The 56,370-nt window shown below is 66.4% G+C and carries 53 protein-coding genes (1 of these 53 only partly in view); 26 read left to right on the top strand and 27 right to left on the bottom strand.

Going from position 1 to position 56,370, the window contains the following annotated elements:
- Positions 1–140, bottom strand: partial view of a response regulator transcription factor gene (locus EPO55_RS01905; RefSeq protein WP_296334691.1) — the 5' portion only. The gene continues 559 nt to the left of window position 1, outside the view; only the first 140 of its 699 coding nucleotides appear in the window; the start codon lies at positions 138–140; its stop codon lies off the left edge, out of view.
- 115 nt (positions 141–255) lie between these two features.
- On the opposite strand from EPO55_RS01905, the gene ribA reads away from it, so the two are divergent.
- The 6 genes from ribA (at position 256) to EPO55_RS01875 (ending at position 6,108) form a co-directional block, all read left to right on the top strand.
- Complete coding sequence (gene ribA, locus EPO55_RS01900) at positions 256–1,437, top strand: GTP cyclohydrolase II (RefSeq protein ID WP_296334690.1); 1,182 nt, start codon at positions 256–258, stop codon at positions 1,435–1,437.
- 306 nt (positions 1,438–1,743) lie between these two features.
- The gene (locus EPO55_RS01895) at positions 1,744–2,586 is read left to right on the top strand and encodes a VOC family protein (RefSeq protein WP_296334689.1); all 843 of its coding nucleotides are present in this window, start codon (positions 1,744–1,746) and stop codon (positions 2,584–2,586) included.
- On the top strand, positions 2,587–4,086 hold the full coding sequence (locus EPO55_RS01890) for a class I adenylate-forming enzyme family protein (protein ID WP_296334688.1): 1,500 nt from the start codon (positions 2,587–2,589) through the stop codon (positions 4,084–4,086). It begins immediately after the preceding gene.
- 2 nt (positions 4,087–4,088) lie between these two features.
- Complete coding sequence (locus EPO55_RS01885) at positions 4,089–5,102, top strand: zinc-binding dehydrogenase (protein ID WP_296334687.1); 1,014 nt, start codon at positions 4,089–4,091, stop codon at positions 5,100–5,102.
- Positions 5,099–5,527 carry a PaaI family thioesterase gene (locus EPO55_RS01880; protein ID WP_296334686.1) on the top strand — a complete coding sequence of 143 codons (429 nt, stop codon included), beginning with the start codon at positions 5,099–5,101 and terminating at the stop codon, positions 5,525–5,527. The genes EPO55_RS01885 and EPO55_RS01880 overlap by 4 nt, the downstream gene beginning before the upstream one ends.
- 32 nt (positions 5,528–5,559) lie before the next feature.
- Positions 5,560–6,108, top strand: a complete 549-nt coding sequence (locus EPO55_RS01875) for a hypothetical protein (RefSeq protein WP_296334685.1) — start codon at positions 5,560–5,562, stop codon at positions 6,106–6,108.
- A gap of 489 nt (positions 6,109–6,597) precedes the next feature.
- On the opposite strand, the gene EPO55_RS01870 is transcribed toward EPO55_RS01875, so the two are convergent.
- The 5 genes from EPO55_RS01870 to EPO55_RS01850 all read right to left on the bottom strand — a co-directional run bounded on the left by EPO55_RS01870 (position 6,598) and on the right by EPO55_RS01850 (position 13,051).
- The gene (locus EPO55_RS01870; RefSeq protein ID WP_296334684.1) at positions 6,598–7,521 is read right to left on the bottom strand and encodes a serine/threonine dehydratase; all 924 of its coding nucleotides are present in this window, start codon (positions 7,519–7,521) and stop codon (positions 6,598–6,600) included.
- 341 nt (positions 7,522–7,862) lie between these two features.
- On the bottom strand, positions 7,863–8,426 hold the full coding sequence (locus EPO55_RS01865; RefSeq protein ID WP_296334683.1) for an HD domain-containing protein: 564 nt from the start codon (positions 8,424–8,426) through the stop codon (positions 7,863–7,865).
- Complete coding sequence (locus EPO55_RS01860; RefSeq protein WP_296334682.1) at positions 8,423–9,427, bottom strand: alpha/beta hydrolase; 1,005 nt, start codon at positions 9,425–9,427, stop codon at positions 8,423–8,425. Before EPO55_RS01860 ends, EPO55_RS01865 begins: the two co-directional genes overlap by 4 nt.
- Positions 9,424–12,090, bottom strand: a complete 2,667-nt coding sequence (locus EPO55_RS01855; RefSeq protein WP_296334681.1) for a hypothetical protein — start codon at positions 12,088–12,090, stop codon at positions 9,424–9,426. Before EPO55_RS01855 ends, EPO55_RS01860 begins: the two co-directional genes overlap by 4 nt.
- Positions 12,091–12,181: 91 nt before the next feature.
- Entirely contained in the window at positions 12,182–13,051 is an 870-nt protein-coding gene (locus EPO55_RS01850; RefSeq protein ID WP_296334680.1) for a protein-L-isoaspartate O-methyltransferase, read from the bottom strand.
- A gap of 168 nt (positions 13,052–13,219) precedes the next feature.
- Between EPO55_RS01850 and EPO55_RS01845 the strand changes: the two genes are divergently transcribed.
- Entirely contained in the window at positions 13,220–14,248 is a 1,029-nt protein-coding gene (locus EPO55_RS01845; protein WP_296334679.1) for a tripartite tricarboxylate transporter substrate binding protein, read from the top strand.
- A gap of 125 nt (positions 14,249–14,373) precedes the next feature.
- Here EPO55_RS01845 and EPO55_RS01840 read toward each other — a convergent pair whose 3' ends face one another.
- A complete protein-coding gene (locus tag EPO55_RS01840) occupies positions 14,374–15,168 on the bottom strand; it encodes an SDR family NAD(P)-dependent oxidoreductase (protein WP_296334678.1) in 795 nt (264 codons plus the stop codon).
- 7 nt (positions 15,169–15,175) lie between these two features.
- Positions 15,176–16,411, bottom strand: coding sequence for an AMP-binding protein (locus EPO55_RS01835; RefSeq protein ID WP_296334750.1), 1,236 nt, complete (start codon positions 16,409–16,411; stop codon positions 15,176–15,178).
- A gap of 111 nt (positions 16,412–16,522) precedes the next feature.
- On the opposite strand from EPO55_RS01835, the gene EPO55_RS01830 reads away from it, so the two are divergent.
- Positions 16,523–17,005: a carboxymuconolactone decarboxylase family protein gene (locus tag EPO55_RS01830; RefSeq protein WP_296334677.1), complete on the top strand. Its 483-nt coding sequence runs from the start codon at positions 16,523–16,525 to the stop codon at positions 17,003–17,005.
- Between the two features lie 56 nt (positions 17,006–17,061).
- Positions 17,062–17,427, top strand: coding sequence for a hypothetical protein (locus EPO55_RS01825; RefSeq protein WP_296334676.1), 366 nt, complete (start codon positions 17,062–17,064; stop codon positions 17,425–17,427).
- A 7-nt stretch (positions 17,428–17,434) separates the two neighbouring features.
- Here EPO55_RS01825 and EPO55_RS01820 read toward each other — a convergent pair whose 3' ends face one another.
- The 8 genes from EPO55_RS01820 to EPO55_RS01785 all read right to left on the bottom strand — a co-directional run bounded on the left by EPO55_RS01820 (position 17,435) and on the right by EPO55_RS01785 (position 26,793).
- Positions 17,435–18,280 (bottom strand): ABC transporter ATP-binding protein, encoded by an 846-nt coding sequence (locus tag EPO55_RS01820; RefSeq protein ID WP_296334675.1) that lies wholly within the window; start codon positions 18,278–18,280, stop codon positions 17,435–17,437.
- Positions 18,281–18,289: 9 nt separating this feature from the next.
- A complete protein-coding gene (locus EPO55_RS01815; protein ID WP_296334674.1) occupies positions 18,290–19,615 on the bottom strand; it encodes an ABC transporter substrate-binding protein in 1,326 nt (441 codons plus the stop codon).
- A gap of 62 nt (positions 19,616–19,677) precedes the next feature.
- Positions 19,678–20,745 carry a branched-chain amino acid ABC transporter permease gene (locus EPO55_RS01810; protein WP_296334673.1) on the bottom strand — a complete coding sequence of 356 codons (1,068 nt, stop codon included), beginning with the start codon at positions 20,743–20,745 and terminating at the stop codon, positions 19,678–19,680.
- A 3-nt stretch (positions 20,746–20,748) separates the two neighbouring features.
- Positions 20,749–21,873 carry a branched-chain amino acid ABC transporter permease gene (locus EPO55_RS01805; protein WP_296334672.1) on the bottom strand — a complete coding sequence of 375 codons (1,125 nt, stop codon included), beginning with the start codon at positions 21,871–21,873 and terminating at the stop codon, positions 20,749–20,751.
- A gap of 11 nt (positions 21,874–21,884) precedes the next feature.
- Positions 21,885–22,664, bottom strand: coding sequence for an ABC transporter ATP-binding protein (locus tag EPO55_RS01800; RefSeq protein WP_296334671.1), 780 nt, complete (start codon positions 22,662–22,664; stop codon positions 21,885–21,887).
- A 17-nt stretch (positions 22,665–22,681) separates the two neighbouring features.
- Positions 22,682–24,643: an AMP-binding protein gene (locus EPO55_RS01795; protein ID WP_296334670.1), complete on the bottom strand. Its 1,962-nt coding sequence runs from the start codon at positions 24,641–24,643 to the stop codon at positions 22,682–22,684.
- Between the two features lie 120 nt (positions 24,644–24,763).
- Positions 24,764–26,116: a HAMP domain-containing sensor histidine kinase gene (locus tag EPO55_RS01790; protein WP_296334669.1), complete on the bottom strand. Its 1,353-nt coding sequence runs from the start codon at positions 26,114–26,116 to the stop codon at positions 24,764–24,766.
- Entirely contained in the window at positions 26,113–26,793 is a 681-nt protein-coding gene (locus tag EPO55_RS01785) for a response regulator transcription factor (RefSeq protein ID WP_296334668.1), read from the bottom strand. Before EPO55_RS01785 ends, EPO55_RS01790 begins: the two co-directional genes overlap by 4 nt.
- Positions 26,794–26,913: 120 nt before the next feature.
- On the opposite strand from EPO55_RS01785, the gene EPO55_RS01780 reads away from it, so the two are divergent.
- On the top strand, positions 26,914–27,711 hold the full coding sequence (locus tag EPO55_RS01780) for an alpha/beta hydrolase (protein ID WP_296334667.1): 798 nt from the start codon (positions 26,914–26,916) through the stop codon (positions 27,709–27,711).
- On the opposite strand, the gene EPO55_RS01775 is transcribed toward EPO55_RS01780, so the two are convergent.
- A complete protein-coding gene (locus tag EPO55_RS01775; protein ID WP_296334666.1) occupies positions 27,708–28,682 on the bottom strand; it encodes a hypothetical protein in 975 nt (324 codons plus the stop codon). The two genes, EPO55_RS01780 and EPO55_RS01775, sit on opposite strands and share 4 nt — an antisense overlap.
- Before the next feature lie 158 nt (positions 28,683–28,840).
- On the opposite strand from EPO55_RS01775, the gene acnA reads away from it, so the two are divergent.
- The 7 genes from acnA to EPO55_RS01740 are packed head-to-tail and all read left to right on the top strand — an operon-like array spanning position 28,841 to position 38,440.
- Positions 28,841–31,528 carry an aconitate hydratase AcnA gene (gene acnA / locus EPO55_RS01770; protein WP_296334665.1) on the top strand — a complete coding sequence of 896 codons (2,688 nt, stop codon included), beginning with the start codon at positions 28,841–28,843 and terminating at the stop codon, positions 31,526–31,528.
- Between the two features lie 22 nt (positions 31,529–31,550).
- A complete protein-coding gene (locus EPO55_RS01765) occupies positions 31,551–32,108 on the top strand; it encodes a DinB family protein (RefSeq protein WP_296334664.1) in 558 nt (185 codons plus the stop codon).
- Entirely contained in the window at positions 32,108–33,229 is a 1,122-nt protein-coding gene (locus EPO55_RS01760) for an alpha/beta fold hydrolase (protein ID WP_296334663.1), read from the top strand. Before EPO55_RS01765 ends, EPO55_RS01760 begins: the two co-directional genes overlap by 1 nt.
- Before the next feature lie 6 nt (positions 33,230–33,235).
- Positions 33,236–33,907 (top strand): nitroreductase, encoded by a 672-nt coding sequence (locus tag EPO55_RS01755; protein WP_296334662.1) that lies wholly within the window; start codon positions 33,236–33,238, stop codon positions 33,905–33,907.
- Positions 33,908–33,917: 10 nt separating this feature from the next.
- A complete protein-coding gene (locus EPO55_RS01750) occupies positions 33,918–35,123 on the top strand; it encodes a glycosyltransferase family 87 protein (protein ID WP_296334661.1) in 1,206 nt (401 codons plus the stop codon).
- Between the two features lie 42 nt (positions 35,124–35,165).
- A complete protein-coding gene (gene acs / locus EPO55_RS01745) occupies positions 35,166–37,103 on the top strand; it encodes an acetate--CoA ligase (RefSeq protein ID WP_296334660.1) in 1,938 nt (645 codons plus the stop codon).
- Positions 37,100–38,440 (top strand): amidase, encoded by a 1,341-nt coding sequence (locus EPO55_RS01740; protein ID WP_296334659.1) that lies wholly within the window; start codon positions 37,100–37,102, stop codon positions 38,438–38,440. The genes acs and EPO55_RS01740 overlap by 4 nt, the downstream gene beginning before the upstream one ends.
- A 428-nt stretch (positions 38,441–38,868) precedes the next feature.
- Here the strand turns inward: EPO55_RS01740 and EPO55_RS01735 are convergent, their stop codons facing one another.
- Genes EPO55_RS01735 through EPO55_RS01720 form a run of 4 tightly spaced genes read right to left on the bottom strand, consistent with a single transcriptional unit; the run spans position 38,869 to position 41,943 of the window.
- Positions 38,869–39,501, bottom strand: a complete 633-nt coding sequence (locus tag EPO55_RS01735) for a flavin reductase family protein (RefSeq protein WP_363718266.1) — start codon at positions 39,499–39,501, stop codon at positions 38,869–38,871.
- Positions 39,502–39,513: 12 nt separating this feature from the next.
- Positions 39,514–40,149 (bottom strand): flavin reductase family protein, encoded by a 636-nt coding sequence (locus EPO55_RS01730; protein WP_296334658.1) that lies wholly within the window; start codon positions 40,147–40,149, stop codon positions 39,514–39,516.
- Between the two features lie 21 nt (positions 40,150–40,170).
- Entirely contained in the window at positions 40,171–41,385 is a 1,215-nt protein-coding gene (locus tag EPO55_RS01725; protein ID WP_296334657.1) for an FAD-dependent oxidoreductase, read from the bottom strand.
- A gap of 15 nt (positions 41,386–41,400) precedes the next feature.
- Positions 41,401–41,943 (bottom strand): HD domain-containing protein, encoded by a 543-nt coding sequence (locus tag EPO55_RS01720; RefSeq protein ID WP_296334656.1) that lies wholly within the window; start codon positions 41,941–41,943, stop codon positions 41,401–41,403.
- Positions 41,944–42,009: 66 nt separating this feature from the next.
- Here EPO55_RS01720 and EPO55_RS01715 point away from each other — a divergent pair, with 66 nt between their 5' ends.
- Together EPO55_RS01715 and phaZ are read left to right on the top strand one after the other, a co-directional pair.
- Positions 42,010–42,588: an SCO family protein gene (locus EPO55_RS01715; protein ID WP_296334655.1), complete on the top strand. Its 579-nt coding sequence runs from the start codon at positions 42,010–42,012 to the stop codon at positions 42,586–42,588.
- 77 nt (positions 42,589–42,665) lie between these two features.
- On the top strand, positions 42,666–43,886 hold the full coding sequence (gene phaZ, locus EPO55_RS01710; RefSeq protein WP_296334654.1) for a polyhydroxyalkanoate depolymerase: 1,221 nt from the start codon (positions 42,666–42,668) through the stop codon (positions 43,884–43,886).
- A gap of 159 nt (positions 43,887–44,045) precedes the next feature.
- Here the strand turns inward: phaZ and EPO55_RS01705 are convergent, their stop codons facing one another.
- Positions 44,046–45,035 carry a tripartite tricarboxylate transporter substrate binding protein gene (locus tag EPO55_RS01705; protein WP_296334653.1) on the bottom strand — a complete coding sequence of 330 codons (990 nt, stop codon included), beginning with the start codon at positions 45,033–45,035 and terminating at the stop codon, positions 44,046–44,048.
- Positions 45,036–45,117: 82 nt separating this feature from the next.
- Here EPO55_RS01705 and EPO55_RS01700 point away from each other — a divergent pair, with 82 nt between their 5' ends.
- On the top strand, positions 45,118–45,969 hold the full coding sequence (locus tag EPO55_RS01700) for a metallophosphoesterase (protein ID WP_296334652.1): 852 nt from the start codon (positions 45,118–45,120) through the stop codon (positions 45,967–45,969).
- 159 nt (positions 45,970–46,128) lie between these two features.
- On the opposite strand, the gene recQ is transcribed toward EPO55_RS01700, so the two are convergent.
- Positions 46,129–47,970 carry a DNA helicase RecQ gene (gene recQ / locus EPO55_RS01695; protein WP_296334651.1) on the bottom strand — a complete coding sequence of 614 codons (1,842 nt, stop codon included), beginning with the start codon at positions 47,968–47,970 and terminating at the stop codon, positions 46,129–46,131.
- Between the two features lie 162 nt (positions 47,971–48,132).
- Between recQ and EPO55_RS01690 the strand changes: the two genes are divergently transcribed.
- Together EPO55_RS01690 and EPO55_RS01685 are read left to right on the top strand one after the other, a co-directional pair.
- A complete protein-coding gene (locus tag EPO55_RS01690; protein ID WP_296334650.1) occupies positions 48,133–48,402 on the top strand; it encodes a DUF3309 family protein in 270 nt (89 codons plus the stop codon).
- Between the two features lie 71 nt (positions 48,403–48,473).
- Entirely contained in the window at positions 48,474–48,614 is a 141-nt protein-coding gene (locus EPO55_RS01685; RefSeq protein WP_296334649.1) for a hypothetical protein, read from the top strand.
- Between the two features lie 12 nt (positions 48,615–48,626).
- Here the strand turns inward: EPO55_RS01685 and EPO55_RS01680 are convergent, their stop codons facing one another.
- Genes EPO55_RS01680 through EPO55_RS01670 form a run of 3 tightly spaced genes read right to left on the bottom strand, consistent with a single transcriptional unit; the run spans position 48,627 to position 51,992 of the window.
- Positions 48,627–49,400 carry a short-chain dehydrogenase/reductase gene (locus tag EPO55_RS01680; RefSeq protein ID WP_296334648.1) on the bottom strand — a complete coding sequence of 258 codons (774 nt, stop codon included), beginning with the start codon at positions 49,398–49,400 and terminating at the stop codon, positions 48,627–48,629.
- Between the two features lie 11 nt (positions 49,401–49,411).
- Positions 49,412–50,305, bottom strand: a complete 894-nt coding sequence (locus EPO55_RS01675) for an MBL fold metallo-hydrolase (protein WP_296334647.1) — start codon at positions 50,303–50,305, stop codon at positions 49,412–49,414.
- Between the two features lie 10 nt (positions 50,306–50,315).
- Positions 50,316–51,992: a hypothetical protein gene (locus EPO55_RS01670; protein WP_296334646.1), complete on the bottom strand. Its 1,677-nt coding sequence runs from the start codon at positions 51,990–51,992 to the stop codon at positions 50,316–50,318.
- A 127-nt stretch (positions 51,993–52,119) separates the two neighbouring features.
- Between EPO55_RS01670 and EPO55_RS01665 the strand changes: the two genes are divergently transcribed.
- The 4 genes from EPO55_RS01665 (at position 52,120) to EPO55_RS01650 (ending at position 55,268) form a co-directional block, all read left to right on the top strand.
- Positions 52,120–53,268 carry a CaiB/BaiF CoA-transferase family protein gene (locus tag EPO55_RS01665; protein ID WP_296334645.1) on the top strand — a complete coding sequence of 383 codons (1,149 nt, stop codon included), beginning with the start codon at positions 52,120–52,122 and terminating at the stop codon, positions 53,266–53,268.
- 10 nt (positions 53,269–53,278) lie between these two features.
- Positions 53,279–53,974: an EI24 domain-containing protein gene (locus tag EPO55_RS01660; protein ID WP_296334644.1), complete on the top strand. Its 696-nt coding sequence runs from the start codon at positions 53,279–53,281 to the stop codon at positions 53,972–53,974.
- A 9-nt stretch (positions 53,975–53,983) separates the two neighbouring features.
- Positions 53,984–54,373: a hypothetical protein gene (locus EPO55_RS01655; RefSeq protein ID WP_296334643.1), complete on the top strand. Its 390-nt coding sequence runs from the start codon at positions 53,984–53,986 to the stop codon at positions 54,371–54,373.
- Between the two features lie 103 nt (positions 54,374–54,476).
- Positions 54,477–55,268, top strand: coding sequence for a DUF4394 domain-containing protein (locus EPO55_RS01650; RefSeq protein ID WP_296334642.1), 792 nt, complete (start codon positions 54,477–54,479; stop codon positions 55,266–55,268).
- On the opposite strand, the gene gtdA is transcribed toward EPO55_RS01650, so the two are convergent.
- Positions 55,269–56,246 carry a gentisate 1,2-dioxygenase gene (gtdA, locus tag EPO55_RS01645; protein ID WP_296334748.1) on the bottom strand — a complete coding sequence of 326 codons (978 nt, stop codon included), beginning with the start codon at positions 56,244–56,246 and terminating at the stop codon, positions 55,269–55,271.
- Positions 56,247–56,370: the final 124 nt, after the last annotated feature.

The raw sequence follows: 56,370 nt of genomic DNA, 5'->3' as shown, positions 1-56,370 counted from the left end.
TTTTCCAGCCCCTCGGCGGCGGTGCCGACCTGGATGGTGGTGAAGCCGTCATAGAGATCGAGCTGTTCGGCCAGGACGGTACGCAACGCCTGGTCGTCGTCGACCAGCAGGATTTTCTTGCCACGATTGTTTACAGACATGCTGATGCTACCTGCGCGCTGCGCGCCCCACATTATCCGGGCCACTCTATCTGGTACGGTGAAGGGGAAAAAGCGGTTCACTTCGGCTAATACCCGCCCCATGGTAAAGGAAAGCATGATCCCGGGTCAGGTTCATTCCCGTACGGCAACAGCGCTCGCCGCCGTCGAACGCGCCATGGCCGAATTGCGCCGGGGCGGCATCGTCCTGATCCGCGCCGACGATGGCGCCGGCGGCCTGGTGATTGCCGCCGAATCCTGCGGCCCGCGGGCTCTCCAGCGCCTCCAGGGCCTGGCCCAGGCAGCGCCCGTGCTGGTCACCACGCGCCGCCGCGCCGAGGCGATCGGCATGGAGATCCCGCCCCACATCGCCGGCGGCATGGGCGAGACCAACAAGCCGATCACCCTCGACCTGCCCGACGGCGTGCCGGTCGACGTCATCCTGCAGCCGCACGAAAGCACGCCGGCCGATCACAAAGGCGCCACTGCACGACATGTGGCATTGCGCCAGCTGTCGCGGCCGGTGGCGAGCCACGCGCCGCTGATCGCCCAGACCGCGATCGAACTCGCCAAGCTCGCGCGCCTGCTGCCCGCCGTGGTGCTGGGCCCGCTCAGCGGCGACCCCAACAACAAGCGGCGCGACTGGGCGCGCGATCAGGACCTGATCTATGTCGAGGCCGCCGACATCCTGGCCTACGAGGACACCGCCTCGCGCACCCTGCAACAGGTGGCGCAGGCGCATGTGCCGCTCGAAGGCGCCGAGAATGCCCGTATCCTCGCCTGGCGGCCGAGCGACGGCGGCAAGGAGCATCTCGCCATCGTGGTCGGCGAAATCGATCCGACCGAGCCGGTGCTGATCAGGCTCCATTCCGAATGCTTCACCGGCGACCTGCTGGGCTCGCTGCGCTGCGACTGCGGCGTGCAGCTGCGCGGCGCCATCGCCGAGATCGCCAAGCAGGGTTCGGGCGTACTGCTCTATCTCGCGCAGGAAGGCCGCGGCATCGGACTCGTGAACAAGCTGCGCGCCTACGAACTCCAGGACGACGGCTTCGATACCATCGACGCCAACGAGCAGCTCGGCTTCGACGCCGACGAGCGCATCTATGCGCCGGCCGCGACCATGCTGGCCCGCATGGGCATCCAGCGGGTGCGGCTCATGACCAACAATCCGGAGAAGATCCGCGGGCTGGAGCGCTACGGCATCGAGGTCGCCGAGCGCGTGGCCCATGCCTTCCCGGCCAACGGACACAACGAGAACTACCTGCGCACCAAGGCCGAGCGAGCGGGCCACCTGCTCTGACAACCGGCAGCGGCACACGAAGCGTGCCGCAAAAAGTCGCCAGGTGTGCCGGGGCGTGTGCCGCTCGCGGCGATTTCGCCAGCGTCGCCAACGGCCTGGGTGAATCGCGCGGCACAGGTCCGGGGGCGTTCGGCCACAGCGCCGAATCGCGGACCTGTTCGGAAATTCATCCGCCCACCCGATATCGACGACATGACGACGCCGTCGACATTGGGCGGTCATTCTCCCGTTGCGCGAAATCCTGGAAATGATTTCCTCGCCCGGCGTGCCAAGATGCGGGACGCTGGGAGACGAGGGGAATTCTGCATGACTTTGCCCGTGCCAACGCTCGATCACGTCGTCATCAACGCGCGCGACGACATGGACCGCGCTGCCGACGTCTACCGCCGGCTGGGCTTCACGCTCACCGAACGCGGCTACCATTCGCTGGGCTCGATGAACCACCTCGCCATGTTCGGCACCGACTACCTCGAGCTGATCGCCATTCCCAAGAGCGCCTCCTCGGGCCGCCTCGACCTCCTCACCTATTCCGCCGGCCTGAACGGCCTGGTGTTCGGCTCCGAGGATTCGGCCGTCACCTACGCCGCCCTCGCCAAGGCCAACCTGCCCTTCGACCCGCCGGTCGAGTTCACGCGGCCGGTGAAGATCGGTGGCAAGGAATATGACGCCCGCTTCCGCACGGTGCGCATGAAGGCTGGCGTCGTGCCCTATGGCCGCATCTATTACTGTCATCACTTCACGCGCGAGCTGGTGTGGCGCGACGAATGGCGCCATCACGCCAACGGCACCGTGGCCGTGGCCCGCGCCCTGATCGTCGAGCCCGATCCGGCGGCGGCGGCCAAGCTCTATGCCGACATGTTCGGCACCGACAGCGTGCGCGATATCCCGGGCGGAAAGACTGTGATCGTCGGCAACTCGCGCTTCGACATCGTCACCGAGCCGACGCTCAAGGCCGAGTTCGGCGCCTCTGTCCCCGAAGCCGAGGGACGCAAGGCTTACATGGCCGGCCTCAGCTTCCGTACGACCTCGCTCGCCAAGGCGGCCCGCGCCTTGCACGCCGGCAAGATCGAGGGCGTGGTGCAGGACAAGAACCGCGTCGTCGTCCCGGCCAAGCAGGCCTTCAACGCCGTTCTGGAGTTCGTCGAGTAGATGGTCGAGATCCCCTACGACAACCAGGGCGATGCCATCTCGCGCGACGTGCCGGGCGAGGCGCTGGCGCTGATCGACGCCGGCGGCAACGGGAGCGACCGGACGTACAGCTATGCCGACATCCGGCGGCTGAGCGGTGCGGTGGCCCGTGGCCTCCTGAAGCGCGGCCTGAAGCGCGGCGACCGCGTCGCCATCCTGTCCGCCAACCGCGCTGAATTTCTGCTCACCTTCCTCGGCACCATGCAGGCGGGCCTCGTCTCCGTGCCGGTGAACTACAAGCTGCCGGCCGAGACGGTGGCCTACATCGTGGGTGACTGCGACGCCAAGCTGGTGATCGGCGACGACGCGCGCCTGCCATTGGCCCCCGACAGCGTCCCCAAGATCTCCTTCGACAAGGACTTCCCCGCCCTCTTGGATGAGGGGCCGTTCGCGCCGATCAAGATGCAGCCCGGCGAACCGGCGCTGTTCCTCTACACCTCGGGCTCGACCGGGCGGCCCAAGGGCGTGGTGCTGTCGCACTATTCCCACCTCTGGGCGATCAGCCAGCGGACACGGCGCGCAGCGCCGCTCGGCCAGCGCGCCCTGATCGCCGCGCCGCTCTATCACATGAACGGTCTCGCCATGTGCCAGACCACCTTTTCGCACGGGGATACCGTCGTGCTGCTGCCGCAGTTCACGACCAGGGGCTATGTCGAGGCTGCTGCCCGGCATCGCGTGGCCTTCCTCACCTCGGTGCCGACCATGATCGCCATGCTGCTGCGCGAGCGCGAGCTGCTGGCCAGCCACGACCTGTCGGCAGTCGAGGCCGTGCGCATGGGCTCGGCGCCGATCACCCAGGCGTTGATCGACCAGGTGCGCGCCGTGTTTCCCAAGGCGGTGATCAGCAACGGCTACGGCACCACCGAAGCGGGGCCCGTCGTCTTCGGGCCGCACCCCAAGGGCATCCCGCAGCCCGAACTCTCGACCGGCTATCCGCATCCCGAGGTACAGCTCCGCCTGGTGCGCGACGGCCGGGAAGTAGAGGACGAGGGAGCGCTCGAGATGAAGTGCGGCGCGCTGATGACGCACTATCACAAGCTGCCCGAGGTCACGGCCAGGGCGATGACGCCCGACGGCTATTACCGCACCAGCGACGTGTTCCGCCGCGACGGGAACGGCTTCTTCTACTTCGTCGGCCGCGTCGACGACATGTTCGTCTGCGGCGGCGAGAACATCTATCCCGGCGAGGTCGAGAAGATGCTGGAGCGTCATCCCGGCATCCATCAGGCAGCCGTCATCGCCGTCCCCGACGAGCTGAAGGGCCACAAGCCGATCGCCTTCGTGGTGCGGACGAACGGAACCGACCTCGACGAACAGGCCATCAAGACCTACGCGCTGGCCAATGCGCCCGCCTATCAGCATCCGCGCCGCGTCTTCTTCGTCGACGAGATGCCGCTCGCCGGCACCAACAAGATCGACAAGCGCGTGCTTGCCCGACAGATTCCCACTGGAGACGTGTGACAATGAAAGCTGCTGTCGTCCGCGAGCATGGCGCACCGGACCGCCTGAATTTCGAGACCGACTTCCCCGATCCCCAGCCCGGCCCGGGCGACGTGATCGTTGCCGTGAAGGCGGCGTCGCTCAACTACCACGACGTCTTCACCCGCCGCGGCATGCCCGGCATCAAGGTGCCGATGCCCTGCATCATGGGCCTCGATGTCGCCGGCGAAATCGCCGAAGTCGGCGCCGGCGTGACCGGTTGGCGCAAGGGCGACCGCGTCCTGGTCGATCCGATCAACCGGATCGAGGGCGGCCTGATGGGCGAGACCATCCATGGCGGCCTGGCCGAGCTTTGCCGCGCCAAAGCCCATCAACTCGTCAAGATACCCGAGGGCGTGTCGTTCTCCGACGCCGCCGCGCTGCCCGTCGCCTACGGCACGGCGCTGCGCATGATGCGCACCAACGGCCATGTCGCCGCGGGCGAGAAAGTGCTGATCCTGGGCGCCTCGGGCGGCGTCGGCGTGTGCTGCGTGCAGCTCGCCAAGATCGCCGGCGCCGAGGTGATCGCCTGTGCCGGCACCGACGCCAAGGCCAAGCGCCTGGCGGCACTCGGCGCCGACAAGACCATCAACTACGTCGAGAAGGACTTCATGAAGGAAGTCTTCGCGATGTACGGCAAGCCGACGCGGCGCGGCGCCGGCACCGATCAGGGCGTCGACGTGGTGGTGAACTACACCGGCGGCGACACCTGGGTGAAGTCGATGAAGTGCCTGAAGGTGGGCGGCCGCCTGCTGACCTGCGGCGCCACCGCAGGCTACGACCCGCAGGAGGACATCCGCTTCATCTGGACCTTCGAGCTGAAGGTGCTGGGCTCCAACGGCTGGGCGCGCTCCGACATCGTGACGCTCCTGGAAATGGTCCAGCAGGGCAAGCTCAAGGTGCTGGTCGACAAGATTTATAGGCTCGAGGAGGCGCGCGAAGCCTTGCGTGTCATCGAGGACCGGGAAGTCTTCGGCAAGATCGTGGTGGCGCCATGACCGACGCGCCAAAGCCCCTGAGCGGGGACGAACTGCAGGCGATGCTCGACAATTCGCCCTTCATCGCCTTCCTCGGCCTGAAAGTCACCGAGGCCGATCCGGCCAGGGAGCTGGTCACCATGAGCTGCGCCATGCGGCCGGAATTCGAACGCGGCAAGGGCACCGGCCAGTGGCATGGCGGGCCGATCGCCGCGATCATCGATACCGTCGGCGACTACGCGCTGATCATGGCGCTGCGCCGCGGCCTGCCGACCATCAACTTCCGCGTCGACTATCTCAGGCCGGCGATCAAGACGGCGCTCACCACCACGGCGCGCGTGCGCCGCGCCGGCAAGAGCGTCGGCCTGGTCGATGTCGACATGTTCAACGACCAGAAGGCGCTGGTCGCCGTCGGCCGCGCCACCTACTCGACGTTGGCCGGCTGACCCAAGGTTCGGCTATGATCGGGCCCAAGCCGATGCGCCTTTCTTCCCTCGTCCTCGCCACGCTTCTGTTCTCGTCCGGGATCGCCGCCGCCCAGACGATGGCGTTCGACTGTCCCGATCCCGGCACGACCTTCACTTACGACAGCGGCGTCAAAGTCACCTCGCGCGGCCGCGATGGCGTGGACTGCAACATGGACCGCTTGGGCGGCAAGCCCTTCAAGCTGCGCGCGCTCCTGTTCGACAATCCCTCGCCGGACGGCGCCGACACCTCGGCCTATATCGCGGCACTCCGGCCCGAGCGCCTGTGGCCGCTGGAAGTCGGCAGGAAGATCGAGGCGCGCTACAGCGTGGGCGGCAGCACCTGGAACTATACGCTCACGGTCGTGCGCACCGAGAAGCGCACCGGCCCCCAGGACAAGATGATCGACACCTTCGTGATCGAGATGAACGAGCATGGCGACAAGGGCCAGCGCTCGGTCTCGCGCTGGTGGATCTCGCCCGCCGACAAGTTCGCCATCCGCTACGACTTCAGCGACGGCAGCAAAGCCAACCGCGCCGTGGTGACCGAGGTCACGCGCTAGGGTCACGCGTCGACGCTGGCCCAACGCGCGAAAATTGGCCCAGATCGGCGGCAAGATTTTCGGCCGTCCGCGCGCCGGAAAGCCAATAAATCCAGTCTTTTCGCCCACTCATTGGGCCCACCTGAAACGCGCGCGTGTTGAGCCCCGCGTTGGGCCAGACTTCGGGATAAGCCCTATTTCATAGGCTTTTACGCGACTCCCGGATTTCTTTGATAACGCATGCCCCGGCGCACCTGTGTCCAGGCGTCGTTCAAGTGTCTGTTCGCACGTCGTTATTCGGCGTGGCGTTGAGACGGGGTCATTTTTGGGACTGTCCATGGGTCAGGACCCGTGGCGGCTGCACCCTCACGCTCATTTTGCGTCGTACCCGCGGCGTGCGCGGGCGGGTCATGCCAAAGAAACGGCCGGCGCAGTCCAAGCGCCAGCCTACAGGAAATATAGCCTAAAACCTGCTGAACTTGCAAATTGCCGGTGCTGCTTGCAGTGCTGTCAAACCACCGATCCGGGATCGGTGTTGGCGCCGCAGACCAGCGTCGCCACCCGCTCGCCCGCCACCGGCTTGTAGGCACCGGCCATCAACGCCGCGAGGCCGGTGGCGCCGGCCGGCTCGGCCACGATGCGCAGTTCTTCCCACAGCGCGCGCTGGGCGGCACGAACGGCGTCGTCGCTGACGAGCACCGAGTCTCGCACCAGCTTCTGCGCCACCTCGAAGTTGGGCACCCCGATGCGGCTGGCGCCCAGCGCATCGGCAGCGATGCCGGAGATTTTGACGTCGACCGGCCGGCCAGCCTTCAGCGCCTCGTGCAGCGTCGGCGTGCCTTCAGTCTCGACGGCCACGATCCTGGTCGCGGCACCGATGGCCGCGGCGCAGCCGGCGATCAGGCCGCCGCCGCCCACCGCGACCAGCAGCGTGTCGAATTTGGCCTGTTCGGCGAATTCCAGCGCGACGCTGCCCGCGCCCGCGAACACCACCGGGTCTTCATAGGCCGGCACGATCAGCGCGCCGGTCTCGGCCGCGCGCTTCTCCGAGGCGGCCCGCGCCTCGGCATAGACGGCGCCGATCTGATGGACGACCGCGCCGTAGGTTTTCAGCCGCGCCACCTTGGTCGGTGAGGCGACGGTGGGCACGAAGATCTCGGCCTTGTGGCCCAGCGCCCGGGCGGCATAGGCCGCGGCGGCCCCGTGGTTGCCGCCCGAGGCCGCGACGATGCCGGCATCAGGGACCTTGGAGGCCAGCAGCTTGTGGAAGGCGCCCCGCCCCTTGAACGAGCCGCTGAGCTGCAGCGATTCCAGTTTCAGTGCCAGTGGTGCGGCGATGCCGAGTGCACCCGATGCGAGCTCGATCACGGGCGTGCGGCGCACATGCGGGCGGATGAGGCCCCAGGCGGCCTCGACGTCGGTACGGGAGATCATTTCACGTTCTTTTCATCTCATTCTCCTCCCCCGTCATACGGGGGAGGTGGCCCGCAGGGCCGGAGGGGTCGAAGGCAAAGGTATGGGGTTCATGACCCCTCCGTCCCCTTCGGGGACACCTCCCCCGCGAAGCTAGGGCTATCGCATATGGCCTAAAAGGTCGTAGCAGCTCGCGTTTTGAGCAGAAGCGAAGGATCCCTCACTTCGTTCGGGATGACACTATTGCTGGGATTTGCGCAGTACGCTGATGCAGAGAACGGTGTCATCCCGAACGAAGTGAGGGATCCTTAAATCATATGCGATAGCCCTACCCGCGAAGCGGGGGAGGAGAAGAAAGAGAGTCACTTACGGCAGGTCGGAAGGTGACGCAGATAGTGGTCGAAATCCGGCGTTTGCGCCTGCGGGTCCTTCGCCTCCTCGTCATAGCGCCGGAGACGCACCGCCTCGGCATGGAAGGGATTGGCGCGGAAGGCCGCGATCTCGTCGGCCGACATCAGGCCACCCTGCAGTTCCAGGCTGCGCACCGAGTCGGGCGCGAGCTTGCCGAAATAGTCGGACTCGATGGTGCAGAGATAGCGCTTGGCGGCGACATGCAGGCGCACGGGCTCGCTGACGGCGGGGCCGAAACGCTCCGCCAGCCATTTGGCGCCCAGTTCCTCGTGCACGTCGTCGACGCCGCGCGCGGCCGGGTCCTCGCCCAGGTGGTGGATCATGTGGCCGACATCGTGCAGCAGCGAAGCGAGCACGGTGGCGGGCGTGGCCGCGTCGGCCTCGGCCAGGGCCGCGGCCTGCAGCGCGTGCTGAAGCTGGTTGATCTCGCTCAAGCCATAGCGTCGCGTGGCGCGGCCGACGAAGATTTCCAGAAGTTCCTGGCGGACAGGATCGCTCACGGGGGTATCGCTCATGCGCCCTTTTTAGCATGAACCGGCGCGTAGCCGGGAATCGTGGAGAGCGCTTTTTCCAGCGGGTCCGGCTGCCACGCGCGCGTAACAAAATCGCCATGCATGTCGAGGCCGCCGGTGGCCACGAACGCCGCCGTACCGGGCGACAGCGTCCGGGGAACGCTGCGGGTAAAAGGAATGCGGCGCTTGGCCAGCAGGCCCTGGAGCGTGGCGTTCTCTTCCTTGGTGGAGTCGGTGTAGGCGCTCAGCAGAAACGCCTGGCGCCGGCGCGCCGCGAACCAGGTGGCGAACTTGTCCTCGTCGCCATAGAGCGCGTCCATCAGGATCACGCCCTTGATGCGATGGTTGGCGCCACCGCGCTCCAGCGCATAGGCGGCGGAGAGATAACCGCCGCTGTAGGCCACGATCACAACCGAGGCGAGATTGAATCCGCGGCCGGCGCTGCGTTGACCGTAGAGCCGCATCAGCCGTTCCGCGGCCTCGTCGAGATATTTGGCGAAATGGCCGCCGCGCCAGAAATTGCCGGCGCTGGAATCGCCGGCGTCGAGCGCGAGCTGCGGTGCCACCAGGGCGATGTTGAGGCCCGTGTCGGCCACCTGCCGCGGCACGGCCTGACGCACCATCACGTCGCGTTCGAGCGTGGCGCCCTGGCCGTGGAGATAAAGCACGATCAGGACCGGCCGCGCCGGATCGAAGCCCGGTGGCAAATAGAGCAACGAGCGACGGTCGCTGTAGGTCGCATCCTCCCAGTAGACATCGCCGCGCAGGCTCGTGTGGCCGCGTCGCTTGCCGTCGCGGGCGTCGAGGAAGGGTCTGGTCGTGTTGGGAATGAAGCCGCGATAGGGAAACGGCGAGGCGTTGAAGTCGACCAGCTGGGTTTTCGCCTCGCGCGGGGGCGGAGGCGGCGGCGGCTTCTTCGCCGCCGGCTTGGACTGGTGCTTGCTTTGCGCGCGCGCGGCCGTGGGCATCAGGATCGCCCCGGCCAGCAGCGCACGGCGCTTCACGCCGCCGAGGGCCGCCCCACCCCCGTTGCCTGGGGCTGGAGCGGCATCAGGACGGAGAAGAAGGCAGGCAAGGCGATCAGGTAGGCGAAGGCACCCACCAGCACGACAGCGGGCAGGCCGAAGCTGGTGGCCACGATCGGCACCAGGGCGGCGCCGATCACCGAGAAGCAGCCGTTTATGCCCCAGGCCCACAGAAACATGTGGTCCTTGCCGAGGCGGCCGAGCGTGGTCATCGCCGTCGGCATGGGGAACCCCATCAGGAAGGCGGGCGGAAACAGCAGCAGCATGCAGAGCGCGATGCGGAGCGCATAGGGCAAGGTGCCGATCCAGTCGAGCGCGTAGTCGATGGTGAAGGCGTAGAGCGCCAGGATCGCGAAGATGGCGAGGAAGACCTTGGGCATGAAGGTGCGTGCCCGGTCGAGATAGCGCTCCGAGAAGAAGCTGCCGCAGCCCGAGAACACCAGCATGCCGGTGATCAGCACCGACGCCGACACCGTGGCGTTGGAGAGCGCCAGGATGAAGTGCGAGATCATGCCGACCTCGACGATGATGTAGCCGAGGCCAAGGCAGAGGAAATAGAGCATCGTGCCGGCCTTGCCGGGATAGCGGCTGAAGATCGTGCGCCAGCCGAAGATCACGGGGAGCAGCACGAGGGTGAGCGCGAAGATCGTGGCGATGCCCAGCGTCGCCCACAGCAGCAGATAGCCCCATTCATCCTGCACCAGCTCGAGCCGGTCGGTGAACTTCAAGAGGTCGCCCACCTTGATGTAGGCGGCGAAGTACGGCTGGTGGTTGGTCAGGATGCGGGTGTCGAACACGTAGTTGTCCGCCACTTCCTTCTGCCAGCCGCCGTTGATCAGATAGTGCCAGGCGAGCCGGCCCAGCACGGTGGCGGGCACCTTGGCGGTCGGCGGCGTGCCGTCAGCCTTCGCTTCGGTGGGAGCGCCCGGAGCACCGGGCGGCGGCTTGTCGTTCGGCTCCTTCTCCGAGGGTCCCGTGGGATCGGCCTGCTCGCCCGTGAAGAAGAACTGGTCGTGATAGTCGGAGAGGATCTGTTTCAGGTCGGAGGTGTCGACTTTCAGGCCGGGATAGTAGATCTCGTCGAACGACATCGCCTTGGTGTGGGCGTTGAGCTCGGCCACTTCCTGGGGCGTAAAGCCGTCGCGCTTGTAGAGCACGGTCGCGGTCGAGAGGTAGGACGAGACGACGTAGAATTTCTGCGCGACGTCCTTGCCTCCATCAACGTCACGCGCCGCGGCCACCATGGTGGCGTAGAGTTTCAGCACCGACTTGGGCGGCTCTTCCTTGTTCCACAAGGTGACCGAAAGGATGCCTCCGGGCGTGAGCGCGCGCATGTAGGCGCTCATGGCCTCCCGCGTATAGGAATACTTCTCGACGATGGAGAAGCCGCCCGGACTCGAGAGGCCCGCCGAATCGGCCAGCGACAGGTCGATGATGTCGTAGCGGTTCTTCGTGCCGGCGACATAGAGGCGGCCGTCATAGTCGATGACGGTGACCTTGGGGTTGTTCAGCACGTCGCCGGTGAAGGCGCGCAGCCCCCTGTCCTCGCGAAACGCCGTCAGCAGCGCGGGATTGCCCTCGGCCACGGTCACGTGCCTGGACCCCGACTTCAGCGCCACCGCGGTGGAGATGCCGCCGCCGAACTGCACGACGAAGGTGTTGGGATCCTTCTTCAGCAGGTACGGATAGAACATCGGCAGATACCGGAAATACGGCGTCTCGTCGGCCGGCAGATCCTTTATGACGCCCGCCGGCCCCTCGGAGTCGATGTAGAGGCCGAGATAGGCGTTCTCCGGCATTTTTTTGACATTGAAGGCGGCGTTGTCGGACTGGCCCGGGGCAAAATGCAGATAGGAGCTGGAATAGACCTCGAGATAGCCGAACGGCGAGGCGCGCTCGTAGGTGCGCTGCGCGTCCGGAAATTTACGGGCGTAGGACACGCCCTTGTAGTCCGAGACCGAGAGCTTGGGGATGCCGAGCAGCGGCGGCGCCGCGTAATGCACGGCGGCCGACAGGACCGCCACGCCCACGATGACCGCGATGCCGCGCCGGTCGCCCATCGCCACGAACCACAGAACGCCACCGGCCAGCCACAGCAGCAGCGGCGCCATGATGAGGTCGTCGGGCTTGAAGAAGTACATGGCGAGCAGCACGGAAAGCCCGCACAGGCCCGAGCCCACGAGGTCGGCGAAGTAGACGCGGTTAAAGGTCTTCTGCGCCTTCAGGAAGACGACGCCGAGATAGAGCGCGCCGGCCAGGAACGGCATGAAGTAGAGCACGAAGTTGGCGAGCAGCCGCCACTTCTGCATCGGGTCGGAGATCAGGAAGATGGCGTTGAACGGCACCTGCTGGGCAGCGAGGTTGCAGACCACCATCAGCGGCCCGAAGGCCAGCAGCGCACCCTTGACCGCGCCTTCCCAGTGGCGCTCGAACCAGCCCTTGCCGACGCACATGACCGCGCTGGTGAGGCCGAAGCCGAACATGGCGAGGCTGACGACCAGCGAGCCGAAATGGGCCCAGCTGCCGACCGAGAACACCCGCATGATGCCGATCTGCAGCGCGATGATGCTGCCGGCGACGAGGCCTACGGACAAATAGAAGGAAAGCGACGGACGATTGTCGAGATCGACGGAGACGGTCAAAGGGAGGGGGCTCCGTTGTTGTTGGGCCGTCGTTGCGGCCGATCAGGGCCGCGCATTCATGGCGCGGCCCTGTAGCGTAGGCGTATCGACGTCAGCGGTTGTGCGTGCCGGCGATCTTGTCGCCGTCGAGCTTGGTGAAGGGCACGAAGGGCACGATCTTGCCGCCGTAGATGTCCTCGCGGCTGGTGGTGATTGAGCCGTCGGCGCCTTGGGTCTTGGCGACCTTGAGCACGCGCTGGGCGCCCGGGGGGCCGACCGGAATGACCATGAGGCCGCCGGCCTTGAGCTGCTGCAACAGCGGCGGCGGCACGTGATCGATGCCGCAGGTCACGATGATCTTGTCGAAGGGCGCCGCCTGTTCCCAGCCGTAGTAGCCGTCGGCGGCCTTGGTCTTGATGTGCTTGTACTCGGTGTAGCCCTTGTCGATCAGCTTGTCGTACAGCGCGCGCGTGCGGGCGGCGAGCGGCGCGATGATCTCGATCGTGTAGGCATTCTCGGTGAGATTGGCGATATAGGCCGACTGCACGCCCGAGCCGGTGCCGATCTCGAGCACCTTTTCGCCGCGCTTGACGTCAATGACGTTGGTCATGCGGCCCTGGATGTGCGGGCCGGACATGGTGACGCCATAGCCGATGTCGAGGAAGGCATGTTCGTAGGCACGCTTGTGGATCGCCGCACTGATCGAAGCGAATTCTTCACGCGGCGTCAGGAGGAAGGCGCGGATGGTGGCCGCACCCCAGACGTCCTTGTTCTTCAGCAGCGCCTGGAAGCGGTCCCACCGCTGGCCGAGGAACACGGAATCCTCGCCGCGCGCCTTGCCCCAGGCGATGAAGTTTTCGCGGGTGTCGGTTGGCGGGTTGAGATCCCAGCTGTAGGGCTTGATGCTCGCGGCGACTGCCGGCGAGCCGAAACCGGCCGCGGCGAGCGCCGCGGTGCCGGAGACGAAAGTGCGCCTCTTCAAGATAGTCCTCCTTGGCGCGGACCCCGTGAGAGGGGGGGGCGAACCCGCCGGAAGAGCCCGGCGAATCGGGGGCAGCCGCACAGCGACTAGATACGGGAATTGTGGCGGATTTGCCAGTGGGCCCGTGGTACGGCACGCGCCCGATGAGTAGAGAACCGTGAGGAAACGATGATCCGCCGCCTTTCCCGTCGCACTGCCGTTCGTTTGGCCACGGGCGCCGCCGCTGCCCTGCCCGCCGCCGCCCTGCTGCCCCGGACTCTGGGCGCCCAGTCGAGCGGCTCGTCGCCCTGGAAGCCCACCCAGGGCGTCAAGATCGTCGTCCCGGCGGCTCCCGGAGGCACCACCGACATCGTGGCCCGCCTGCTGGCCGCCCACCTGCAGCAGGCCTGGGGCCAGACCTGCGTGGTCGAGAACAAGTCGGGTGCCGGTGGCGTCATCGGCTCCAACGAGGTGGTCAAGTCCGCGCCCGACGGCCACACCATCCTGATGGGCAACATCGGCCCGCAGTCGATCGGCTACTCGCTCTACCGCAACATGCCCTACACGCCGGCCAGCCTGATCCCGGTGTCGTGCGTGCTGACCGCGCCCAACGTGCTGGTGGTGCACCCCTCGGTGCCGGCCAAGACGGTGCCGGAATTCGTCGCCTGGCTGAAGGCGCAGAACGGCAAGGTGTCCTATGCCTCGTCGGGCACCGGCCAATCGCCGCACCTGTCGGGCGCCTGGTTCCTCCAGCTCACCGGCACCAAGGCCGAGCATATTCCCTACCGCGGCGCGGCACCTGCACTGCAGGACCTGATGGCCGGCGTCACCTCGTACTTCTTCGACAACCTCACGACCTCCATCGAATTCGTCCGCGCGGGCAAGCTGCGCGCGCTCGGGCTCACCTCGAAGGAGCGCAACCCGATGACGCCCGAGTTGGTGCCGATCTGCGAGACCATGCCCGAGCTGAAGCCGTTCGACGTCTCGACCTGGTTCGGCGTCTTCCTGCCCGCCAACACACCCAAGCCGGCCGTCGACTCGCTCAATGCCCAGATGAAGGCCTGGCTGGACGGCGAGAAGACCAAGGAGCGCTTCAAGACCATGGCGGGCTTCCCCGCCTACGGTACGCCCGAGCAGTTCAGCGGCTTCGTCAACGCCCAGATCGCCCAATGGAAGGGCGTGATCGACAAGGAAGGCCTCAAGCTCGACGTGAACTAAGCCCCCCTTCCGGCGCTACGCGCCACCTTCCCCCGCAGACGGGGGAAGGGAAGCCTCTTCTGCTCCCCCGTCTCGGGGGAGGTGCCCCGCGCCGGCGCTGTTTACAGCGCCTTTGGCGGAGGGGGTCACATGATCTGGTTCACGACGCCGCCGTCGACGCGCATGGCGGCGCCCGAGGTGCCTGACGCCGCCTCGCTGCAGAGATAGACGCCAAGGGCCGCCACCTCGTCGGCGCTGGTGAAGCGGCGGATCAGCGAGGTCGGCCTGTGGTCGCGCAGGAAGGCCGCCTCGATCTCGGCCACCGTCACGCCGGCTGCCTTCGCCCGCTCGGCGCGCAGCCGGTCGGTGTTCTCGGTGTGCGTCGGGCCCGGCAGCAGGGCGTTCACCGTCACCCCCGTGCCGGCGAGCTCCATGGCGAAGCCGTGGCTGACCGAGAGCTGGGCGGTCTTGGTCATGCCGTAGTGGATCATCTCGGGCGGGATGTTGAGCGCCGATTCGCTCGACACGAAAAGGACACGGCCCCAGCCGCGGCGGGCCATGCCCGGGGCATAGTGACGGGTGAAGCGGATGCCGCTCATGACATTGACCTCGAAGAAGCGCCGCCATTCGCCATCGTCGATCTCGAAGGCGGGCTTGCGCCCGTAGATGCCGAGATTGTTCACCAGCACGTCGAGCTCGGGAACGCGCGCAAACACCGCATCAGCCCCTTCAGCGGTCGCGCAGTCGGCGGCGATGCCGGTCACCTTGGCCTCGGGCACCGAATCGCGCAGGCGTTTCAAGGCGGCGTCGATGCCCGCCTGGGTGCGGCCGGTCAGGACGACATGCGCGCCTTCGGCGGCGAGGCCCTTGGCGATTGCGTAGCCGATACCTGCGGTCGAGCCGGTCACCAGTGCGTGCTTGCTGCCCAGACCCAGTTCCATCCCGTCCTCACGTGTACTTTCTGACGTCGTCGATCACCTTGCCGTCGTTGGGCAGGCTGCCAGGCTTGGCGAACTCGACCTTGCCGCCGACCTTGCAGACCGTGCGAACCGTGGCCTCCAGCGCCGCGCCAAGCGCCGGCGCGGTGTCGGCGCTCTCGACCTTGAGCGTCATGACGTCGGCCTGGTTCACCCAGTCGATCACCAGGCGCAGGCGGCCGAGCCCGGGGTGCTTCTTCGCGATCTCGGCGATCTGCTCCGGATCGACGAACATGCCGCGCACCTTGGTGCGCTGGTCGGCGCGGCCCATCCAGCCTTTTATGCGCATGTTGGTGCGCCCGCACGGGCTCGGGCCCGCCAGCACCGCCGACATGTCGCCGGTGCCGAAGCGGATCAGCGGATAGGCGCGGTTGAAGGTAGTGACGACCACCTCGCCGACGTCGCCCTCGGGCACCGGATCGCCGGTTCCCGGCTGCACGATCTCGACGATCACACCCTCGTCGACGGTCATGCCCTGAATGGATTCGGACTCGTAGGCGATGGTGCCGAGATCGGCCGTGCCGTAGCTCTGCAGGCAGGTCATGCCCTTGTCGATGAACATCTGACGCAGTGACGGCGGCAGCGCCTCGGCGCCGACGAAGGCATGTTTCAGCGAGGAGATGTCCTTGCCCAACTCCGCCGCCTTCTCGATCAGGATTTTCAGGAACGAGGGCGTGCCGACATAGCCAGAGGGCCGGATCGCGGCGATGGCGTCGAGCTGCAGCTCGGTGTTGCCGACGCCGCCCGGCACCACGGCGCAGCCGAGTGCCCGCAGCGCCGACTCCATCATGATGCCGGCCGGGGTCAGGTGATAGGAGAAGGTGTTGTAGACGACGTCGCCGGGCCGGAAACCGCCGGCATGCATGGCCCGCGCGCCGCGGAAATAGTCGGGCTCGTCGGTGTCGATCTCGAAGATCGGGCCGGGCGACATGAAGACGTGGCGCACCTTGCTCATCGGCACGGTGATCAGGCCACCCATCGGCGGGTTCTTCTTCTGCACCTCGCCGAGCACCGACTTGCGCAGCACCGGTAGCCTCGCGAGCGCCGCGCGCGAGGTGACCTCAGCCGGATCGACGTCTTTCAGCCACGCCGCGAAGAACGGCGCGTTGGCCTTGGCGTGGGCGATCTGCTGCGGCAGCGCCTGCATCAGCGCCTTTTCGCGCTCGGCGGGCGAACGGGTTTCCAGCGTGTCGTAGTGCTTGGACATGGCTTTCGACATGGGTTTCCTCGGTCTTTTGCCGACCGTAGAACCCCGCTCCCCGCCTTGCAACGGCAAGGCATCAGCATAATATCAGAGTACGAATATCATGGAGCCGTCATGTCTCACGTCCGCATCGCCTACGACACGTTCCAGAAGACCGCCCCCGCCGCCCAGGCCGCTTTGCTCGCGATGGGCAAGACCGCCGACGAGTCGGGCCTCGACAAGGAGATCGTCGAGCTGGTCAAGCTCCGCGTCTCGCAGATCAACAACTGCGCCTTCTGCCTGCAAATCCATCTCAACGTCTCACGCAAGCTCGGCATCGCCCAGGAGAAGCTCGACCTGGTGGCGACCTGGCCCGAGGCCGGCATCTTCTCCGAGCGCGAGTGCGCCGCGCTCGCCTGGGCCGAGGCGCTGACAAATCTGGCCGGCCGCGGCGTCTCAGACGCAACCTATGAAGCCGTCCGCAAGTACTTCAGTGAAAGCGAGCTCGTGTTCCTGAGCACCGCCATCGCCACCATCAACGCCTGGAACCGGCTGGGGGCGGCCTTCCGCTTCGCGCCGCCGATCCCGAGGAAGGCGGCGGCCAGCAAGGCAGCCTGAGAGCCCTTACCTCGCGGGTAATTGCCCGCACGCTGGCCGGCAGGGAAGCTGGCCGCATGTGGACTTCGCTCGCCTTCGCCGTCGTCGGCGCCATTCACCTGATGCCGATCGCGCCGGTGTTCGTGCCCGAGACGCTCACCCGCCTCTATGGCATCACCCCGGGCGACTCGACGCTGCTGGTGCTGTTGCGCCACCGCGCGCTCCTGCTGGCGCTGGTCGGCATCCTCTGCCTGTGGGCAAGCTGGTCGGCGCCGGTGCGTCCCGCCGCCCTGCTGGCCGCGGCGATCAACATCCTGGGCTTCCTGGGCTTTTACGCGCTCTACGGCAATCCGGCCGGCACCTTGCGCACCATTGCCATCGCCGACCTCATTGCGCTGCCGCCCCTTGCCTTTGCGGCATGGAGCACGCTCGTCCGTTCGTAGAGCGCCCCTAGAGCCAGCGCTTGCGCCGGCGGTAGTGCTTGACGTCGCGGAACGAGCGGCGGCCTTCGCCGCCGATGCCGAGGTAGAATTCCTTCACGTCCTCGTTCTCGCGCAAGGCGGTGGCATTGCCGTCGAGCACAACGCGGCCATTCTCCAGGATGTAACCGTAGTGGGCATAGCGCAGCGCCACGTTGGTGTTCTGTTCGGCCAGCAGGATGGAAACCTTTTCCCGCTCGTTGAGGTTCTTCACGATCTCGAAGATCTCCTCGACGAGCTGCGGCGCCAGCCCCATCGACGGCTCGTCGAGCAGGATGGTGGTGGGCCGGCTCATGAGCGCCCGGCCGATCGCCACCATCTGCTGCTCGCCACCCGAGGTGTAGCCCGCCTGGCTGGTCCGGCGGTCCCTGAGGCGCGGAAAGTAGTGATAGACCTTCTCCAGGTCGTCGGCGATCTGGCGGCGCTTGCTGCCGTGGATGAAGGCGCCGGTCAGCAGGTTCTCCTCGACCGTGAGATGGCCGAAGCAGTGCCTCCCCTCCATCACCTGGATGACGCCGCGCCGCACCAGGTCGTTGGGCGTGAGGCCATCGACCCGCTCGCCGCGGCAATGGACGTGGCCCTTGGTGACCTCGCCGCGCTCGGTGCGCAGCAGGTTGGAAATCGCCTTCAAGGTCGTCGACTTGCCGGCACCGTTGCCGCCGAGCAGCGCCACGATGCCGCCCTCCGGCACCGACAACGAGACGCCCTTCAGCACGAGGATGACGTGATTGTAAATCACCTCGATGTTGGCCACGTCGATGACGTTGATCGACGTGGCAGGGACGGACGCTGTTACAGGTGCCGGAGCGGGGTTCATTGACGAGGCTCAGCTCTCCTTGGAGCAGTCGCGGACGGGAAGCTTCTTCTCGTCGGCGTACTTCTTGGCCGCGGCGTCGACCATCGGCTTCAGCACCTTGTCGTCAGACTGATACCAGTCGGAGACCACGACCCACTTGGCGCCGTCCCACTGTTGGACGCGGCCGGCGCGCGTGCCTTCGTGATCCTGGCACGTCACCTTGAGCGGCTGCAGCATGCCATCGAAGCCGAGCTCCTTGAGCCGTGCGGCGCTGAGTTCGAGATTCTCGATGCCCCAGCGGACCTGTTCGCCGGTCAGCGGCTTCTTGCCGAACTTGGTCTGCGCCTTGCGGATCGACTCGACGCCCAGCATGGCGTTGACCAGGCCGCGGTTATAGAGGACCTCGCCGACCTCGTCCCACTTCGCCGAGCCCTTGCCCTTGTCGTAGAGGAACTTCTTGAGGTCGGCATGGACGCCGAACTGGCCGGCGCCGTGCTGCAGCATGGCGGAATGGTAGCCCTTGGCGCCGCCCTCGGCCGGGCGGACATCGGGCTCGGCGCCCGACCACCACACGCCGAACATCTTGTCGCGCGGGAAGCCGACCGCGGCCGCTTCCTTGATCGACGTCGAGTTCATGACGCCCCAGCCCCACAGCAGGACATAGTCCGGCCGGTTCTGGCGGATCTGCAGCCACGTCGCCTTCTGCTCGACACCGGGATGGGTGACGGGCATCGGCGTGAACGTGAACCCGTGCATCTTGGCACGCTGTTCCAGCAGCGCGATCGGCTCCTTGCCGTAGGGCGAGTCGTGATAGACCAGCACGATCTTCTTGCCCTTGAGCTTGTCGAAGCCGCCCTCCTTGAGGGCGATGTGCTGCATGATGATGTCGGCGGCCGACCAGTAGGTGCCGAGCAGCGGGAAGTTCCACTGGAACACGCTGCCGTCGCGCGATTCGGAGCGGCCATAGCCCATCGAGATCACCGGGATCTTGTCGATCGGCGCCTTTTCGGTCAGCGCGAAGGTGATGCCCGTGCTGAGCGGGTTGACGTAGGCGGCACCGGTCGGGCCCTTGTTCTTGAGGCGCTCGTAGCACTCGACGCCACGGTCGGTGGCGTAGCCGGTGTCACACTCCTCATAGAGAATCTTGACGCCGTTGATGCCGCCGTCGCGCTCGTTGACGAGCGCATAGTAGTCGGCGACGCCGTTGGCGAACGGGATGCCGTTCGGCGCGTAGGCACCGGTTCGGTAGATCAGGCCCGGAATGAACTGCTCGTTCTGGGCCTGGGCGGCCGATGCGAACGCCAATCCCGCCGCCGCGATAGACGCGCCCAGAAGCACTGCCTTGCGTAGTGTCATCGTGTTCCTCCTCAAAAAGTGGGCGGTCCTTGCCGGCCTGCCCTTGCCAGAAACCTAGTGGATCAGTGCGGGAACGGCCAGAGCCGCAACTTCTCCTTGGCGACCGCCCAGAGGCGGGCCAGACCGTGCGGCTCGACGATCAGGAAGAAGACGATCATGGCACCAAACACCATGAATTCGAGGTGGCTGAGCAGCGCCGTCGACATCCTGACGCCGAACCAGCCGGGCAGCTGGTTGAGCAGGATCGGCATCAGCACGATGAAGGCCGCCCCGAGGAAGCTGCCGATCAGCGAGCCCAGGCCGCCGATGATGACCATGAACAGGATCTGGAACGACCGGTTGATGTCGAACGCCAGCGGCTCCCAGGCGCCCAGCCGCAGGAACGCCCACATGGCGCCCGCCACGCCGATGAAGAACGAACTGACGGCAAAGGCGGTGAGCTTGGTGCGCAGCGGCCGGAAGCCGATGATTTCGGCCGCGATGTCCATGTCGCGGATCGCCATCCACGAGCGCCCGATGTGGCCGCGGACCAGGTTCTTGGCGACCAGCGTGGCCACCACCACGAGGCCCAGGATCAGCAGATAGCGGTCGGCCGGCGTGTCGACGTGCCAGCCGAAGACCTCCAGCTTGCCGACCGCGACCGAACCCGACGGCGTGTAGTTGGTCAGCCACTTCACGCGCGCAAACAGCCAGTCGAGGAAAAACTGCGAGGCGAGCGTCGCCACCGCAAGATAGAAGCCCTTGATGCGAAGCGACGGGATGCCGAACAGGATGCCGACCGCCGCCGCCATCACGCCGCCGAACAGGAATACGACGATGAGGTTGTTCAGCTCCGGCACGCGGAGCCAGAGGTTGTAGGCGGCATAGGCCCCGACTGCCATGAAGCCACCGGTGCCGAGCGACACCTGTCCGCAATAACCCACCAGGATGTTGAGACCGATGGCTGCCATCGACAGGATCAGGAACGGAATCAGGATCTCGGTGTAGATATAGGGCGAGGCGAACATCGGCACGGCGAGGAAGGCCGCCACGATCACGGCAAGCACGAAGAGGCGATCCTGCAGGATCGGGAAGATCTGCTGGTCGGCGACATAGGTCGTCTTGAACTGGCCAGCCTCGCGGTAAAGCATGCCCTACACCCGCTCGATAATGCGTTCGCCGAACAGGCCCTGTGGCCGGAACAGCAGGAAGACCAGCGCCAGCATGTAGGCGAACCAGTTCTCGATGCCGCCGCCGGCGAGATCGAACTGCTTGACCAGGATCGGCGCCAGGAACACCTCGGAAAGCTTCTCGCCGGCGCCGATGATGAGGCCGCCGACAATGGCGCCCGGCACCGAGGTGAAGCCCCCCAGGATCAGCACCGGCAGCGCTTTCAGCGCAATCAGCGAGATCGAGAACTGGACGCCGAGCTTGGCGCCCCAGATCAGCCCCGCAGCCAACGCTACCAGACCCGACACGGTCCATACGATCAGCCAGATGGTGTTGAGCGGAATGCCGACCGACTGGGCGGCGGCATGGTCATCGGCGACGGCGCGGAGCGCGCGGCCGACGCGCGTCTTCTGGAAGAAGATCGCGAGCACCACGACCAGACCAGCGGCAATGGCGGCGGCCACGAGTTCACCGGGATCGACCAGCAGACCGCCCGGAAACACACCCTCGAACAGGAACAGCGGATCCTTGGGCAGGCCGAGATTGATCTTGTAGATGTCACTGCCCCACAGCGTCTGGCCGAAGCCGTCGAGGAAATAGGCGATGCCGAGCGTCGCCATGAAGAGAATGATGCCTTCCTGGTTCACGAGATGGCGCAGCACCAAGCGTTCGATGGCATAGGCGAGCAGGCCCATGATGGCCGCCGTGGCAGCGATCGCCAGCCAGATCGGCCACGCGCCCTTGCCATAGCTGTAGGCTGCAATGCCGCCGACCAGCGCACCGGCGGCCGCCAGCATCTGCAGCTTGCGCCGCTCGCCTGGCCCGGCGCCGCGCGCGACATACTCGCGCCACGCGTACCAGCCGATGAACGCGACCGCGACACCCAGGATCGCCGCCGCCACGACGAAGTTCGCGAGATGGACTTCCTTGCCGTCGATCTCGCCGCTGAGCCGCGCGATCGTGAGCGCCGCGAACAACACCATCGCGCCCTGCGCGAAGTTGAAGACACCGGAGGCCTTGAAGATCAGCACGAAGCCCAGCGCCACCAGTGAATAGAGCACGCCGGTCAGCAGGCCGCCGATCAGGGTTTCGAGGAACGGGCCCAACATGTTCACTCCGCTCAGTGGCTGACGCCAAGATAGGCGGCGACGACCGCCTCGTTGCTCCTGACCTCGTCGGGCACGCCGTCGCCGATCTTGCGGCCGTAGTCGAGAACGACGACGCGGTCGGAAATGTCCATGACCACCCCCATGTCGTGCTCGATGAGGCAGATCGTGGTGCCGAACTCGTCGTTCACGTCGAGGATGAAGCGGCACATGTCCTGCTTCTCCTCGATGTTCATGCCGGCCATCGGCTCGTCGAGCAGCAGCAGCTCGGGCTCGGCGGCGAGCGCGCGACCGAGCTCGACGCGCTTCTGCAGGCCGTAGGGCAGTTGGCCGACCGGCGCCTTGCGAATGTGCTGGATCTCGAGGAAGTCGATGATCCGTTCGACCACCTTGCGGTTCTCGATCTCCTCGCGCTGCGCCGGCCCGATGTGAAGCGCCTGCCAGAACAGGCCGGTTTTCATGCGCAGATTGCGGCCGGTCATGATGTTGTCGAGAGTAGACATGCCCCTGAAGAGCGCGATGTTCTGGAACGTGCGCGCGATGCCCTGCTCAGCCGCCTCGTGCGGCTTCATCTGGCTGCGCCTGACACCCTTGTAGGTGATGGCGCCCTGCTGCGGATGATAGAAGCCGTTGATGCAGTTCAACATCGATGACTTGCCGGCGCCGTTGGGCCCGATGATGGCGCGGATCTCGCCCTTGGCGATATCGAAGCTGATGTCCGTCAGCGCCTTCACGCCGCCAAACGACAGGCTGATGTTCTCGACCGACAGCAGCACTTCGTTGAATGAACGCATGCGCGTAGTCATTGCGCTCAGCTCGCCTTCTTCAGGGTGGCGTGGGGGGCCACGTCGCGGACGGTCACGTCGCCCTCGATGGCGCCCTTGCGGCCGTCCTCGAAGGTGACATCGACCTTGATGTGGGCGGTCCTCGAGCCGTCGTAGAGCGCATCGACCAGCGGCTTGTAGCGCTCGCCGATGAAGCCGCGCCGCACCTTGTTGGTGCGCGTGAGTTCGCCGTCGTCGGCCTCGAGCGCTTTGTGCAGGACCAGGAAGCGGCGGATCTGGGCGCCGGCCATGCGCGGGTCGGCGGCGAGGTCATGGTTGACCTGCTCGATCTCGCCCTGGATCAGGTCGTAGACCTCCGGCCGCGACGCCAGCTCCTGATAGCTTGCGTAGGCGACATTGCGCCGCTCGGCCCAGTCGCCGACAGCGATCATGTCGATGTTGACGAACACGGCGACGTAGTCGCGGCCGTGGCCAAATGCCACGACCTCGTTGATGTGCGGAAAGAACTTCAGCTTATTCTCGATGAACTTCGGCGCGAACAGCGTGCCGTCGTTCAGTTTTCCGACGTCCTTGGCGCGGTCGATGATGCGCAGGTGCCCGCGATCGTCGAGGTAGCCGGCGTCGCCGGTGTGCACCCAGCCGTCGGCGGTCTTGGTGTCGTTGGTCGCCTCGGGGTTCTTGAAGTACTCCTTGAACACGCCTGGGCTGCGATAAAGCACCTCACCCGAGTCGGCGATCCTGAGTTCGACCTGGGAGACCGGCTTGCCGACCGTGTCGGGATAGACCTCGCCGTTGGGATGGATGGTGACGAACACCGAGGCCTCTGTCTGGCCGTAGAGCTGCTTCATGTTGACGCCAAGCGCGCGGTAGAAGTTGAAGATCTCGGGCCCGACCGCCTCGCCGGCCGTATAGGCCACGCGGACGCGGCTCATGCCGAGCGTGTTCTTGAGCGGCCCGTAGATCAGAAGATTGCCGAGCGCATAAAGCAGCCGATCCAGGGGCGACACCGGCCGGCCGTCGAGCAGCGCCGGTCCGACGCGGCGGGCCACCGTCATGAAGAACTGGAACATCCGGCGCTTGAGGAGGCCCGCGTCCTCCATGCGGATGGTGACCTGGGTGATCAGATTCTCCAGAACGCGCGGCGGTGCAAAATAATAGGTCGGGCCGATCTCGCGCAGGTCGGTCATCACCGTCGCCACCGATTCGGGGCAATTGACCACCAGGCCCACGACATAACCCTGGGCATAGGAGAAGATGTGGTCGCCGACCCAGGCCATCGGCAGGTAGGACAGAAGTTCGTCGCCTTCCTTCAGGCCGTCGAACTCGGCGCCGGCGGTGGCCGCCCACACCAGATTGTCGTAGCTCAGGATCGCGCCCTTCGGCCGGCCGGTGGTGCCAGAAGTGTAGAGCATGATGGCCTCGTCCGAGCCGCGCCCCTTGGCAACCTCGGCTGACACGGTGTCGGGCGCCGCTGCCAGCAGCTTGGCACCGCGTTCCTGCACCTCGGCATAGGACTGGAGCTGGTCGTAGTGCCGCATGCCGCGCGGGTCGTCATAGATGATCACGCCGAGCGACGGCACCTTCTTCTGGATCGCGAGCAGCTTGTCGACCTGCTCCTGGTTTTCGGCCAGCGCAAAGCGCGCCCCGCCATGTTCCACGACGTAGGCCAGTTCGTCGGCCACCGAGTCCTGATAGACCGGCACCGGCACGCCACCCAGCGACTGTGCCGCGCACATCGACCAGTAGAGACGGGGCCGGTTGTCGCCGACCACGATCAGTCGGTCGCCGCGACGAAAGCCGAGATCGGCCAGGCCGGCAGCCAGCAGACGCACCTGCGCGGCGACGTGGGACCAACTGTAGGTCTGCCAGATGCCGTATTCCTTTTCGCGATAGGCAGGTCGGTTGGCGCCGGTCCGGGCACGCTCCGCCAATAGCTTCGGAAACGTATCCCGAGCTTCGGTGCCGCTGTCGGCCATCCCCGTCGTCATCCCTGCCTCGCGTTCCCGGTGCCCGCTTTTCGTTCGTTCGCTTCTGCGGCGATTTCATCAGGCAGATAGCCATAGCCGTTTCGAACCGGTCAAGCCAGCCACCGGCCGAATGCGACGGTGTTACGCGGGCCGCAGCCGGAGGGTGAAGATGGCGCCTCCGTCGCGCCGGTTCTCGACGCTGATGCTGCCGCCGTGCGCCGCCGCAACGCGGGCCACGATCGCCAGCCCCAGGCCGCGGCTGTCGGCGCGCGCACGGTCGCGCCGCCAGAAGCGCCTGAATATCGACTGCCTGTCGGCCTCGGGCACACCGGGGCCATCGTCGAGAACGCAAACTGTGCCATCGGCCGCGACGTCGACCTCAATCGATGTGCCGCGCGGCGTGTGGCGGACGGCATTTTCGACCAGATTGCGCACCGCGCGGAACAGCGCGTCGGGATGACCATGTACCCACACCGGCCCATCGGCACCGGTGAGCGCGATCGTCTTGGACATGTCGACCGCAAGCGGGGCCATGAAGCCCACGGCATCAGAACAGACGGCATGAAGGTCGGCCTTGGCGTCGTCGCCGACAACAAAGCCTTCGAGTTCGGCAATGTCGAGGACCTGACCAACCGTCCGAGCCATGCCGACGATATCGGCGCGCAGGGCGTCCTGAACCTGTCCAGCACCCAACGAGTCGACGCGAGCGCGCATGATGGCAAGCGGCGTGCGCAGTTCATGTGCAACGTCGGCGGTAAATTCGCGTTGCGCCCGGAAACCCGACTCGAGGCGTTCAAGCGCCTGGTTGACGGCGCGGACCAGCGGCACGATCTCGGTCGGCATCGACTGCTCTGGCAGCCGGACGTCGGTGCTTGCTGGGCCGATCGCCGCGACCGTCATCGAGGCCTCGCGCACCGGTTCGAGTACCCTCCGAAAGATCAGAATACTGATCAGAAGCAGCACCAGCAGAATCGGAAAGGTGATCCAGGCGACGCGCGAAAAGAAGTCGGTGACGATGTCGTCGATGATGACATCGCGATGCGCGAGATCCTGGCCGACCTGGATCCAGTAGAGGCGCTCGCCGATCGTCCGGACCACCGTCACTCCGAACAGGTCCGATCCCGTGCTCGCCCGGCGCGCGATCCAGTCGCCCGCCGACGACCCGCCCGACGGAAACAGTGCTGCGCCATCGGCACGGGAAGAAAAGAGAGCCCGACCCGAGGCATCGAGGACCGCGTAGGCGTAGAGGCCGTGACGGCCGGCGTAGAGCGGCCGGGCATCGTCGGGGATGTCGAGAACGACGCCGCCACCAGCCTCTGGTCGCAGGAAACTGCCGACGGTGACGGCCTGGTTGCGGAGCGTCTCGCGGTGGAGGTTGTTGGCCGCCTGCTCGAGCAGCCAGTAGAGCGCCAGCGGCATCAGGACGGAGGTGACGCCGATCGCAATGACTTGCAGCGCCACGACCCTCGAGATGATCGAGCGAAAGCGTATCACCCTACCTTGTCCTCGGTCAGCAGATAGCCGACACCGCGCACCGTATGGATCTTCACCGTGGCGCCGGCATCGGCCAGCATCTTGCGCAGGCGATGGACGTAGACCTCGACCGCGTTCGACCCAACATCGCCCGACAGGCCGAACAGGTGATCCTCGAACAGTCGCTTCGGCGCCACGTTGCCGCTGCGCCTGAGGAGAATTTCCAGCACCGCGGTCTCGCGCGCCGGAAAGGCATGCGAGGCATCCGCCACGAAGACCTGCCGGCCTTCGGTGTCGAGCGCCACGTTGCCGAAGGTGAGGCGGCGGCCGAGCAGACTGCCAGGGCGGCGCAACAGCGCCTGGATGCGGGCGATCAGCTCCTCCATGGCGAACGGTTTGGCAAGGTAGTCGTCGGCGCCGGCACGCAGGCCGATTACGCGATCGCTGACGCCGTCGCGCGCCGTCAGCACGAGCACCGGCGTCGACTCGCCACGACGTCGGAGATCGCGCAACAGGGTGATGCCATCTTCATCGGGCAAGCCGAGATCGAGCACGACGACGGAGTATTGCATCGTGGCGAGCACATGACCGGCATCGCCGGCGGTCCCCACGGCATCGGCCTCGATGCCGCCCCGGGAAAGCCCTTTCTTCAGCAGCGAGACGAGTTCCGTGTTGTCCTCGACGAGAAGTACCCTCATCGGCGTTCGGCTCCCATCCATGCGCGCGACAGATGGTGTCTTCTAACATGCCGGAAGGCCCTTCGCCCCTGCCGGATTCGGCGCCTTCTCATCTCGTGGCGTCCCGGCTACATCTGGAGTGTGACGATCTCAGACAGACTGATCGACCTCGGCGATCGCCAATTGCGCGTTCGGCGGCTGGTCCCTGAGCAAGATGACGGACTCGAGCGCACGACGCTCGTCTTCCTGCATGAGGGGCTGGGCTGCGTCGAGATGTGGCGCGATTTCCCTCAGTCCCTGTGCAACGCCACGCGCTGCCAGGGCATCGTCTACGACCGCACCGGCTACGGTGGCTCGAGCCCTTGGCCGTCGGATCCGGGCGTCCGCTACATGGAGATCGAGGCCGACGAGGTATTGCCGCGTCTGATCGCGACACTGGGTGTCGAGGATTGCGTCCTGGTCGGCCACAGCGACGGCGGCACGATCGCGCTCAACTACGCGGCTTCCGACCCGGAGCCGCTGCGCGCCGTGGTGACGCTTGCCGCCCATGCCATCAACGAGCCGGTTTGTATCGACAGCATCCGTCGGGCCCGCGAGACCTTCGCCGCCGACGACCTGCGCGCACGGCTGGCCAGATATCACGGCGACAATGTCGATGCGTGCTTTCGCCTGTGGTCCGAGGCGTGGCTGTCCCCGGGCTTCGAGCCGATGGACGCCAACGGCCGGCTGCCGGGCATCGTCGTCCCGTTGCAGGCGATCCAGGGCGAGGACGACGAATACGGCAGCGAGCTGCAGCTCGGCATCATCGCCGGAAAGGTCGGCGGCTACTGCGAGACCCGCCTGGTGCCGAGCTGCGGTCACGCCCCCCATCTGCAGCAGCCGGCTTACGTCTTGTCGGAGGTTGCCCGCTTCGTGGCACCCCTGGCACTCGTAGACTAAAGCCGCTTCAATTCACTTGCTGCCGCCCAGTTGAATTCGGACACGGTCGGACAGCGCGCCTGGGCGAGTTGAAGTTGCTCGCGCGCCCGCTGCTTGTCGCCGCGGCGGATCGCGTCGATGCCCATGAAGAAGGCCGACGGGCACTTGCCGTTGGCGCGCTTGGCGGCATCGTCGGTTTCGGCCGCGACCTCCAGTTCACCGGCCGGTAGCCTGCCCAACAGGAACCTGGCGATCGGCCCGGGCCATTCGCCGAGGTCCTCCTTGCCGAGGTCCCTGGCGAGGCCCGCACGCGCATCGCGCCTGGCGCGGACCTGGGCGGCGTAGCGCCACAGCAGCGGCGACAACCGCGCCTTCGCGGTCGTGCGCCCCTCCAGGGAGGCGTCGAAATCGTCGACCGCCTCTGCATAGCGGCCGAGATCGAAATTGGCGTGGCCGCGGACGAACAGCGCCGCGCGCCGATCGGCCTCGGTCGTCGGGCCGGCGAGTGCCCCGTCGAGCAGGGCGAGGGCGCGCTGGAAATCGGCGATCTGCATGTAGACCTGCGCCTGGGCGATCGCCAGCCAGGGATCGCCCGGCTTGCGCAGCAGCGCATGGTCGAGCGTACGCAACGCTGCCGCGCGGTCGCCGCCGCCTGCCAGTTCGGGCACGGTGCTGGACAGCACCATCTGCCAGCCCTTGGGCAGGACCTTGCCCATCTCATCGATATCCTTGCGGCTGTCGGCCTCGCGGCCGAGCCGGCTCAGCTGATAGGCGCGGATGCCGAGATAGAGCGAGCGGTCGAAGGCGGAGAGCTTGGAGCTCGACAGGATCTTGTCGAGGGCATCCAGGGTGTCGTTGCGGGCATTGGAGGGAACGCCCGGGCTGCCGAACAGGCCGGAGCCGCCGCCGGCCGGCCGCTGGTCGAACTCGCGCGCCGACGGATCCCAGTCGTTGGCGTTGCGCTGCGCCACGGCCTCGGTCGAAGCCGTCACGAGGGCCGCAAAAGCCCCAATCGCCTTCCCGATTGCCCACCGCATCGGGGCAATCTGGCACAGGCACCAACCGCCCGCATCCGCCGATTGCCTGCAGAGGTCCCTGCCCCTATTTTGCCACCCGTCCGCCCAAAACCGTCTTCCAGGAGTACCCGACCATGGCCGCCGCCCATCCCAACAGCTTCAAGGCCCGCAAGACGCTGAAGGTCGGCGCCAAGACCTACACCTATTTCAGCCTCAAGGCGGTCGAGAAGGAGGTCGGCGACCTCTCGCGCCTGCCCTTCTCGCTCCGTGTCCTGCTCGAGAATCTCCTGCGCCACGAGGATGGCACCACCGTCAAGAAGGGCGACATCGCGGCCTTCTCCGACTGGCTGAAGAACGGCGGCAGGTCGGTCAAGGAGATCAACTTCCGGCCGGCCCGCGTGCTGATGCAGGACTTCACCGGCGTGCCCGCGGTGGTCGATCTCGCGGCCATGCGCGACGCCATGGGCAAGCTCGGCGGCGACGCCAAGAAGATCAACCCGCTGGTCCCGGTCGATCTCGTGATCGACCATTCGGTGATCGTCGACAATTTCGGCAACTCGAGCGCCTTCGGCGCCAACGTGAAGCTCGAGTACGAGCGCAACCTCGAGCGCTATCAGTTCCTGCGCTGGGGCGCGATGGCGTTCGACAACTTCCGAGTCGTGCCGCCGGGCACCGGCATCTGCCACCAGGTGAACCTGGAATTCCTGTCCCAGGTCGTGTGGACCAGGAAGGAAGGCAAGGAGACGATCGCCTATCCCGACACGCTGGTCGGCACCGACAGCCACACCACGATGGTGAACGGCCTCTCGGTCCTCGGCTGGGGCGTCGGCGGCATCGAGGCCGAGGCCGCCATGCTCGGCCAGGCGCAGCCGATGGTGATCCCCGACGTCGTGGGCTTCAAGCTGACCGGCAAGCTGCCGGAGGGCGCGACCGCGACCGACCTCGTGCTCACTGTCACGCAAATGCTGCGCAAGAAGGGCGTGGTCAGCAAGTTCGTGGAGTTCTACGGCGACGGCCTCGACGAGATGCCGCTCGCCAACCGTGCCACCATCGCCAACATGGCGCCGGAGTATGGCGCCACCTGCGGCTTCTTCCCGGTCGACGGCATCACGCTGGGCTACCTCAAGACGACCAACCGCGGCGCCGCCGCCAAACTCACCGAGGCCTACGCCAAGAAGCAGGGGCTGTGGCGCGGCAAGAAGTCGGTCGACCCGATCTTCACCGACACGCTCTCGCTCGATCTCAGCGAGGTCGTGCCGAGTCTGGCCGGGCCGAAGCGCCCGCAGGACCGCGTGCCGCTGGCGGAGGCGGCGCATCAGTTCGTCGCCAACATGGAGAAGGAATTCGACCGCAAGGATACCGGCAAGCGCGTCGCCTGCGAGGGTACCGACTACGACCTCGGCCACGGCGACGTGGTGATCGCGGCCATCACCTCGTGCACCAACACCTCGAACCCCTACGTCATGCTGGGGGCCGGCCTGATCGCGCGCAACGCGGTGAAGCACGGCCTCAAGGTCAAGCCATGGGTGAAGACCTCGCTGGCGCCGGGCTCGCAGGTCGTGACCGAGTATCTCGAGGCCTCCGGCCTGCAGAAGGACCTCAACAAGATCGGCTACAACCTGGTGGGTTACGGCTGCACCTCCTGCATCGGCAACTCCGGCCCGCTGCGCGATCCCGTCACCAAGGCGATCGGCGACGGCGACCTCGTGGTCTGCTCGGTGCTGTCGGGCAATCGCAATTTCGAGGGCCGCGTCAATCCGCTGACCCGCGCCAACTACCTTGCGTCGCCGATGCTGGTGGTGATCTACGCGCTGGCCGGCTCGATGAAGATCGACATCACCAAGGACCCGATCGGCATCGGCAAGGGCGGCAAGCCGGTCTACCTCAAGGACCTCTGGCCCTCGAACATGGAGGTCTCCAAGGTCGTCGACAAGTTCGTCACCACCAAGGCCTTCAAGAAGCGCTATGCCGACGTCTTCAAGGGCGATCGCTTCTGGCGCAGCATCAAGACCAAGCCCAGCCTGACCTACGCCTGGGACGACAAGTCGACCTACGTGCGCAACCCGCCGTACTTCGACGGCATGGGCAAGACGCCCGGCTCGATCACCAACATCACGGGCGCCCGTCCGCTCGGCCAGTTCGGCGATTCGATCACCACCGACCATATCTCGCCCGCCGGCTCGATCCGCAAGGACAGCCCGGCCGGCGCCTACCTGCAGGAAGAGGGCGTCGCGCCGAAGGACTTCAACCAGTACGGCACGCGTCGCGGCAATCATGAGGTCATGATGCGCGGCACCTTCGCCAACATCCGCCTCAAGAACGAGATGGTGCCGGGCATCGAGGGCGGCTTCACGCACGACTATCGTTCCGACGAGCCGGTGCCGATCTACGACGTGGCGATGCGCTACAAGAAGGAGCACACGCCGCAGATCCTGATCGCCGGCAAGGAATACGGCACTGGCAGCTCGCGCGACTGGGCGGCCAAGGGCGTCAACCTGTTGGGCGTGAAGGCCGTGGTGTGCGAGACGTTCGAGCGCATCCACCGCTCCAACCTGGTCGGCATGGGCGTGCTGCCGCTGCAGTTCAAGGACGGCATGACGCGCAAGACGCTGAACCTCACCGGCCACGAGACCTTCGACATCGATGGCATCGACGGCGGGCTCAAGGTCGGCATGGACGTGCCGCTCACCATCCACCGCCGCGACGGCACCAGCGAGAAGATCGTCCTCACCTGCCGCATCGATACCGCCGAGGAGATCGAGTACTTCAAGAACGGCGGCGTGCTGCACTACGTGTTGCGCAACCTCGCGCACGCGGCCTGAGCCAAGGCGGGATCGGGCAGTCATGGCGACGATGGGGCTTGCCGGCCACTTCGTCGCCATGGCCCGCAACAACATCTGGTCGAACCATCGCCTGCTCACGGCCTGCAAGGCGCTGACTCCGGCCGAGTTCGCCGCCCCGCGCACGAGCTTCTTCCCCTCGCTGCGCGCGACGCTTAATCACATCCTCTGGGTCGACACCTATTACATCGACGCGCTCCTGCGCGATCCGACGGTGCTCGAGCGCTACCATGACCCCGTGCCGGATTTTGCCGACGCGACCTCTCTCTATGACGCTCAAATCGCCAGTGACCGGCGGCTGCTCGGCTTCTGCGCGCGCCAGACCGAGGACTCGCTCGCCCAGGGAATCGTGCTGCCTCGACCCAACAGGACGCCGCCGTCGTCGAGCGTGGCATCGATCCTGGAGCATCTCTTCCAGCACCAGACCCATCATCGGGGGCAGGCTCATGCCATGCTGGCCGGCACGACAGTGAAGCCGCCGCAGCTCGACGAATTCTTTCTGGCAGGCGAGGAACACTTGCGGCGCGACGAGCTGCTCGCGCTGGGACTCGAACCAGGCTGATGCGTCCACGCTCTTCCTTCGCCGGTGCCGCCATAGAGGTGAGCGACCTCGCACGCTCGGTCGCGTTCCACCGGCTGTGGTTGCCGATGCTGGGCTTCCATCGCGTCTGGGCGAGCCCCGACCGCGTGATGTGGTCGCGCGGCTACGATCATTTCGTCATGCGCCAGGCCAAGGACGGCGTTTCCTACGGGCCGGGCGCACTGTGGCTCGCGGTATCGGCCGAGAGCCGCGCCCAGGTCGACCAGGTGTTCGCCGAACTGCGCGATGCGGGGGCAGAGATCATCCAGCGCCCGCAGGAGCTCGACTACCTCGCGCCGGGCTACTACTCGGTCGGCTTCCGCGATCCCGACGGCGTGCCCATCGAGGTCATGCACCGCTGGGACGACCTGCCCGACATCGCCGACGCCGAGCAGGTCCGCGTGCCGGGTCACGGCGTCAGCCTGGGCGGCTACTTCTTCAAGCCGCAGGCCGGCCAGCCGCCCTATCCGGCGCTGATCCTGCTGCACGGATTTGCCGGCCACGCCCACAACATGGTCGGGCTGGCACGTGCCGCCTCGGCCAACGGCTATGCCGCCCTGGCGCTGTCGCTGCGCGGCTGGCTGGGCTCGGAAGGCGAGAATGACCAGGGGTTGCGCCAGCCGCTCGACGTGCTGGCCGCGATCGACTGGCTCGCCAAGCGGCCGCTGGTCGATCGCGATCGCATCGGCCTGGTCGGCGCTTCGATGGGCGGCCAGGTGGCGCTGCTCGCCGCCGCCCACAAGCCACCGATCAAGGCCGTCGCCTCGTTCTTCGCGCCGACTGACCTCGCGCGCTGGCGCGAGGCCAATCCCTTCATGCGCGACTATCTCGACGATCTGTGCGGGCCCGAGGGCCTGCCGGTGCGCTCGCCGATCCTGCGCGTGGCCCAGATCGACGCACCCGTGCTGCTGATCCATGGCGATCGCGACGAGAACGTGCCGGTAGCGCAGAGCCTTGCCATGGCCGAGGCGATGCGCGGCCACGGCAAGGACGCCGAGGCCTTCGTGATTGCCGGCGCCACGCACTATTTTACCGAGCAGCAAAATGCCATTGCCCGGCGTAAGCTGTTCGACTTCCTGCGTCGTCATCTCATCCGGAGTTAGCCGTTCATGCGTGTGTCCGAAGCCATCAATTCACGCCGCTCCATGCGCGTCTTCACACCGGAACCGGTGTCGAAGGCCGATGTCGAATGGATCGTGACCAATGCCAACCGCGCGGCGTCCAATGGCAACCTGCAGCCGTGGAAACTCCACATCACGATGGGCAAGGCGCGGCAGCGCCTGTCGGCGGCAATCCTGAAGGCGATGGATGATGGAGATTCAGGGCCAGGCGCCGAATACGACGTCTACCCGAAGGAATTTACGCCGGTCTACGACGCCCGCCGCAAGCTGGTCGGCAAGCAGCTCTACACCCTGCTCAACGTGCCGCGCGGCGACGCCGCCGGCATGCTGAAGCAGTTCCGCAAGAACTACGACTTCTTCGACGCGCCGGTCGGCATGATCCTGTGTGTCGAGCGACGCATGGGCAATGGCCAGTGGATCGACTGCGGCATCTTCCTCGACCAGCTGATGCTGCTCGCCCGCGAGAAGGGCCTGCATACCTGCCCACAGGCGGCCTTCAGCCGCTACCAGCATGTCGTGCGCCGCGAACTCAAGATCCCCGACGACCAGGTCGTGATCTGCGGCCTGGCGCTGGGCCACGCCGATCCCGATGCGGTGCCCAACTGCCTGATCACCGAACGGGCGCCGATCCAGGACTTCACGACCTGGCACAGCGAATGACCCTCCTGCCATGACACTGACGTCGCGGATCGATCTTCGGGTTGCCGCGGCCTTCTGTGCTGCCGTCGGCCTGTACGACGTGCTTTTTGTCGTCTTCACGATCTCCGGGGGCCCCGAGATCTGGCCGCCCGTGAAGGTTCTCTTCCCCGACTTCCTGGTGTTCCACGCCGCAGCGCGCGCCTTCTTCGAGGGCAAGCTGGCGCTGGTCTACGACATCGACGCCTTCACACTGTTCCAGATCGAGACCTATCCCGATCGTCTCTCGCCAAAGGTCGTGTTCCGGCCATTCATCTATCCGCCGACCTGGCTCCTGATGCTGTTGCCGCTCGGCCTGCTGGGCGTCGCAAAGGCCTACGCGGTCTTCATGGCGACGACGGCCGCGGCGGCGACGCTGCTGGAGGGGCGCCGCGACTGGTGGGGCTGGCTCGCCGTCGCCACTTCGCCCGCCACCGTCTGGGTGCTGATGGCCGGCCAGAATACCTTCTTCAGCCTGGCGCTGTTCTACGGCGGCCTGCGCCTGCTCGACCGCTCACCGGCCGCCGCCGGCATTCTCCTCGGGCTGCTGAGCTACAAGCCGCAGATCTGGGTGCTGGTGCCGCTGGCCCTGCTGGCCGCGCAGCAATGGCGCGCGCTCGCCTGGACGGCCGCCACGGTGGCCGTGCTGTCTCTCGCAAGCCTCGGCATCTTCGGCCTCGATTTCTGGATCGGCTTCCTCGAGGCAGCCCGCGAGGCAGGCTCGGCCCGCATCGCGAATATCATGTTCGAGCGCATCTTCATGCACATGACGACGCTCGTGGCAGCCGCCCGCATCGTCGGCCTGCCGCCCGGCGTTGCCGGGGCGATCCAGCTTGCCGGTGCCGCCCTCGCCGTGGCGGCCGTATGGTTCGCCTTCCGCCGCCATTCGTCGAGCGATGCCCGCACCGCTGTGCTGGTCACCGCCACCTTCCTGGTATCGCCCTACACGCTGAACTACGACCTGCTGCTGCTGATGCCCGCCGCCGTGGCACTGTTCCGGCGCGGCGTCGCCCTCGGCTTCTATCCGCTGGAGAGATCGGTCTATCTCATGCTCTGGCTGATGCCGACCTTCGGCATGCTGCTGAACCGGCTCGACCTGCCGGTGATGCCGCTGGTCATCCTGTCGTTCGGCGCCATTGCCTGGGCACGGCTGCAGGCCGAGTCCAAAGTCGAATTGCCGAGCGCCGCAGCGGCGCGCTAAAACCGCAACAATTCAAGGCACTAAGCCAAGCGGGAGGAAACCATGGCCGATGAGGTGATCGCCGTCAGCGCCGACTGGGCCAAGAAGGCCTATGTCGACGGCGCCAAGTACAAGGCGATGTACGAGGCCTCGACCCGGGACCCGGTCACCTTCTGGGGCGAGCACGGCAAGCGCATCGACTGGATCAAGCCTTTCAGCCCCGGTGCCGTGCGCGACGTCGACTACACCGGCCAGGTCCGCATCCGCTGGTTTCACGATGGCGTGCTGAACGTCTCGGCCAACTGCATCGATCGTCACCTCGCCAAGCGCGCCGACCAGACGGCCATCATCTGGGAAGGCGACGACCCGGCGAAATCCAAGAAGATCACCTACCGCGAGCTGCACGCCGAAGTCTGCCGCATGGCGAACGCGCTCAGGGAGCTCGGCGCCAAGAAGGGCGACCGCATCACGATCTACCTGCCGATGATTCCCGAGGCGGCCTACGCCATGCTCGCCTGCACGCGCATCGGCGCCATCCATTCGGTGGTGTTCGGCGGCTTCTCGCCCGACAGCCTGGCCAACCGCATCCAGGATTGCGAGAGCAACATCGTCATCACCGCCGACGAAGGCCTGCGCGCCGGCAAGCACGTGCCGCTGAAAGCCAATTGCGATGAGGCCGTGAAGAAGAGCCCCGGCGTCAAGAAGGTGCTGGTGGTCAAGCACACCGGCGGCAAGGTCGCGTGGGACGCCGGCCGCGACGTGTGGTGGCACGAGATCGCGGCCAAGGTGCCGGCCGAGTGCAAGCCCGAGCCGATGGGCGCCGAGGATCCGCTGTTCATCCTCTACACGTCGGGCTCGACCGGAAAGCCCAAGGGTGTGCTGCACACCACCGGCGGCTACATCGTGTTCGCCTCGATGACCCACCAGTACGTGTTCGACTACCACGACGGCGACGTCTACTGGTGCACCGCCGACGTGGGCTGGGTGACCGGCCACAGCTACATCGTCTACGGACCGCTCGCCAACGGCGCCACCACGCTGATGTTCGAGGGCGTGCCCAACTATCCCGACTCCAGCCGCTTCTGGCAGGTGATCGACAAGCACCAGGTCAACATCTTCTACACCGCCCCCACCGCCATCCGCGCCCTGATGCGCGAAGGCGAGGCGCCGGTGAAGAAGGCCAGCCGCAAGAGCCTGCGCCTGCTGGGCTCGGTCGGCGAGCCGATCAACCCGGAGGCCTGGCTCTGGTACTACCGCGTGGTCGGCGACAGCCGCTGCCCGATCGTCGACACCTGGTGGCAGACCGAAACCGGCGGCATCCTGATCACGCCGCTGCCAGGTGCCACGCCGCTGAAGCCGGGCTCGGCGACCCAGCCGTTCTTCGGCGTGCAGCCGGTCATGGTCGATGCCGAGGGCAAGAAGCTCGAGGGCGCCTGTTCGGGCAATCTCTGCCTTGTGGGCTCCTGGCCCGGCCAGATGCGCACGGTCTACGGCGACCACCAGCGCTTCATCGACACCTACTTCAAGACCTATCCCGGCATGTACTTCACCGGCGACGGCGCGCGCCGCGACGCCGATGGCTACTACTGGATCACCGGCCGGGTCGACGACGTGATCAACGTCTCCGGCCACCGCATCGGCACCGCCGAGGTCGAGAGCGCGCTGGTCGGCAACACAAAGGTGGCGGAAGCAGCCGTCGTTGGCTTCCCGCACGACATCAAGGGCCAGGGCATCTACGCCTACGTGACGCTCAAGGCCGGCCAGCATTCCTCCGACGAGCTGCGCAAGGAACTGGTCGCCTGGGTGCGCAAGGAGATCGGCCCGATCGCCACGCCCGATGTCATCCAGTGGGCGCCCGGCCTGCCCAAGACGCGTTCGGGCAAGATCATGCGCCGCATCCTGCGCAAGATCGCCGAGAACGACGTCGGCAATCTCGGCGACACGTCTACGCTCGCCGATCCGATGGTGGTCGACGACCTGGTGAAGAACCGCACGAAATGAATCCGACCATCCAGCAGCTCGGCGCCGACCTCGCGGCCGGCCGCACCACCTCGCGCAAGCTCACCGAAGAAGCCCTCGCCCGCATCGAGGATCCCAAGGGCGAGGGCAAGCGCGCCTTCATAAAGGTCTGGCGCCGGCAGGCCCTGGCGGCAGCCGACGCCAGCGACCTGCAGCGCCAGGCCGGGCTCGTCGCCTCGCCCCTCGCGGGCCTGCCGGTCTCGATCAAGAACCTCTGCGACGTGGCCGGCGAGACCACGCTCGCGGGCTCCAAGGCGCTCGACGACGCACCGCCGGCCAAGGCCGACGCGCCCGTGGTGGCGCGGCTCCGCGCCGCCGGCGCGGTGATCGTCGGCAGCACCAACATGAGCGAGTTCGCCTTCACCGGTGTCGGCGCCAACCCGCACTACGGCACGCCGGGCAACCCCGCCGACCGCACGCGCGTACCGGGCGGCTCGTCGTCCGGCGCCGCGGTCTCGGTCGGCGACCGCATGGCCGTCGCCGCACTGGGCACGGACACCGGGGGCTCGGTACGTATTCCGGCGGCGCTCTGCGGCATCACGGGCTTCAAGCCCACGGCGCGGCGCGTGCCGATCGACAACGTCGTCCCGCTCTCGACCTCGCTCGATTCGATCGGCCCGCTCGCCAACTCGGTCGAATGCTGCGCCATCGTCGACGCGGTTCTTGCGGGCGAGCCCATCGCGATCCCCGACGCCGCGCCTCTCGCCGGCCTGCGCTTCGGCATCCCGAAGCACTATGTGTTCGACGACGTCGACGCCACGGTCGGCAAAGCCTTCGAGCGCGCCTGCAGGGCGCTCGCCGCCAAGGGCGTCAAGATCGAGCATATCGACCTGCCGCAGCTCATCGAACTGCCGGCGATCAACGCCCGCGGTACCTTCGCCGCGGCCGAAGCCTATGCCTGGCACAAGGATCTGATTGCCCGCCGCGGCAACGAATACGACCCGTTCGTGGCGCCGCGCATCCTGGCCGCCGCCAAGATGACGGCCTACGACTACATCGCGCTGCAGGCCAACCGTGCCAGCCTGCAGAAGCGCGTATCGGCAGTGACGCAGAACTACGACGCCGTGATCATGCCGACCTGCGCGATCGTCGCGCCGACCATCGCCGAGGTCGAGGCGACAGACGTCTTCATCAAGAAGAACCTGCTGCTCTTGCGCAACACCGCGGTCGGCAACTTCCTCGACCGCTGCGGCATCAGCCTGCCCTGCCACGCCGCCGGCGAACTGCCGGTCGGCTTCATGCTGATGGGCGAGACGATGGCCGACAAGCGCGTGCTGGCGATGGCGCGGTCGGTGGCGCCGGTCGTCAACCCCCGCTGAAGTCACCCCAGCGAATATCGGCTCTCCGCACGCCGGAAAGCCAACAACGGCGGGCTTTTCGCCCGTTATTTGTGGACACCTGAACGTAACGTTTCGTGTCCAGAAAGCTGTCCACTACTCCAAGATAAGCCTAATTTTGTTGGCTACTGCGCATCCCTCTTCTTCTTGTTTGCATAGGCCCCATCGCGCTCTGTTTCCCAGGCGTCGCTAAGTGTCTGGCGTCACGTCGTTTTTTAGCGTGGCGTTGAGACGAGGTCGTTCTTGGGACTGTCCACGACTGAGGAGTCGTGGCGGCTGCACCAGCGCTTTTGCGCAACCCGGGGCGTGCCGCGGGCGGTCGTGCCGGAATGAAAAGGCCGGCGCAGTCCAAGCGCCAACTTATCTGAAAAACTAGCAGAAACCTGCTGAACTTGCAACTTTGTCTTTGGCTAAGCCGGATCGTCCGGACGGCGCATCTTCCAGACATTCTCGGTCGTCGTGTATTCGCTATAACCGAGCCGCGCGACCGGCTTGAAGGCCAGCGTGTCGATCCGGCCGTCCTTGACGATGCCGTCGGCTATATGGATGCCGACCACCCGGCCGAACACCACGGTCGCCTGGTGCGCCTCGCGGCCCTCCTCGACCGGCATCTCGACCGTCTTCCAGTATTTGCACTCGAGCGCGATCGGCGAGCGGGCGACGCGCGGAGGCTTGACGAAGCGCGACGGCGCGGGGGCGAGGCCCGCCAGCTTCATCTCGTCGACGCCATAGTCGACCATCGTCGTCGTCACGTTCATCTGCTCGGCGAGCTCGGCGCTCACCATGTTGACCACGAACTCGCCCGTCTCCTCGGCATTGCGCCGGGAGTGCTTGGTCGGGTTGTCACCATAGGTGCCGGTGGTCGAGAAATAGACCATGGGCGGGGAGCCGCTGACGGCGTTGTAGAAACTGTAGGGCGCGAGATTGACGCGGCCCTGCCCGTCGACCGTCGAGATCCAGCCGATGGGACGCGGCACGACCAGCGCCGTGAAGGGAATCTGCATCCCGCCCTGGTCGCGGCCGGTCATGTCGTAGAACATCATTGATACCTCGGCCTACTGATAGCGGGGGTCATCCGGCCGGCGCATCCGCCAGACGTTGTCGGTGGTGGTGTATTCGCTATAACCTAACCGGGCAACCGGTTTGAATGCCAGCGTGTCGATGCGGCCGTCCTTGATGATGCTGTCGTCGATATGGATGCCGACCACCTGGCCAAACACGACGGAGCCGCGCTTGGCCTCGTGACCCTTCTCGGTCGGCATCTCGATGGTGCGCCAGTACTTGCACTCCAGCGCCACAGGCGATTCCTTGACCCGCGGCGGCTTCACGAATTGGCAAGGCACGGGCGTGAGGCCGGCCAGTTTCAGCTCGTCGACGCCGAACGCCACCATCGCCGTGGTCACGTTCATCTGCTCGGCGAGGGCAGCACTCACCATGTTGACCACGAACTCGCCGGTCTGCTCGGCATTCATGCGGCTGTGCTTGGTCGGCGTGTCGCCGTAGGTGCCGGTGGTCGAGAAATAGACCATCGGCGGGAATTCTCCGACGCCGTTGTAGAAGCTGTAGGGCGCGAGATTGACCCGGCCCTGGGCGTCCATCGTCGATATCCAGCCGATCGGCCGCGGCACGATCAGCGCCTTCAGCGGATCCTGCGGCAGCCCATGGTCGCGCTTGGCGGCGTCATAAAACATCGCGTCCTCCCTCAGGCGAGCTTAGCCAAATCGTACGGGCGGCGCCTGCACCGTGGGCGCCGCGGCCTCGAGGATCGCCCGGCGATCGCCCGAGCGCGGCGGATAGATGCGCTCGCGGTTGATCAGCTCCTTGGTGCGCTTGGCCGCCGCCCCGCGCGACACGAGCTTGCGATCCCAGCCCTCCGTATAGACGGCGCCCCATGGCCCGAGGTCGAGGATGGTCGTGTACCAGTCGATCCTGAGCGGCAGCATCGGCCGGCCGAGCAGGTCGCAGACGACGTTGTGGCCGGCAAAGCGGCCCATCGGCCGGCCGTGCTGGCACGACATCACCGAGCAATGGACATCGTCGACCAGCAGCCAGGCCGCGTCACCGGCGGCAAACTCGGCCGCCAGGCCCTTGATCTTGAGCGACGGTTCGACCGGAAGCCGGCCCAGCCGGTCGCGCTCGACGGGGAATTGCGCCGCGAGCGGATGGGCCTGCATGCCGGCGCACCAGACCACCGTCGCGGCGGCGATCCGCTCGCCCGTCGCCAGCGTCGCGCCTTCGGGGTCGACGGCGGCAACCGACACGCCGCCGCGCGTCTCGATACCCAGGGCGCGCAATGCTTCGTCGATGACGGGCAGTGCGCCCTCGCCCATGTCGGAGCCGATGCGGGGCGCATGATCGGCCAGGATGACATGAGGCGCCGCGACGCCGGCAGCGCGAAGCTTGCCGGGCATTTCCGCGGCGGCCTCGATGCCGGTCAACCCGCCGCCGACCACGAGCACGGTGTACTGGCCAGATGATGAAGACTCGCGACGGGCCAGACCAGCGATGTGGGCGTTGAGCCGTTCCGCCGCGGCATGGGTGTCGACATCGAAGGCGTGCGTGCCCAGGCCCGGGATCGGCGGGTGGGCAAGGCGGCTGCCGAGTGCGAAAACCAGGCGGTCGTAGGTGACGGACCGGAAACTGCCGCCCGTCGTATAGGCGACGGTTCTCTGGGCGATGTCGATACCGGTGACCTCACCCTCCAGGCGATGGACGCCGATGGGGCCGAGCACGCTGTCGAGGGCGACACGCGTACCCTCGAGGTCGGCTTCGTAGTTGCGCACACGAATCGAATGCCAGGCGGTCTTGTCGATCAACACGATCTCGACGCGATCGGCACCGACGCCCAGTTCGTCGAGCGCGCGGGCGGCGCCGACCGCACTCCACAGGCCGGCAAAGCCACCGCCAAGAACAACGATGCGCTGCACCACCGGCGTCTCCCGTCAGCCGAGATGGCGCTTGGTGTCGGCGTGAGCCACATCGAACGCCGCGTCGAGCGCGGCGTTGAGGCCGCGGCACGAGCGCACCACCTGCTCGGCCCATGAAACGTAGTCGCGCAGCCGCGCCGGCGTCCATCCCGCCGGTGGGCTGGTCACCATGCTGCGCAGATTGGACGTCTTGTCGGCGATCTTCAGCAGTTTCGCCCGCCGCGACTTGGCCGGCGTCTTGTCGATCTGCAGGCGCTTGCGTTCCTCCTTGGGCAGCGACTTGTCGTCGGTCACTTCGGCCACCAGCGCCGCGACCTCCGGGCCGAACCGCTGTTCCAGATCCTCGTAGGTGGCATCGGTGTCTTCGAGCGTGTCGTGCAACAGGCCGCCGGCCAGCAGCGTGACGTCGGAGCCGCCGGTTGCCTCGGCGAGCAACGCCGCCACCTCGGTCAGGTGGTTGATGTAGGGCTCGGCGCGCTCGCCCTTGCGCCGCTGCGCGATGTGCTGGCGGGCGGCGTAATCGGCGGCGCGCGCCAGGAGGACGATATCCGCGCTCATCAACTCCTCTTGTGCGACCAGTGGTCCGGCTTGTCGAGCCGGGCCGCCCGGCCCATGTTCCCGCCCATGTCGCGTACCATGAAAGCCCTGCTCGGCGTCTGGATTGCAACCCTTGCCCTCGCCGCCGGCTGGATCGGCTGGGATGCCCTCCAGGGCGGCCGCCCCAGCATCGGCGGGCCGTTCACGCTGGTCGACCAGGACGGTCGTACCGTCACCAGCGACAGCCTCAAGGGCAAGCCGACGCTGATCTACTTCGGCTTTACTTACTGCCCCGACGTTTGCCCGACCTCACTGCTGCTGATGGAGACGGCGATCGAGAAGCTGGGACCGGACGCGGCCAAGAAGGTGAATCTCGTCTTCATTACCGTCGATCCCGAGCGCGACACGCCGGCGCTGCTCAAGGGCTACGTGCCCAACTTCGGGCCGACCTTCATCGGCCTGACCGGCACGCCGCAACAGGTGGCCGACGTCGCCCGCGCCTTCCGCGTCTACTACCAGAAGGTCCCGGGAAAGGACGGCGGGCCCTATCTCATGGACCACTCCTCGATCGTCTACCTGCTCGACCGCAACGGCCGCTTCGTTACCCACTTCACCCACGAGGCCAAGGCCGACGCGATCTCGGCGGCCGTGGGACGGTTGCTCTAAGTCATTGAATTCGCACGAATTGTGCGCTGCAATATTGAAGTGACAAGCAGTCGCGGCAGCGTACAATCCGCGCCCACATGCTTTATCACGCCTACGAATTCCAGCGTCAGCTCGCCAATCCCGTTCGCCTCTGGGCCAACGCCCTCGAGCAGGCCTATTCCAGCCCCTACAACCCGCTCTCCGACACGTGGCTTGGCAAGTCGGTGGCGGCGGGTGCCGAGATCGTGGCGCGGCTGACCCAGAACTACGGCAAGCCCCACTTCGGCCTCGCGACCACTGAGATCGGCAACCAGACCGTCGAGGTCAACGAAGAGATCCTGGTGCGCAAGCCGTTCTGCGATCTCGTGCGTTTCCGTCGCGACACCATCCGGCGCGATCCCAAGGTGCTGGTGGTGGCGCCGATGAGCGGCCACTTCGCCACCCTGCTGCGCGGCACCGTCGAGGCGCTGCTGCCCGATCACGACGTCCACATCACCGACTGGAAGGACGCCCGCGAGGTGCCGATTACCTCCGGCGACTTCTCGCTCGACGACTACATCGACTACGTCATCGCCTTCAGCCGCTACCTCGGCCCCGACGTGCACGTGATCGCGGTCTGCCAGCCGTCGGTGCCGGTGCTGGCGGCGGCCGCGCTGATGGCCGAGGCCAAGGATCCGCGCCAACCCAAATCGCTCACCCTGATGGGCGGCCCGATCGACACGCGGCAGAGCCCGACCGTTCCCAACGACCTGGCGATGCGCAACTCGATGATGTGGTTCCGCCAGAACGTGATCTCGACGGTCCCGTTCGGCTATCCCGGGGCGATGCGCCGCGTCTATCCCGGCTTCCTGCAGCTCACGAGTTTCATCTCCATGAACCTCGACCGGCATGTGAACGCCCACATGCGGCAGTTCGAGCACCTGGTGAAGGGCGACGACGATTCGGCCGACGGCCACCGCACCTTCTATGACGAATATCTCGCGGTCATGGACCTCAATGCCGAATTCTACCTCCAGACCATTGAGGTGGTGTTCAAGGAGCACCTGCTGCCGCGCGGCGAATGGGTGAGCCGCGGCCGCAAGATCGATCCTTCCTTCATCGAGACCGCCCTGATGACGGTCGAGGGTGAGCTCGACGATATTTCCGGCATCGGCCAGACCAAGGCAGCCCACGCACTGACGCCCAACATTCCCGGCGCCCGCCATGTCCACTGGGAGCAGCCCAGGGTCGGCCACTACGGCATCTTCAACGGCCGCAAGTGGCGCGAGCAGATCATGCCGCGCGTCCGCACTTTCATCCGCGAGAACGACGCGGCCTAAGACTCCCTCCGGCGCGGCGCCTTCACAGGCGCCTGAGGCCACCTGGTCGCTATGGCCGCTGGCGGCCATAGCGACGACCCGATGACGGGGGAGGAGTCTGACTTTCTTCTCCTCCCTCGCGTAGCGGGGGAGGTGCTCCGTCTTACGGGGCGGAGGGGGTCAGGATTTGGCGAGGCCCGCCTTGACCAACGTGGGCTTCACGTCGACGTAGTATTTCTCGGCGAAGGCGCGAAACTGGGCCGGGTCGCGATACCACGGCTCCTGGATGAACCTGTCGAGCAGCGGCTGGTGGCCGGGGTCGGCCATCGCCTCCTTGAAGGCGTCGTGCAGCGCCTGGACGACTTGAGGCGGCAGGTCTTTCGGCCCGACCAGCCCATAGGGGCTGACCGCCACGGCATTGATGCCGCTTTCGATCAGCGTCGGCTTGTCAGGATACTTGCCGAAGCGCTTTTCCGTCGCCATCGCCAGTACGCGAACCTGGCCGTTCTCGACGAACGGTGCCCAGGCCGCGCCGTCGGGCACGAACTGGATGTGGCCGCCCAGCAGCGCCGGCATCCATTCGGCCCCGCCCTTGTAGGGAATGTGGGTGAAGCGCGCGCCCGTCGCCTGCTCGGTCTCGATCATCAGCAGATGGCCGGTGCCGCCGACGCCACTGGTGCCATAGTTCAGTTTCTCGGGCTCGCGCTTTCCGGCCGCGATCAGATCCTGGATGGTCTGGTAGGGCGAGTCGGCGCGCACGACGACGCCGAAGGTGAATTCGGACAGGCCGATGATGTAGGAAAAGTCGCGCAGCGGATGCCAGGCGGCCTGCTGGTAGTGCGGATAGCGCAGGCTGTTGATGGTCATGCAGGCGATCGTGTAGCCGTCGGGCTTGACGTTCGGCATCTGCGCCGCCGCCAGCGTGGCGCCGGCGCCGGCCTTGATGTCGACGATCACCTGAGTGCCCCATTTGCGGCCGACACGCTCGCCCAGGAAGCGCAGATGCACGTCGCAGACGCCACCCGCCGCCAGCGGATTGTAGACCGTGATCGGCTTGTCGGGTTTCCATGCGGCCTGGGCTTGGGTCTGGGCGCGAGCTTCGCCCAGCCGCGCGAGCGCGGGGGCGGCGAGCGCGGCGGCGAGCACGCCGCGACGTTTGATACCGGTCATTGTCGTTCCTTCCATGGCTACCGTTCTGTGACGGTTGGCGCCAGCATACCCAGCCGCACCGGAGAGGGCTATCATTGCGGCCATGACCGTTCCCCTTGAAGTCTCTGCCTGGAAACCCGCGCCTTTTGCACTGGGTGGCGAGACGGTGTTTGCCGTGGGTGACGTCCACGGCTGCGCGGTGGAGCTGAAAGCCCTGCTCGACGGCATCGCCGGACTGGCAAAGGAACAAGGTGGCAAGCGCCGCCTGATCTATCTCGGCGACATGATCAACCGCGGGCCGGACAGCATCGGCGTGCTCGAGCTGTGGGCCGAGGGCGAGGAAGCGCGTGGCGTCGATCACATCGACCGGGTGATGGGCAACCACGAGATCATGATGATGCTGACGGTGGTCGGCGGGCCGCATGCCCACAAGGCCGAAACCATGTGGCTCAGCAAGCGCATGGGCGGCCAGAAGCTGCTCGACCAGATGGCGGCGCGGACGGGTCACGCGGCGGTGCGCGCCGACCAGGGCCTGCTCAAGGCGGCACTGGGCGAGAATGTCGTGCATCGCCTGCAGGCCATGCGCTCGCATATACGGCTCGGCAACGCGTTGTTCGTCCATGGCGGCCTCGATCCGCATGCCGATCCCGACGAATTCCTGGCACGACCCTGGCTGACCTTCACCGAGGCCCGCTGGGCCTGGATCAACCACGGCTTCCTCGACTGGAAGCAGGGTTTCGGCGGCACGCTGGTGGTGCACGGTCACACGCCGCCCGACATGCACAAGGCGATCAGCGGCATGGACGACCCGCACCTGTTCGAGGGCGACCGACTCGGCCTCGACGGCGGCAGCGCCCGGACCGGCATCGTCACGGCCGCGGAAATCCAGGACGGCCGCTACCGAATCCTGAAGGCCGGCACGCCGTTCGAGAATCCCGAACCGTCGGGCGCGTGACTGGAGTTCTCCTCCCCCGTCCCGGGGGAGGTGCCCCGCAGGGGCGGAGGGGGTCATGAACCCCATCGCCCTCGTAAGACGAGGGCACTTCAGGTGCTAGGTCGCTACGCGCCCTAGCACCGACTTTGCGGACTCCGCAAAGGGGAAGAGAGGCGACCTTTAGGCGTTCGCCCGGATGACTTCGAGGAACGCCGCCCCATAACGTTCGAGCTTGGCATCGCCGATGCCGTGGATCTCGCGCATGGCGCCGGGGTTGGCCGGACGGTGCGAGGCGAGTTCGGCGAGCGTCCGGTCGGAGAAGACGACATAGGCGGGCACGTTCTGGGTCCGCGCCAGTTTTGTGCGCAGCGCCTTCAAGGCATCGAGCAGGGCCGTGTCGCCATCGCCCACGATCGCGGCGGTGGCGGCGCGGCGGTCGCGGCGCCCGCCCGCCTTGCCCTTGGCCGCGCCCGACGACAGGTCCTTGCGCAACTCGATGCGAGTCTCGCCCTTCAGCACCCGCCAGCCTTCCTCCGTCACCGACCAGCGGCCGTGCTCCATCAGGTCCTGAGCGATCAGGCCGACGGCCGAGAGCTGGCGGAAGATCGAGCGCCACTCGCCAGCCTTGCGGCCCGAACCGACGCCGAAGGTCGGCAACCGGTCGTGGTTGAACTTGGCCACGTTCTCGGTGCGCTCGCCGGTCAGGATGGCGACCAGATGTTCGACGCCGAAGCGTTCGCCGGTGCGCAGGATGGCCGACATCGCCTTCTGGGCATCGATGGTGCCGTCGAAGCGCTCGACACCCTCGACGCAGAGGTCGCAGTTGCCGCAGGGCTCCGACGGTTCGCCGAAGTAGGCGAGCAGCGTCTGCCGGCGGCAGCGCGGCGCCTCGGCCAGCGCCAGCAGCGCACCCAGGCGCTGGCGTTCGATGCGCTTGCGCTCGTCGGAGGAATCACTCTGCTCGATCTGCAGGCGGCGGAGCTGCATGTCGCCCAGGCCGTAGAGCGTCAGCGTGTCGGCCGGCAGCCCGTCGCGGCCGGCGCGGCCGATCTCCTGGTAGTAGGCTTCGACGTTGGACGGCAGGTCGGCATGGCAGACGAAGCGCACGTCGGGCTTGTCGATCCCCATGCCGAAGGCAACGGTGGCGGTCATCACGACGCCATCGTCCTGCTGGAAGGAATCCTGGTTGGCGTCGCGCACGCGCTTGTCGAGGCCTGCGTGATAGGGCAGCGCGCGCACGCCGGACTCAGCCAGCGTCGCCGCCAGTTCCTCGACCTTGCGGCGCGAGGCGCAATAGACGATGCCGCTCTCGCCCTCGTGGGCGCGCACGAAGGCCAGCACCTGGCGCGAGGAGCGTTCCTTGGTCTGGAAGGCGAGCCGGAGGTTCGGCCGGTCGAAGCTGCGGACGAAGACGCGCGGCGGACTTGCGGGAAACAGCTTCTCGACGATGTCGCCGCGGGTCGGCGCATCGGCGGTCGCGGTCAATGCCAGCGTCTGCAGCCGCCCGCCGATCTGGCGCGCGACATTGCCCAGGGTGAGGTACTCGGGCCGGAAATCGTGGCCCCACTGCGAGACGCAGTGCGCCTCGTCGATCGCCATCAGGGTGACGTTGGCCTCGGCCAGCATCTCGACCGTGTCGGGCCGCGCCAGCCGTTCGGGCGCGACATAGAGCAGGCGGAGCTCGCGCTTGCGCAGCAGGTCCATGACCCGGGCTGTCTCGGATGGCTCGTTGCTGGAATTGAGGCTGCCGGCCGCGACCCCGGCCGCTGCCAGGGCGCGCACCTGGTCGCGCATCAGGGCGATCAGCGGCGACACCACCAGCGTGAGACCGGGCCGCACCAGGGCGGGGAGCTGGTAGCACAGCGACTTGCCGCTGCCGGTCGGCATGACGGTGAGCACGTTTTCGCCCGCCAGCACGGCACGGACGATCTCCTCCTGGCCGGGCCGGAATTCGTTGAAGCCGAAGACGGAATGCAGCAGCGCGTGGGCGCTCAGGAGGGCAGTCGAGAGGGCGTCGGTCATTGTTTTGCCGACACTATCGCCGCGCCGGCCGGCGGCGTCATGCGCTGCATTGTGGATGAACCGGACGCATCCTTGCCGCGTAGACACCTCAAGGCGGAATCAAGGCGGAACCCGCGCTCGCCGCCGCCGTTGCCTCGTTGGACGGCACAGCCGGAGGCCGGGATGCTGATTCTGGGATTTACGCTCCTGCTGGCGGCGATCGGCGCCGCGGTCATGCCCTGCTGGCGCCACAGCGCCGCCTGGGGCTATGGGCCCGGCGCCTGCGTCGGCATTCTTCTGGTGTGCGTCGGGATCTTCGCGGCCAGCAGCCGCAGCGGCCCGTCCGAAGCGCTCGGCGAGCGCCTGGCCACCCAGCCAAAAAGCCGGCTCATGGTCGAGGCTTCGATGATCGATCCGGCGCCCCGCAACATCGTCATTATTGCCGCGGAGTGACGAGACAGATCGTACACGCCGGTCAAATGCGCCTAGGGTCCTGCCGCTCCCACGCCCAGGAAGGAACCGACATGGCCAAAGGTCAAATGCGCAGCAACCGCGAGAAGAAGAAGCCCAAGCAGGACAAGTCCAAGAAGATCGTGGCGAGCTCGCCGTTCGCGGCAGCACACACCAATCCCGGCGCCAAGGCCGCCGCCAACAAGCACAAGTAACCTCGTGCGCGTCTAGTGTCGCGCCGCCTGACCACCGTCGAGAGTCATCACCACACCGCTGATGTAGCTGGCGCGGTCCGATGCCAGGAACACCGCGAGGTCGGCAACCTCGTCAGGTTCGGCGGCGCGGCCGAACGGCATGTGCTTGGTGAGTTCGGGCCAGCGCTCGGGATCGCCGAACTTCTGCTCGGCCTGGCCGCGCAGCAAGGTGAGCATGCGGTCAGTACGGGTCGCCGGCGGATTGATCGCCACCACGCGCACACCGTGATCGACGCTGCGTGAGCCCACGGCACGGGTGAAGGCCATCAGGCCGGCGTTGCCCATGGTGCCGGCAACGTAGTCGTAGTTATAGCTCTCGCCCGCGAGGCCGATGACGTTCACCACCACGCCCTTCTTGCGGGCATAAAACTTCTCCAGCATGGCGCGCGTGGCATTGACGTAACCGAATACCTTGAGTTCCCAGGCCTCGCGCCACTTGGGTTCGGTCATGCCGAAGATGTCGCCGCGCGGGATGGCGCCGGCGTTGTTCACCAGGATGTCGGCATGGGCCACAGCCTCGACCACCGAGCGCGCCGTGTCGCCCTTGGAGAAATCAGCCGGATGAATTTCGACCGGTACGTTGTGGCGGGCACGGATTTTCTCGCGCGCGGCTTCCAGCGATTCCTTCGAGCGCGAGGCGATGTGGACGGCGCAACCTTCGGCCGCGAAGCCCATGGCGCAGGCGAAGCCGATGCCGCGGCTGCCACCGGTGATCAGCACGGTGCGCCCGGCGAGTTTCATGTCCATGTCCCGGTCTCCTAGAGACGATAGATGGAATCGATCGTGGCTCGGCCATCTTCGGTCTTTACGCGGCCGTCCTTCACCATCTGCACCAGATGCGCCAGCATCGAGCGGCCGGCAGCGGGATGAAGATGGATCGGCGTATCGGCGTAGTTCTTGGCCACCATCTGCGGGACGGTCTGAGGACCTTCCTTGAGGCGCGCCATGATCTGAGCCTCGCGGCCGAGGCGATGTTCGATGTAGGCCTGCACGAAGGGATTGGGATTTCTGATCTCGGCGCCGTGCGTGGGAATGTAGAGCGTCTCGTCGCGCGGCAGCAGCTTGCGCAAGGACGCGAAGTAGTCGGCCATGTTGCCGTCGGGCGGCGAGATCACGGCCGTCGACCAGCCCATCACGTGGTCGCCCGAGAGCAGCGCCCGGTCTTCCTTCACCGCGAAGCAGAGATGGTTGGAGATATGGCCGGGCGTGTAGACCGCCTCGACGTTCCAGCCATCCCCCTGGATGACATCACCGTCGTTGAGCTTGACGTCGGGGGCGAAGGCGAAGTCGCCCTCCTGCTCCGTCGTCACGCCCTCGGGCGGCCGGGGATGCGGGCCGTAGCTGAAGACCTTGGCGCCGGTCGCCTTGGCGAGCGCGGGGGTGGCCGGCACGTGATCGATGTGGGTGTGGGTGACCAGGATGTGGGTGACGGTCTCGCCGCGCACGGCGCGCAGCACGGCGTCGATATGGTCCTGCTGGTCGGGGCCGGGATCGACCACCGCCACCTTGCCGTGGCCGATGATGTAGGTGCCGGTACCCTTGAAGGTGAAGGGGCTCGGGTTGTTGGCCACCACGCGGCGGATCAGCGGCGTCACCTCCATCGCCGTGCCGTAGTCGAACTTGAAGTCCTTGATGAAGGGAATGCCGGGCATCGCGTTGCTCTTACGGTGAAGGCGGAGTCAATTTGTAGAGCGCGTTGCGGATGTCGGAGCTGACATAGACCGTGCCTGACCTCGCCACCGCCACACCGGTCGGCACCAGCGCCGGCGGGCCGCCGGGGAAGGGCGCAAGGCCGATATCGAGGTTCGAGGCGATCACCGTCTTGACGCCGGAGAGGGGGTCGATGGCGACTATGCGCTTCTGGCCCACTTCGGCCACGAACAGGCGGCCGTCCGGCCCGACGTCGATGCCCTCGGGACCGGCCAGGCCATCGGTCACGACCTTGCGGGCGCCGCTGACGACATCGATCTGGAGCACCGCGCCGCCGGCGATCTCGGTGATGTAGACCAGATTGCCCGGACCCTGGGCCATGGCAACCGGTCCACGCAGTTCCTTGGCGACGACGCTGCGCGTCTTGCCGTCAGGGCTTACCTTCACGAGGTTGCCGCTCGCCAGTTCCGCGACATAGAGCGATCCGTCAGCACCCTCCAGGGCGTCGACCGGTGCGGCGAAGCCAGCCAAGGTCGACGTCAGCTTGCCGGTCTTGCGGTCGACCTTCTCGACGGTGTTGGAGAACCAGCTCGACAGCAGCACATGCTTCGGTCCGACCGAGATGCCGATCGGGTAGGCGTGCGTATCGCCGTGCACGCGCAGCACGTCGGAGACCGTGCCGTTCTGGCCGTCGACGGTGCGGTAGCTGAAGACATCGGCCACGTGCACTGTCTCCTTGCCGCCCTCGGTGGTGACCGCGAGATCGGTCGGCACGGCGAGCTTGCCCTCGACGATGGTCCTGGCGGCGCCGGTGTGCTTGTCGACGAGATAGATGCCGTTATCGGTCATCGACGTCACGAACAGGCGGCCGCGCGAATCGAAGGCGAGATTGTCGAGACCGGGCTTCAGCGAGGCCACCAGCTTCTTGGCCTTGCTGGTGAGGCTGACGCTCCAGACGCCACCGGTGCCGGTATCGACGATGTAGAGATTGTCGCGGTTCTGCGGATCGATGTTGGCCGCGGCGGGAATCCTGAAGCCCGAGGCGATGACGTCGATCGCGCCCGACTCGAGATTGATCTTCACGACCTCGCCCTTGAACCACAGCGGCCCGTACAGGAAGCCGTCGTCACGGTGGATCTCGAAGCCGTTCAACCCACCCATCTTCTCGGCGATCCGGCGCAGCTCGGTGCGCGGGAACGGCTTGAAGTCGGGCTTGTCGACGTTCTTGAGGTCGATTTCGTAGAGCGCGTCGCCAAGGAAGACCTCCGACACGAACAACCGGCCGTCCTTGCCGAAGGCGATCGAGTTGGGACCACCCATACCGTTGGCGACCTCGATGGTCTTGCCGTTGGGCTTGCGGACATAGACCTTGCCCAGCAGGAAGGCCGTCCACGCCATGGTGCCGTCGTCGGCGAAGGCGATGTCGTCGGCCATGCCGGTCGGGGCGTCGATCACGCGGTCGACTTCGCCGGTATCGACCTGGACACGGTAGAGCGTCTGGCCGATCACCGATCCGGCGAAAAGCTGGTCGTCCTTGTTGAAGGCCAGGCCGTGGACGCCATGAAACCAGGAGCCGGGCACCAGAAACTGCTGGCTGTACTCCTTGGGCGCCGGCGGTGATTCCTGCTGCGCAAGCGCGCTGCCCGCAACGGCGAGTGCAAACGCGCCCGCCGTGACAAACCGGCCCAACCCCATCCGTTTCCTCCGACCGTCTCTCGCGGCGCGGACTTTAGACCGCGCGACACATTTTGTAACGCCTGACCCTTCAGCTACCATGGTGCCGCAAAGAAAACATGCATTTTGCGGGAGAAAACACATGGCGGGGCCGCTTTCGGGACTGACGATCGTCGAACTGGCCGGAATAGGGCCGGGACCGATGTGCTCGATGATGCTGGGCGACATGGGCGCCAACGTGATCCGAGTCGACCGCACCAAGAGCCACGTCATGGACCGCCTCGCCGATCCCAAGTTCGCCGTGCACAACAGGAGCCGGCGCTCCGTCTCGGTCGACCTGCAGAAGAAGGAAGGCATCGATGTCGTGCTGCGGCTGATCGAAAAAGCCGACGGCATGACCGAACCGTTCCGCCCCGGCGTCGCCGAGCGGCTGGGCGTGGGCCCCGACATCTGCCTCAAGCGCAACCCCAGGCTGGTTTACGGCCGCATGACCGGCTGGGGTCAGGAAGGCCCGCTCGCGAAAGCGGCCGGCCACGACATCAACTACATCGCGCTCACCGGCGCGCTGCATGCCATCGGCTCCAAGGACAAGCCGATGCCGCCGCTCAACCTGGTCGGCGACTTCGGCGGCGGCGGCATGCTGCTCGCCTTCGGCATGGTGTGCGGCCTGCTGGAGGCGCAGCGTTCGGGCAAGGGCCAGGTGGTCGATGCCGCCATGGTCGACGGCGCGGCGCTGCTGCTGGGCGGCATCTACGGCATGGCAGGCGCCGGCCTGTGGAAGGACGAGCGCGAGACCAACATGCTGGACGGCGGCGCGCACTTCTACGGCACCTACGAGACCAGGGACGGCAAGTTCGTCTCCATCGGCTCGATCGAGCCGCAATTCTACGAACTGCTGCTCGAGAAGACGGGACTGAAGGGCCAGAACCTGCCGGCGCAGATGGACCGCAAGATGTGGGGCGACCTCAAGGCCAAGCTCGAAGGCATCTTCAAGACCAAGACGCGCGATGAATGGTGCGCGATCATGGAGGGTACCGACATCTGCTTCGCGCCGGTGCTCACCATGCAGGAGGCCTCGCAGCATCCGCACGCCAAGGCGCGCGGCGCCTATGTCGACGTCTCGGGCTTCGCCCAGCCCGCCGCCGCGCCGCGCTTCTCGCGCACCAAGGAGAGCGTCAAAGGTCCCGCCGCCAAGCGCGGTCAGCACACCGACGAGATCCTGGGCGAGAGCGGCTTCTCGACCAAGGAAATCGGTGAACTGAAGGCGGCAGGCATCGTCGGGCCACAATGATGTCGCACGGATGATCCGCGCCTTCGAACTGGCCGTCCGGCAGCTTGGCGACCCCCGGCTGCGCGTTATCATCTGGCAGTCTCTGGCCTTGTCGCTGGTGCTGCAGATCGCCATCGGCGTCGTGGCGTGGTGGGTGCTGCAGTCCTTCGCCACTTTCCAGTGGAACTGGCTGAACGAGACCATCCGCTGGCTGGGCGGCGGCGCGGTCACGGTGCTGGCGCTGATGCTGTTCCCGGCGAGCTTCGGCATCGTGATCTCGATCTTCCTGGAAAAGATCGCCGACATCGTCGAGGCCGAGCACTACCCGCAGCTCGGCCGCGCCCGTGGCGTTCCGGTGTGGATCGGCATCCGCTCGGGCATCGTGTTCCTGTTCACCCTGGTGGCGCTCAATCTCCTGCTGCTGCCATTCTACCTGGTGGCACTGTTCGTCGCCGGACTGGGCGCGGCGTTGTTCTATGGCGCCAACGGATGGCTCACCGGCCGGGAGTACTATGAGCAGGTGGCGCTCCGCCGCCGCGACCCGGCCGACGTAAAAGCCTGGCGCAAGGCCAACGGCGGTGTCCTGTGGCTGACCGGGATCGTCCTCGTCTTCCTCGGCACCATCCCGGTCCTGAACCTGATCGTGCCGGTCCTGGGCGTGGCCGCCATGGTCCATGTCGCCCAGACGCTGAAGCCGCCCCTTAATTTGCCTGCCGGGTCGCGCTAGAATGAGGGCATGAAAAAGGCATTTGGGGCTCTCGCGTTCATCGTTCTCCTCGGCGGCTGCGTCACGGACTCCAGTCCGCAATACTCGCTCGCCGGCGGCGAGAAGGGCGTCTTCACCTCCCGCAACCCCGGCACACCGATCCCGCTCGACCGCATCAAGGGCATGGACGAGCAGCAGCTCGCAACCACGTTTGGTGCCGCCGCACTCGACCGCAAGGACGAGCCGGCCCGCGTGTTGCGCTATCAGTCCGATGCCTGCACGCTGTTCGTCTCGCTCTATCGCCGCAACGGCGCGCCCTGGCGGGCCGAGTTCGCCGACGCCTACGACACTCACCTGCGCCCCTTGCCGCCGGACCAGTGCGCCGGCTCGGTGGCCGCCCAGAAGCGGCGCGTCGCCTAGATTCACGTCACCAGTTTCACGACTCCGTGAGCAGAAGCATCCGGAGTCCCCTCGACCTGCGTTTAAGTCATGTGCACCCGCACATGAAGCAGGAGGGGATTACATGGCAGTCAGGAACACGTTCGGGCGGCTCGGTGGCGCTTCATTGCTGGCACTGACGATCGGCATGGCCTCGGCCGAGGCTGCGACCCTGGTCGGGCTCACCGCCGACAACAAGCTGGTGAAGATCGACACGGCGACGATGGCAGCCTCCGTCCCGATGGCGATTTCCGGCGCCGACAAAGTTATCGGCATCGACGTGCGCCCGGCGGACGGCAAGCTCTACGGCCTCACGGCGAGCGGACAGCTCGTGGTCATCGACCATTTGAGCGGCACTGCAACACCCGGCAGCATGGTGTCGGAGAAGGTGGCGCTCGGACCGCGCCCGGTCGTCGACTTCAACCCGGTGGCCGATCGTCTGCGTGTGATCGCCGCCGATGGCGTCAGCCTGCGCATCAATGTCGATACCGGCGCCACGATCGTCGACAAGCCACTGAACTACGATGCCGCCGACGCCAGCAGCGGCAAGAAGCCTGCCGTGGCAGCTGGCGCCTACACCAACTCGATGAACGGCGCCAAGGGCACCGAGCTGTTCCATGTCGACGGCAGCACCGGCGCGCTGGTGCTGCAGAACCCCCCGAACGACGGCGTGCTGAAGACCCGCGGCATGGTCGGCGTCACGGGCGCAGCCGATGTCGTGATGGATATCGCCAGCGACGGTGACGGCAAGAATACCGCCTACGTGATCGCCGGCGGCGCGCTCTATACGGTCGATCTCGCGAGCGGCAAGGCGACGCAAGTCGGTACCATCAAGGGCATGAGCGGCAAGCTGATCGACATCGCCGTCGCAAACTAGCTACTTGTCGCCGCGATCCTCGCGCCACAAGTCGAGCTTCTCCTGCACCGGACGGTCGGAGAAGGAGAACAGCACCGCGTCGGTATCGGCGCGGTGCTCGACCTTGGCCCAGCTCGGCACGACGAAGTGGTCGCGCTTCTTCCAGCGCATCAGCTTGTCGCCCACCTTGCTCTCGCCCTTGCCTTCGACCACCGAGAAGACCGTGCCGTCGGTGCTGCGATAGGGCGCGCTCGTGAAGCCCTTGGGCAGGAGCTGCATGTAAGTGCCCATCGTCGCGATCGGTGTGCCGCCGTTTGCCGGATTGACATAGCGCAGCTTAAAACCGTGGCAGGCATCGGGCGGGCCGGCCTTGGCCAGGCCCTGCAGCGCCTCGCGCGTGCGGCTGTAGGGATAGTTGAAGATTGGCGAGGTCTGCTTGGCGGGCTTCCAATCGACCGGCAGGAGACCGCTCGAAAATTTTGCGTCCGACGTGCCTTCGGGCGTCGTGACGACCTGTTCGTCGGTCTCGCCGTTCTCGGCAAAGCCCGCGTTGAACATCGCCACCATCGGTATGTCGAGACCGTCCAGCCATACCATGGGCCGGGACGAATCGTTGCCGTGGTCGTGCCAGGTCCAGGTCGGCGTGATGACGAAGTCGCCCTCATGCATGATCGTGCGCTCGCCGTCGACGGCGGTGTAGGCGCCCTCGCCCTCGACGATGAAGCGCAGCGCCGACTGGGTATGGCGATGGGCGGGCGCCACCTCGCCCGGCAGGATGAGTTGTAGGCCGGCATAAAGCGTGGGCGTGATGCAGGCGCTGCCGGGCATCGCCGGATTCTCGAGGATCAGCACGCGGCGCACCGCTTCCTTGGCGGTGATCAGCGCGCCCGACTCCATCAGGAACGGCCGCACCTTGTCATAGTCCCAGCTTGCGGCCTGGTACTTGGGTGCGGGGCTCGGCGGCACGAGCTGGTGCAGCTGCTCCCACAGCGGCGCCATCGACAGGCCACCGATGCGCTCGTAGAAGTCACGGCGGGCGTTGTTGCGGCTGGCGGGCGCAGCCACCCGGCTACTCGGCGGCGGCGCGCAACGGGACACGAGCCGCTGCACCCGTCCGGGCGGC

Source organism: Reyranella sp. (assembly GCF_004296935.1).
In the GTDB taxonomy this organism is placed as follows: domain Bacteria; phylum Pseudomonadota; class Alphaproteobacteria; order Reyranellales; family Reyranellaceae; genus Reyranella.
Note: the sequence above shows the minus strand (reverse complement) of the source record. Positions and strands in the feature narration are given on the sequence as shown.

What these genes read in the sequence shown, in the direction of transcription:
- ribA (WP_296334690.1), top strand. Translation starts at nt 256, where the DNA reads ATGATCCCGGGTCAGGTTCATTCCCGTACGGCAACAGCGCTCGCCGCC.
- EPO55_RS01895 (WP_296334689.1), top strand. Translation starts at nt 1,744, where the DNA reads ATGACTTTGCCCGTGCCAACGCTCGATCACGTCGTCATCAACGCGCGC.
- EPO55_RS01890 (WP_296334688.1), top strand. Translation starts at nt 2,587, where the DNA reads ATGGTCGAGATCCCCTACGACAACCAGGGCGATGCCATCTCGCGCGAC.
- EPO55_RS01885 (WP_296334687.1), top strand. Translation starts at nt 4,089, where the DNA reads ATGAAAGCTGCTGTCGTCCGCGAGCATGGCGCACCGGACCGCCTGAAT.
- EPO55_RS01880 (WP_296334686.1), top strand. Translation starts at nt 5,099, where the DNA reads ATGACCGACGCGCCAAAGCCCCTGAGCGGGGACGAACTGCAGGCGATG.
- EPO55_RS01875 (WP_296334685.1), top strand. Translation starts at nt 5,560, where the DNA reads ATGCGCCTTTCTTCCCTCGTCCTCGCCACGCTTCTGTTCTCGTCCGGG.
- EPO55_RS01870 (WP_296334684.1), bottom strand. Translation starts at nt 7,521, where the DNA reads ATGATCTCCCGTACCGACGTCGAGGCCGCCTGGGGCCTCATCCGCCCG.
- EPO55_RS01865 (WP_296334683.1), bottom strand. Translation starts at nt 8,426, where the DNA reads ATGAGCGATACCCCCGTGAGCGATCCTGTCCGCCAGGAACTTCTGGAA.
- EPO55_RS01845 (WP_296334679.1), top strand. Translation starts at nt 13,220, where the DNA reads ATGATCCGCCGCCTTTCCCGTCGCACTGCCGTTCGTTTGGCCACGGGC.
- EPO55_RS01840 (WP_296334678.1), bottom strand. Translation starts at nt 15,168, where the DNA reads ATGGAACTGGGTCTGGGCAGCAAGCACGCACTGGTGACCGGCTCGACC.
- EPO55_RS01835 (WP_296334750.1), bottom strand. Translation starts at nt 16,411, where the DNA reads ATGTCCAAGCACTACGACACGCTGGAAACCCGTTCGCCCGCCGAGCGC.
- EPO55_RS01830 (WP_296334677.1), top strand. Translation starts at nt 16,523, where the DNA reads ATGTCTCACGTCCGCATCGCCTACGACACGTTCCAGAAGACCGCCCCC.
- EPO55_RS01825 (WP_296334676.1), top strand. Translation starts at nt 17,062, where the DNA reads ATGTGGACTTCGCTCGCCTTCGCCGTCGTCGGCGCCATTCACCTGATG.
- EPO55_RS01820 (WP_296334675.1), bottom strand. Translation starts at nt 18,280, where the DNA reads ATGAACCCCGCTCCGGCACCTGTAACAGCGTCCGTCCCTGCCACGTCG.
- EPO55_RS01815 (WP_296334674.1), bottom strand. Translation starts at nt 19,615, where the DNA reads ATGACACTACGCAAGGCAGTGCTTCTGGGCGCGTCTATCGCGGCGGCG.
- EPO55_RS01810 (WP_296334673.1), bottom strand. Translation starts at nt 20,745, where the DNA reads ATGCTTTACCGCGAGGCTGGCCAGTTCAAGACGACCTATGTCGCCGAC.
- EPO55_RS01805 (WP_296334672.1), bottom strand. Translation starts at nt 21,873, where the DNA reads ATGTTGGGCCCGTTCCTCGAAACCCTGATCGGCGGCCTGCTGACCGGC.
- EPO55_RS01800 (WP_296334671.1), bottom strand. Translation starts at nt 22,664, where the DNA reads ATGCGTTCATTCAACGAAGTGCTGCTGTCGGTCGAGAACATCAGCCTG.
- EPO55_RS01795 (WP_296334670.1), bottom strand. Translation starts at nt 24,643, where the DNA reads ATGACGACGGGGATGGCCGACAGCGGCACCGAAGCTCGGGATACGTTT.
- EPO55_RS01785 (WP_296334668.1), bottom strand. Translation starts at nt 26,793, where the DNA reads ATGAGGGTACTTCTCGTCGAGGACAACACGGAACTCGTCTCGCTGCTG.
- acnA (WP_296334665.1), top strand. Translation starts at nt 28,841, where the DNA reads ATGGCCGCCGCCCATCCCAACAGCTTCAAGGCCCGCAAGACGCTGAAG.
- EPO55_RS01765 (WP_296334664.1), top strand. Translation starts at nt 31,551, where the DNA reads ATGGCGACGATGGGGCTTGCCGGCCACTTCGTCGCCATGGCCCGCAAC.
- EPO55_RS01760 (WP_296334663.1), top strand. Translation starts at nt 32,108, where the DNA reads ATGCGTCCACGCTCTTCCTTCGCCGGTGCCGCCATAGAGGTGAGCGAC.
- EPO55_RS01755 (WP_296334662.1), top strand. Translation starts at nt 33,236, where the DNA reads ATGCGTGTGTCCGAAGCCATCAATTCACGCCGCTCCATGCGCGTCTTC.
- EPO55_RS01750 (WP_296334661.1), top strand. Translation starts at nt 33,918, where the DNA reads ATGACACTGACGTCGCGGATCGATCTTCGGGTTGCCGCGGCCTTCTGT.
- acs (WP_296334660.1), top strand. Translation starts at nt 35,166, where the DNA reads ATGGCCGATGAGGTGATCGCCGTCAGCGCCGACTGGGCCAAGAAGGCC.
- EPO55_RS01740 (WP_296334659.1), top strand. Translation starts at nt 37,100, where the DNA reads ATGAATCCGACCATCCAGCAGCTCGGCGCCGACCTCGCGGCCGGCCGC.
- EPO55_RS01735 (WP_363718266.1), bottom strand. Translation starts at nt 39,501, where the DNA reads ATGATGTTCTACGACATGACCGGCCGCGACCAGGGCGGGATGCAGATT.
- EPO55_RS01730 (WP_296334658.1), bottom strand. Translation starts at nt 40,149, where the DNA reads ATGTTTTATGACGCCGCCAAGCGCGACCATGGGCTGCCGCAGGATCCG.
- EPO55_RS01720 (WP_296334656.1), bottom strand. Translation starts at nt 41,943, where the DNA reads ATGAGCGCGGATATCGTCCTCCTGGCGCGCGCCGCCGATTACGCCGCC.
- EPO55_RS01715 (WP_296334655.1), top strand. Translation starts at nt 42,010, where the DNA reads ATGTCGCGTACCATGAAAGCCCTGCTCGGCGTCTGGATTGCAACCCTT.
- phaZ (WP_296334654.1), top strand. Translation starts at nt 42,666, where the DNA reads ATGCTTTATCACGCCTACGAATTCCAGCGTCAGCTCGCCAATCCCGTT.
- EPO55_RS01705 (WP_296334653.1), bottom strand. Translation starts at nt 45,035, where the DNA reads ATGACCGGTATCAAACGTCGCGGCGTGCTCGCCGCCGCGCTCGCCGCC.
- EPO55_RS01700 (WP_296334652.1), top strand. Translation starts at nt 45,118, where the DNA reads ATGACCGTTCCCCTTGAAGTCTCTGCCTGGAAACCCGCGCCTTTTGCA.
- recQ (WP_296334651.1), bottom strand. Translation starts at nt 47,970, where the DNA reads ATGACCGACGCCCTCTCGACTGCCCTCCTGAGCGCCCACGCGCTGCTG.
- EPO55_RS01690 (WP_296334650.1), top strand. Translation starts at nt 48,133, where the DNA reads ATGCTGATTCTGGGATTTACGCTCCTGCTGGCGGCGATCGGCGCCGCG.
- EPO55_RS01685 (WP_296334649.1), top strand. Translation starts at nt 48,474, where the DNA reads ATGGCCAAAGGTCAAATGCGCAGCAACCGCGAGAAGAAGAAGCCCAAG.
- EPO55_RS01680 (WP_296334648.1), bottom strand. Translation starts at nt 49,400, where the DNA reads ATGGACATGAAACTCGCCGGGCGCACCGTGCTGATCACCGGTGGCAGC.
- EPO55_RS01675 (WP_296334647.1), bottom strand. Translation starts at nt 50,305, where the DNA reads ATGCCCGGCATTCCCTTCATCAAGGACTTCAAGTTCGACTACGGCACG.
- EPO55_RS01665 (WP_296334645.1), top strand. Translation starts at nt 52,120, where the DNA reads ATGGCGGGGCCGCTTTCGGGACTGACGATCGTCGAACTGGCCGGAATA.
- EPO55_RS01660 (WP_296334644.1), top strand. Translation starts at nt 53,279, where the DNA reads ATGATCCGCGCCTTCGAACTGGCCGTCCGGCAGCTTGGCGACCCCCGG.
- EPO55_RS01655 (WP_296334643.1), top strand. Translation starts at nt 53,984, where the DNA reads ATGAAAAAGGCATTTGGGGCTCTCGCGTTCATCGTTCTCCTCGGCGGC.
- EPO55_RS01650 (WP_296334642.1), top strand. Translation starts at nt 54,477, where the DNA reads ATGGCAGTCAGGAACACGTTCGGGCGGCTCGGTGGCGCTTCATTGCTG.
- gtdA (WP_296334748.1), bottom strand. Translation starts at nt 56,246, where the DNA reads ATGGCGCCGCTGTGGGAGCAGCTGCACCAGCTCGTGCCGCCGAGCCCC.